The sequence below is a fragment of the Bdellovibrio sp. 22V genome (assembly GCF_030169785.1).
Lineage (GTDB): Bacteria > Bdellovibrionota > Bdellovibrionia > Bdellovibrionales > Bdellovibrionaceae > Bdellovibrio.
In genome coordinates this window covers 1,315,831-1,372,568 of record NZ_CP125854.1, presented here as the reverse complement: position 1 = coordinate 1,372,568, position 56,738 = coordinate 1,315,831, and the positions used below count along the sequence as shown (strand labels likewise).

The 56,738-nt window shown below is 46.9% G+C and carries 53 protein-coding genes (2 of these 53 only partly in view); 23 read left to right on the top strand and 30 right to left on the bottom strand.

Translation table 11 applies throughout. The annotated features are described in order from the left end of the window. The 5 genes in view from QJS83_RS06630 to QJS83_RS06610 are tightly spaced (at most 6 nt apart) and all read right to left on the bottom strand, a layout consistent with a single transcriptional unit that may run on beyond the window. Positions 1-295 carry the start of a glycosyltransferase family 4 protein gene (locus QJS83_RS06630; protein ID WP_284608374.1) on the bottom strand. Its footprint begins 965 nt before the window's first position, so only the first 295 of its 1,260 coding nucleotides appear in the window; it begins with the start codon at positions 293-295; its stop codon lies off the left edge, out of view. A 6-nt stretch (positions 296-301) separates the two neighbouring features. Beyond that, a complete protein-coding gene (locus QJS83_RS06625) occupies positions 302-1,414 on the bottom strand; it encodes a hypothetical protein (RefSeq protein WP_284608373.1) in 1,113 nt (370 codons plus the stop codon). Next, positions 1,402-1,863: an 8-oxo-dGTP diphosphatase MutT gene (gene mutT, locus QJS83_RS06620; protein ID WP_284608371.1), complete on the bottom strand. Its 462-nt coding sequence runs from the start codon at positions 1,861-1,863 to the stop codon at positions 1,402-1,404. Before mutT ends, QJS83_RS06625 begins: the two co-directional genes overlap by 13 nt. Continuing rightward, complete coding sequence (locus tag QJS83_RS06615; protein WP_284608370.1) at positions 1,850-2,836, bottom strand: quinone-dependent dihydroorotate dehydrogenase; 987 nt, start codon at positions 2,834-2,836, stop codon at positions 1,850-1,852. The genes mutT and QJS83_RS06615 overlap by 14 nt, the downstream gene beginning before the upstream one ends. Further along, positions 2,836-4,110 (bottom strand): Glu/Leu/Phe/Val family dehydrogenase, encoded by a 1,275-nt coding sequence (locus tag QJS83_RS06610; RefSeq protein WP_284608369.1) that lies wholly within the window; start codon positions 4,108-4,110, stop codon positions 2,836-2,838. The genes QJS83_RS06615 and QJS83_RS06610 overlap by 1 nt, the downstream gene beginning before the upstream one ends. Positions 4,111-4,221: 111 nt before the next feature. Between QJS83_RS06610 and QJS83_RS06605 the strand changes: the two genes are divergently transcribed. Both QJS83_RS06605 and QJS83_RS06600 read left to right on the top strand, forming a co-directional pair. Then, complete coding sequence (locus QJS83_RS06605; RefSeq protein WP_284608368.1) at positions 4,222-5,934, top strand: hypothetical protein; 1,713 nt, start codon at positions 4,222-4,224, stop codon at positions 5,932-5,934. A 103-nt stretch (positions 5,935-6,037) separates the two neighbouring features. Next, complete coding sequence (locus tag QJS83_RS06600) at positions 6,038-7,978, top strand: amidohydrolase (protein WP_284608367.1); 1,941 nt, start codon at positions 6,038-6,040, stop codon at positions 7,976-7,978. 18 nt (positions 7,979-7,996) lie between these two features. Here QJS83_RS06600 and QJS83_RS06595 read toward each other — a convergent pair whose 3' ends face one another. After that, positions 7,997-8,392 (bottom strand): hypothetical protein, encoded by a 396-nt coding sequence (locus tag QJS83_RS06595; RefSeq protein WP_284608366.1) that lies wholly within the window; start codon positions 8,390-8,392, stop codon positions 7,997-7,999. Positions 8,393-8,533: 141 nt separating this feature from the next. After that, entirely contained in the window at positions 8,534-9,355 is an 822-nt protein-coding gene (locus QJS83_RS06590) for an alpha-ketoglutarate-dependent dioxygenase AlkB (RefSeq protein WP_470287792.1), read from the bottom strand. A gap of 174 nt (positions 9,356-9,529) precedes the next feature. On the opposite strand from QJS83_RS06590, the gene rfaE1 reads away from it, so the two are divergent. Beyond that, the gene (rfaE1, locus tag QJS83_RS06585) at positions 9,530-10,558 is read left to right on the top strand and encodes a D-glycero-beta-D-manno-heptose-7-phosphate kinase (protein ID WP_284608363.1); all 1,029 of its coding nucleotides are present in this window, start codon (positions 9,530-9,532) and stop codon (positions 10,556-10,558) included. A 40-nt stretch (positions 10,559-10,598) separates the two neighbouring features. After that, the gene (locus QJS83_RS06580; protein ID WP_284608362.1) at positions 10,599-10,985 is read left to right on the top strand and encodes a DOPA 4,5-dioxygenase family protein; all 387 of its coding nucleotides are present in this window, start codon (positions 10,599-10,601) and stop codon (positions 10,983-10,985) included. Here QJS83_RS06580 and QJS83_RS06575 read toward each other — a convergent pair. The 4 genes from QJS83_RS06575 to QJS83_RS06560 all read right to left on the bottom strand — a co-directional run bounded on the left by QJS83_RS06575 (position 10,967) and on the right by QJS83_RS06560 (position 17,287). Next, entirely contained in the window at positions 10,967-12,577 is a 1,611-nt protein-coding gene (locus tag QJS83_RS06575; protein ID WP_284608361.1) for a GIY-YIG nuclease family protein, read from the bottom strand. The genes QJS83_RS06580 and QJS83_RS06575 overlap by 19 nt on opposite strands. Further along, positions 12,567-14,939: an ATP-dependent DNA helicase gene (locus QJS83_RS06570; protein WP_284608360.1), complete on the bottom strand. Its 2,373-nt coding sequence runs from the start codon at positions 14,937-14,939 to the stop codon at positions 12,567-12,569. The genes QJS83_RS06575 and QJS83_RS06570 overlap by 11 nt, the downstream gene beginning before the upstream one ends. A 1-nt stretch (position 14,940) precedes the next feature. Then, complete coding sequence (locus QJS83_RS06565) at positions 14,941-16,017, bottom strand: PA0069 family radical SAM protein (protein WP_284608359.1); 1,077 nt, start codon at positions 16,015-16,017, stop codon at positions 14,941-14,943. Between the two features lie 94 nt (positions 16,018-16,111). Continuing rightward, the gene (locus tag QJS83_RS06560) at positions 16,112-17,287 is read right to left on the bottom strand and encodes an MFS transporter (protein ID WP_284608358.1); all 1,176 of its coding nucleotides are present in this window, start codon (positions 17,285-17,287) and stop codon (positions 16,112-16,114) included. A 247-nt stretch (positions 17,288-17,534) separates the two neighbouring features. Here QJS83_RS06560 and rlmN point away from each other — a divergent pair, with 247 nt between their 5' ends. After that, on the top strand, positions 17,535-18,749 hold the full coding sequence (gene rlmN, locus QJS83_RS06555; RefSeq protein WP_284608357.1) for a dual-specificity RNA methyltransferase RlmN: 1,215 nt from the start codon (positions 17,535-17,537) through the stop codon (positions 18,747-18,749). A gap of 12 nt (positions 18,750-18,761) precedes the next feature. Beyond that, positions 18,762-19,670 carry a PfkB family carbohydrate kinase gene (locus tag QJS83_RS06550; RefSeq protein ID WP_284608356.1) on the top strand — a complete coding sequence of 303 codons (909 nt, stop codon included), beginning with the start codon at positions 18,762-18,764 and terminating at the stop codon, positions 19,668-19,670. Positions 19,671-19,739: 69 nt separating this feature from the next. Here QJS83_RS06550 and QJS83_RS06545 read toward each other — a convergent pair whose 3' ends face one another. From QJS83_RS06545 to QJS83_RS06530, 4 genes are all read right to left on the bottom strand, one after another. Next, positions 19,740-20,156 carry an organic hydroperoxide resistance protein gene (locus QJS83_RS06545; protein ID WP_284608355.1) on the bottom strand — a complete coding sequence of 139 codons (417 nt, stop codon included), beginning with the start codon at positions 20,154-20,156 and terminating at the stop codon, positions 19,740-19,742. Further along, complete coding sequence (locus QJS83_RS06540) at positions 20,149-20,601, bottom strand: MarR family winged helix-turn-helix transcriptional regulator (RefSeq protein WP_284608354.1); 453 nt, start codon at positions 20,599-20,601, stop codon at positions 20,149-20,151. The genes QJS83_RS06545 and QJS83_RS06540 overlap by 8 nt, the downstream gene beginning before the upstream one ends. A gap of 125 nt (positions 20,602-20,726) precedes the next feature. Continuing rightward, the gene (locus QJS83_RS06535) at positions 20,727-22,415 is read right to left on the bottom strand and encodes a GMC oxidoreductase (protein WP_284608353.1); all 1,689 of its coding nucleotides are present in this window, start codon (positions 22,413-22,415) and stop codon (positions 20,727-20,729) included. Positions 22,416-22,425: 10 nt separating this feature from the next. Continuing rightward, positions 22,426-24,216 (bottom strand): alpha/beta fold hydrolase, encoded by a 1,791-nt coding sequence (locus QJS83_RS06530; protein ID WP_284608352.1) that lies wholly within the window; start codon positions 24,214-24,216, stop codon positions 22,426-22,428. 224 nt (positions 24,217-24,440) lie between these two features. Between QJS83_RS06530 and QJS83_RS06525 the strand changes: the two genes are divergently transcribed. From QJS83_RS06525 to QJS83_RS06510, 4 genes are read left to right on the top strand one after another with little or no spacing between them, the layout of a single operon-like run. After that, complete coding sequence (locus QJS83_RS06525) at positions 24,441-25,751, top strand: hypothetical protein (protein ID WP_284608351.1); 1,311 nt, start codon at positions 24,441-24,443, stop codon at positions 25,749-25,751. A gap of 2 nt (positions 25,752-25,753) precedes the next feature. Further along, the gene (locus QJS83_RS06520) at positions 25,754-26,896 is read left to right on the top strand and encodes a metallophosphoesterase family protein (RefSeq protein ID WP_284608350.1); all 1,143 of its coding nucleotides are present in this window, start codon (positions 25,754-25,756) and stop codon (positions 26,894-26,896) included. A 47-nt stretch (positions 26,897-26,943) separates the two neighbouring features. Continuing rightward, the gene (locus tag QJS83_RS06515) at positions 26,944-28,161 is read left to right on the top strand and encodes a glucose-6-phosphate isomerase (RefSeq protein WP_284608349.1); all 1,218 of its coding nucleotides are present in this window, start codon (positions 26,944-26,946) and stop codon (positions 28,159-28,161) included. Positions 28,162-28,198: 37 nt separating this feature from the next. After that, a complete protein-coding gene (locus QJS83_RS06510) occupies positions 28,199-29,134 on the top strand; it encodes a diguanylate cyclase (protein WP_284608348.1) in 936 nt (311 codons plus the stop codon). Positions 29,135-29,181: 47 nt separating this feature from the next. Here QJS83_RS06510 and QJS83_RS06505 read toward each other — a convergent pair whose 3' ends face one another. Further along, complete coding sequence (locus QJS83_RS06505; RefSeq protein WP_284608347.1) at positions 29,182-29,958, bottom strand: hypothetical protein; 777 nt, start codon at positions 29,956-29,958, stop codon at positions 29,182-29,184. Positions 29,959-30,284: 326 nt separating this feature from the next. On the opposite strand from QJS83_RS06505, the gene QJS83_RS06500 reads away from it, so the two are divergent. Genes QJS83_RS06500 through QJS83_RS06490 form a run of 3 tightly spaced genes read left to right on the top strand, consistent with a single transcriptional unit; the run spans position 30,285 to position 31,891 of the window. Beyond that, on the top strand, positions 30,285-30,905 hold the full coding sequence (locus QJS83_RS06500) for an RNA polymerase sigma factor (protein ID WP_284608345.1): 621 nt from the start codon (positions 30,285-30,287) through the stop codon (positions 30,903-30,905). 39 nt (positions 30,906-30,944) lie between these two features. Further along, entirely contained in the window at positions 30,945-31,397 is a 453-nt protein-coding gene (locus QJS83_RS06495) for a hypothetical protein (RefSeq protein WP_284608344.1), read from the top strand. Positions 31,398-31,420: 23 nt separating this feature from the next. Beyond that, complete coding sequence (locus QJS83_RS06490; protein WP_284608343.1) at positions 31,421-31,891, top strand: hypothetical protein; 471 nt, start codon at positions 31,421-31,423, stop codon at positions 31,889-31,891. On the opposite strand, the gene QJS83_RS06485 is transcribed toward QJS83_RS06490, so the two are convergent. The 3 genes from QJS83_RS06485 to QJS83_RS06475 form a co-directional block, all read right to left on the bottom strand. After that, positions 31,892-32,623, bottom strand: a complete 732-nt coding sequence (locus tag QJS83_RS06485; protein WP_284608341.1) for a hypothetical protein — start codon at positions 32,621-32,623, stop codon at positions 31,892-31,894. A gap of 78 nt (positions 32,624-32,701) precedes the next feature. Continuing rightward, a complete protein-coding gene (locus tag QJS83_RS06480) occupies positions 32,702-33,778 on the bottom strand; it encodes an aminopeptidase (RefSeq protein WP_284608340.1) in 1,077 nt (358 codons plus the stop codon). A gap of 9 nt (positions 33,779-33,787) precedes the next feature. Next, complete coding sequence (locus QJS83_RS06475) at positions 33,788-34,360, bottom strand: porin family protein (protein WP_284608339.1); 573 nt, start codon at positions 34,358-34,360, stop codon at positions 33,788-33,790. 86 nt (positions 34,361-34,446) lie between these two features. Here QJS83_RS06475 and msrB point away from each other — a divergent pair, with 86 nt between their 5' ends. Together msrB and QJS83_RS06465 are read left to right on the top strand one after the other, a co-directional pair. After that, positions 34,447-34,878, top strand: a complete 432-nt coding sequence (gene msrB, locus QJS83_RS06470; protein ID WP_284608338.1) for a peptide-methionine (R)-S-oxide reductase MsrB — start codon at positions 34,447-34,449, stop codon at positions 34,876-34,878. Between the two features lie 51 nt (positions 34,879-34,929). Further along, entirely contained in the window at positions 34,930-36,123 is a 1,194-nt protein-coding gene (locus QJS83_RS06465; protein ID WP_284608337.1) for an exo-beta-N-acetylmuramidase NamZ family protein, read from the top strand. A gap of 17 nt (positions 36,124-36,140) precedes the next feature. Here the strand turns inward: QJS83_RS06465 and tolA are convergent, their stop codons facing one another. Continuing rightward, on the bottom strand, positions 36,141-37,022 hold the full coding sequence (gene tolA, locus QJS83_RS06460) for a cell envelope integrity protein TolA (protein ID WP_284608336.1): 882 nt from the start codon (positions 37,020-37,022) through the stop codon (positions 36,141-36,143). 92 nt (positions 37,023-37,114) lie between these two features. On the opposite strand from tolA, the gene QJS83_RS06455 reads away from it, so the two are divergent. The 5 genes from QJS83_RS06455 to QJS83_RS06435 all read left to right on the top strand — a co-directional run bounded on the left by QJS83_RS06455 (position 37,115) and on the right by QJS83_RS06435 (position 40,370). Beyond that, positions 37,115-37,624 (top strand): PilZ domain-containing protein, encoded by a 510-nt coding sequence (locus QJS83_RS06455; protein ID WP_284608335.1) that lies wholly within the window; start codon positions 37,115-37,117, stop codon positions 37,622-37,624. A gap of 122 nt (positions 37,625-37,746) precedes the next feature. Then, complete coding sequence (locus QJS83_RS06450; protein ID WP_284608334.1) at positions 37,747-39,063, top strand: PhoH family protein; 1,317 nt, start codon at positions 37,747-37,749, stop codon at positions 39,061-39,063. A 10-nt stretch (positions 39,064-39,073) separates the two neighbouring features. Beyond that, positions 39,074-39,478 (top strand): MaoC family dehydratase, encoded by a 405-nt coding sequence (locus tag QJS83_RS06445; protein ID WP_284608333.1) that lies wholly within the window; start codon positions 39,074-39,076, stop codon positions 39,476-39,478. 10 nt (positions 39,479-39,488) lie between these two features. After that, entirely contained in the window at positions 39,489-39,908 is a 420-nt protein-coding gene (locus QJS83_RS06440; protein WP_284608332.1) for a BLUF domain-containing protein, read from the top strand. Positions 39,909-39,935: 27 nt separating this feature from the next. After that, positions 39,936-40,370 carry a DoxX family protein gene (locus QJS83_RS06435; protein ID WP_284608331.1) on the top strand — a complete coding sequence of 145 codons (435 nt, stop codon included), beginning with the start codon at positions 39,936-39,938 and terminating at the stop codon, positions 40,368-40,370. A 35-nt stretch (positions 40,371-40,405) separates the two neighbouring features. Here QJS83_RS06435 and lipB read toward each other — a convergent pair whose 3' ends face one another. Beyond that, on the bottom strand, positions 40,406-41,062 hold the full coding sequence (gene lipB / locus QJS83_RS06430) for a lipoyl(octanoyl) transferase LipB (protein WP_284608330.1): 657 nt from the start codon (positions 41,060-41,062) through the stop codon (positions 40,406-40,408). Between the two features lie 192 nt (positions 41,063-41,254). On the opposite strand from lipB, the gene QJS83_RS06425 reads away from it, so the two are divergent. Further along, positions 41,255-42,874 (top strand): hypothetical protein, encoded by a 1,620-nt coding sequence (locus QJS83_RS06425; protein ID WP_284608329.1) that lies wholly within the window; start codon positions 41,255-41,257, stop codon positions 42,872-42,874. On the opposite strand, the gene QJS83_RS06420 is transcribed toward QJS83_RS06425, so the two are convergent. After that, entirely contained in the window at positions 42,875-44,290 is a 1,416-nt protein-coding gene (locus QJS83_RS06420) for a lytic transglycosylase domain-containing protein (RefSeq protein WP_284608328.1), read from the bottom strand. Positions 44,291-44,476: 186 nt separating this feature from the next. Further along, complete coding sequence (locus QJS83_RS06415; RefSeq protein WP_284608327.1) at positions 44,477-45,778, bottom strand: imelysin family protein; 1,302 nt, start codon at positions 45,776-45,778, stop codon at positions 44,477-44,479. A gap of 144 nt (positions 45,779-45,922) precedes the next feature. Here QJS83_RS06415 and QJS83_RS06410 point away from each other — a divergent pair, with 144 nt between their 5' ends. Continuing rightward, positions 45,923-46,879, top strand: coding sequence for a sterol desaturase family protein (locus QJS83_RS06410; protein WP_284608326.1), 957 nt, complete (start codon positions 45,923-45,925; stop codon positions 46,877-46,879). A gap of 33 nt (positions 46,880-46,912) precedes the next feature. On the opposite strand, the gene QJS83_RS06405 is transcribed toward QJS83_RS06410, so the two are convergent. Then, on the bottom strand, positions 46,913-49,111 hold the full coding sequence (locus QJS83_RS06405) for a TonB-dependent receptor family protein (RefSeq protein ID WP_284608325.1): 2,199 nt from the start codon (positions 49,109-49,111) through the stop codon (positions 46,913-46,915). A 2-nt stretch (positions 49,112-49,113) separates the two neighbouring features. After that, positions 49,114-50,100 carry an extracellular solute-binding protein gene (locus QJS83_RS06400; RefSeq protein WP_284608324.1) on the bottom strand — a complete coding sequence of 329 codons (987 nt, stop codon included), beginning with the start codon at positions 50,098-50,100 and terminating at the stop codon, positions 49,114-49,116. Positions 50,101-50,337: 237 nt separating this feature from the next. Here QJS83_RS06400 and QJS83_RS06395 point away from each other — a divergent pair, with 237 nt between their 5' ends. Next, a complete protein-coding gene (locus tag QJS83_RS06395; RefSeq protein ID WP_284608323.1) occupies positions 50,338-52,017 on the top strand; it encodes a thioredoxin family protein in 1,680 nt (559 codons plus the stop codon). A 26-nt stretch (positions 52,018-52,043) separates the two neighbouring features. Here QJS83_RS06395 and QJS83_RS06390 read toward each other — a convergent pair whose 3' ends face one another. The 5 genes from QJS83_RS06390 to QJS83_RS06370 form a co-directional block, all read right to left on the bottom strand. Next, positions 52,044-52,538: a YybH family protein gene (locus QJS83_RS06390; RefSeq protein ID WP_284608322.1), complete on the bottom strand. Its 495-nt coding sequence runs from the start codon at positions 52,536-52,538 to the stop codon at positions 52,044-52,046. A 123-nt stretch (positions 52,539-52,661) separates the two neighbouring features. Beyond that, positions 52,662-53,084: a DUF3011 domain-containing protein gene (locus QJS83_RS06385; RefSeq protein ID WP_284608321.1), complete on the bottom strand. Its 423-nt coding sequence runs from the start codon at positions 53,082-53,084 to the stop codon at positions 52,662-52,664. Between the two features lie 128 nt (positions 53,085-53,212). Then, positions 53,213-54,358 carry a hypothetical protein gene (locus QJS83_RS06380; RefSeq protein ID WP_284608320.1) on the bottom strand — a complete coding sequence of 382 codons (1,146 nt, stop codon included), beginning with the start codon at positions 54,356-54,358 and terminating at the stop codon, positions 53,213-53,215. Between the two features lie 81 nt (positions 54,359-54,439). After that, entirely contained in the window at positions 54,440-55,864 is a 1,425-nt protein-coding gene (gene lpdA, locus QJS83_RS06375; RefSeq protein ID WP_284608319.1) for a dihydrolipoyl dehydrogenase, read from the bottom strand. Positions 55,865-55,889: 25 nt separating this feature from the next. Next, positions 55,890-56,738, bottom strand: the 3' portion of a protein-coding gene (locus tag QJS83_RS06370; protein ID WP_284608318.1) for a 2-oxo acid dehydrogenase subunit E2. It continues 786 nt past the right edge of the window; 849 of the gene's 1,635 nt are visible here — the last part of the coding sequence; its start codon lies off the right edge, out of view — the gene reads right to left on this strand; it ends in the stop codon at positions 55,890-55,892.

Below are 56,738 nucleotides of genomic sequence, written 5' to 3'. Positions count from 1 at the left end.
AAGGATCTTCTTTGTGAAGTTGCGCGAAACGCTGGCGCACAGCCATTTGAAAACTCATGTGCGAAAAATTTTTGGCGCCTTCATGCAGGTAAAAAACTTTAACGCCGTCACGAACCACTTCAGCTTTTTTTAGGGGAGAGGTCGCCGCGAGAACGGTGACTTTATGTCCTTCGCGCGCAAGACCGCGGGCAATCGGCCACAGAAAACCATGATCCGTCGCGCGACTTAAAATCGGAAAACGATGCGACGTCAGACAAATATTCAATGTTTCTGGAAGCCGGGATTTTTTGGCCATACCCGATTATCTTAAATGATTTAAAGCCTTGTTGTACAGACGATTGAGTTCGTTCAAAGACGAATCAATAAGGTGGCGATCTTCCGCCAATTGCTCCGAAAGGTTTTCCGGCAACTTCAAATGCGGTTTCGCCAGAAGTTTGACCAGGTCTTTTTGCAAGTGATGGTGGTTGAGCACCCAGCAGTTCACGGCGTTTTTCCAAAGATCGGAGTGAACGCTCGTTTGTTTGGAGTCGAGAATCAAAACAGCGTGCGAATGAATCGCGCGCATATAATATTCCGTCATTTCAACCGGGGTCAGAGTCTGTCCCGCCAAGACGAAAGCAGTGCTCTTTTCCAAAAGCAGATGACCTAAGTTTTCGGTTAGAGTTCCCGTCACAGTCCAGCGCCCGCCGCATTGGAACTCTTCCATCCAGGCCGCAAATTTTTTGCGGTCTCGTAAAGTCCAGTGCGCGTAAGAGCCCCAAAGAACAACTTTATACTTTTGCGCAAGTGTACGGATGCGAATAAAGCTGTCGCTTTCAGAGTTAAAATCCGTTTCACGAAAAGGCACAACGACATAAGGAGTTTTTTCAAGGCTTTCGATGAACAGAGCTTCTTCTTCAGCGTCGAAAAGATTTTGCTCTTGCGCGGATTTCAGATCCAAAACAGGAGGCAGAATACCACGCCCCTGGCGATTGGAGCGAACATCCAATCCTCTTAATTGTCCCAGGGCTTCAACAGTCGGGCAGGTGACAATATCGCTTTCTTCAATCAAATAGCGCACAGGATTTCTGCGGGTCAGCCCATAACGAATGTTAAGAAGAGACGTCGTCAAAACACAGCTCGGATGAGATTTTGCGAACATCGACAGGATGATTTGGGCCGGATTCATACGGTCATCATCTAAAAGAATATGCAGAATTTGCGGTTGTAATCCAAAAAGACCGGGAATGATGCGCAGGCCTTCAAGGGCGCTCCAGCGTTTGAAATAACCCATGAACTCAATGCCGCTGGTATCGCGGGGAGTTTCACCATAGCTCGTAAGCAGAACCACCTCGTGTTGCTGAGCTCTTAGAGCTTGCGCCAGCTGCCACGAAGTCGCGTTCACATGTTTGCTTACGAGAATTATTTTCGCCATTCAAGTCCTAGGGCTTTGTAAATCTTGTGAAGGATTTTGCGATTGGCCTCAGGAATATTCCGTTGCTTAAGTTCTTCGGGGTGAATCCACTCTAACATCATGTGGTGCTTTGCCCGAGGCTCGCCCTTCCAGTATAGGATTTCATAAAACAATATGAGAATCCCTACATCTCCGTAAGAGTGTGTACAAGCAAGCTTCAGTTCACCGACGTCAGCTTCGATTCCTAATTCTTCATTTAATTCGCGAGCTAGCGCTTCTTCAGGAGTTTCGCCGTTCTCAATTTTGCCGCCGGGGAATTCCCATTGGCCTGCCAAAGAGTTGTTCTCAGGGCGTTGGCCGACGAGGATTTTGCCATCTTTGCGCAAAAAGCCAGCGACCACAGGAATCCAATGGCCCTTGCGGATCTTCGACTTTTTAGGTTTTGTCTCTACTGCGCTATCGTCCGTCATTATACCTTCTTGCCACGTCGTGGAAAAATCCCGGACCGTGGAAAACAAGTGCAGAATAAATTTGAACAAGATCTGCGCCCATTTGCAATCTTTCAAAGACATCTTCAGGAGTTAGCACTCCTCCAACGCTGACTAAAAGCATCCCCTCACGCTTTTTGCCTAAGCTTTCAACAGCCACTTGCAATGCGCGCTGCGAAAGTTGTTTTAATGGAGCACCCGAAAGTCCTCCTTCGGCAGGGAAGCGACAGCCTTGTGGGCGAGATAAAGTTGTGTTTGTTAACACGAAGCCATCAACACCCAACTCTTGGCAGTGCAAAACTGTTTCCGCCAAGGCTTCTTCACCCATATCGGGGGAAAGTTTCACTAGCACCGGCGTAGGTTCAAAATGCGAAACGCGGTCCACGATGGGACCGATCAGAGATCGCAGATTGTCTTTGTTCTGAAGATCGCGAAGTCCCTTGGTATTGGGGCTTGAGATATTCACAACATAGGCATCCGCAAAAGGACGGAACTTATCCACCAACGTGATGTAGTCGTCGACAGCTTTGTTGTTGGGAGTGTAACGGTTCTTTCCGATGTTCACGAAAATCGGTGTGCGATAGTTCGGAGCATAAGAGGCAAGATTGTAAAACGTGTCGTCCGCGCCATCACTTGGAAAACCCATCTTGTTCCACATCGCCTGCAGTCTCAGATCACGATCCATGATCTTTCCTGGATTCGGAGTCTGCGCTAACGGTGTGACAGTGCCGACTTCAACGAAGCCGCAACCAAGTGCCCACCATTCTTTCAGATGTTCGGCGTTCTTATCGACGCCGCCCGCGATGCCAAGGGGATTAGGAAAATAAAGATCTTTCCACGTGAAGCTTTTCCACTGCGGAGTTTTTCTTCCGTGAATAAGAGAGTACAGAGGTAACGCCAGTGAGCTCAGATCGTGAGCCCACTGGGGTGGTAAAAGTAACCAAGGCTTGTTCATTAGCGAGGGTAAAGGCCTCTGAGAAGCATTGCTTTCTCAAGACGTTGAATAGAAACCGCCATTGCAGCAGATCTCATATCGACATTTTTCTCTTTAGAAAGAGCATAACCTTTATCGAATGCTTTTGTGATGATGCCTTTCAAGCGGCCGTTGACTTCATCTTCGTCCCAGAAGAACGAAGTGATGTCTTGAACCCATTCAAAGTAAGACACGATCACGCCGCCACCATTCGCGATAACGTCTGGAGCGATGAAAACGCCACGTTTAGTAAGAATTTTTGTCGCTGCGTTTGTTACAGGACCATTCGCACCTTCAACGATGATTTTTGCTTGGATTTTTTCAGCGTTGTGCGTGTCGATTTGGTTCTCAAGAGCACACGGGAAAAGAGCGTCACATTTCACTTCAAGCAATTCTTCATTGCTGATTGGTTGCGCTTTGGGATAGCCCTTCAAGAATTTGTGAGCTTTCACGTATTCCAAAACTTCAGGGATATCAAGACCGTCGCCATTGAAGATACCGCCAGAAACGTCAGACACAGCAACGATGCGCGCGCCACGTTCGTGAGCGAATTTCGCAGCGAAAGATCCTACGTTACCGAAACCTTGAATAGCGATGGAAGCGCCCTTCATGCTCATGTTGTTCACTTCGAAGGCTTTTTCCGCGACGTAAACAACACCCAAACCTGTTGCGTGGTTACGACCTAAAGATCCACCGATCTCTACTGGCTTACCAGTCACAACACCTGGTTGTGCGTAGCCACCTTGCTCTTGCGAGTAAGTGTCCATGAACCAAGCCATTGTTTGCGGGTCTGTGCCCACGTCCGGAGCTGGAATGTCTTTAGTTGGTCCTACGAAAGGAGCAATTTCAGAAGCATAACGACGAGTCAGATTTTGTTTTTCAGTGCGAGAAAGTTTTGTGGGATCCACAGTGATACCACCTTTCGCGCCACCCAAAGGAAGACCAAGAACAGAGTTTTTGAAAGTCATCAAAGCTGCAAGGCCGACAACTTCAGAAAGGTCTACGTTTTGGTGATAACGGATACCGCCCTTGTAAGGGCCCAATGTTGGAGAGTATTGCACGCGGTAGCCAGTGAAAACTTTAACGCTGTAGTCATCCATACGAACGGGAACAGAAACCGTGATCGCGCGACGAGGTCTTTTTAGACGCTCAAGTACGTTAGGGTCACAGTTAATAATTTTTGCCGCTTCTTCGAGAGTTTGAATAGCGTTTCTGAAAAGAGGCCCGTCATACAAGGGCTCTATCTTGTGTTCCATGATTTGTGTCTCCTTAAAAATACACGAGTGAAGTCTAATGAAGTAAATACTCAAAGTCACTCTGGAAAAAGGTGATGACTCAGTGGTTCTTTTCCACCACAATAAGGGCCTATGCTTCGGTCGTGGTCACTCTCTATCAGCTTCATTTTTTTAAGTTTTTCGGCCTTCGCTTCGAACCCGCAGCGGGCTTTTATGGAGCAGTTTAGCAGCTCTCGCATTAGCTTCCCTGATGAAGAATCTCCACTATTGTCTGACAGCCCAGGGCGTTATCCTGGCCCCCTTAACTTCTTATTCGAAAATGTCTTGAGTTGGATTCCGCGCGGAGAGCCCAAATTGATGAGCGCCCAGTGCGCGCCTCACGTATGGAAAGGTCGCATGATGGATTCTCGTCTGGCGTCCTCGCCACAGCTGCAAGGCGCTTTGATGCAGAAATACTTTCAGGAGTGCCGCTCTGAAATCGAAACCGGTGACAACGGTTATTTCGCAAACGTGATGGGTATGATGACGATGAAGTACCAACCGCAGGCGCATCCTTTTTTGCGTCGGGTGGTGGTGAATCTTCCTGGGAACGTCAAACTGAAGGGATTGCTGGCATTAAAAGGGGACATGAAAAGACGTCCTCTTGTGATCGTTCGTCTTGGAATTTTTTCGAGCATTGAGGACTTCAAACCGGAACGGGCCTGGCTGATGATGCTTTTCGAACAAGGGCCGTTCAACGTCCTGATGCTCGAGAATATGACCAGCCCCGATTTTGTGGCGAATAACAATCAGTTTTCTTTCGGCGGTTATGACGAAGGCATTCAGAATATTCTCGTTGCGAAGTTGCTGACGGATTCCAACGAGCCTCTTTCGAGCTTGGTCGACAGCGTGCATATTTTCGGAATCAGCTTAGGTGGTCATGGGGTTTTGTACTCGTCGCTTTTGAATAAATTCAATTCGCCGTCGTCGCGTCCTTTGATTCGCAGTTTTACAGCGCTGTGTCCGGTCGTGAATTTGCAAAGTACCATGCAATCCCTCACGCAAGCGGGCGGTGTGAAAGCGGCTTTCGTCGATTTTTGGGGACGTCAACGTCTTGAGGGGCTGAATAAAAAGATCCCGGCGTTGCTGACTTATGACAGCTTCGCGTATCTTTCAAAAGTTATCTCTGAAATCACGCGCACCTATCACGGGGGTCTTTCTTATATTTCGAAAGTCCAGTTGCCTCCGGGAATGAAAGACAGTGGTGATTTCTGGGCCGTGAATGATTTCTGGAAGTTCTACAAGCAAGTCGAGCAGCCGGTTTTGATCTATGCAACTAATCAAGATCCCGCGGTGCCCTTTGAACTCAATTCACAGAAACTGCAAAACAAAGAAATGAAGATCGACAGCAAAAATATTCGCGTCGTCGATCTTCCGCAAGGCATGCATTGCACGTTGCCTATTTCATATGATTGGTCGGTTCTAGCGACAGTGTTTCAGTCTTACATTCTTTCGCATTCACCGGATTTCAAAATGGTCGAGCGCTTTCTTGAAGTCGATATGTCAGATGAAGAGTGGAAAGGGTTTTTCGACGAAGGTTCGCGCGTGCGTTTTGAAGTGCAGGAGCCTAATAAAAAATCCGGCTTCGCAACGATTGCTTTGGAGATTGAAAATAGCAAGGGCGATGAAAAGTCGATGAACTTAAGCCTGCCTCTTTCGCAGTTTGATTTCCGTTTCTTGAATCCTGAAATGTCCAGCTCTGAGCAAGAGATGATTGTTCGCTGGTTGAATCAGAATCTGAAATTGCGGATCGAGCCAAAGAATGGAAAGTACACCCTAAAAGCCACGTGGCCAGTGGCGCTGTAGTTTTTGGTATTTGGCATTTTGTCGCCTGTGACTTTCACCAAATGAAATTCTATTTTATTGAGGCACTTTAAAACTCTCGTCACGCTGAGGAAACGGGGGTTTTATGTCTTTGATCCGGTTTTCTATATTTGCGATTTTTCTAGTGGGTCTCGCCGCCTGTTCTTCGTCTCAAAAGAAAGAAGAAGAAAAAATTCAAGGTCGTTTCACCGAAGCTTCCATGCCATCCGTAGCGGAAGTTATTTACTTCAATGGCGACATTATCACGATGGAAAAAGACAACCCCACAGTGCAAGCTGTCGCTGTTGCGCGCGGAAGAATTATGGCCATGGGCCATACACAGCAAATGCAGCCGTATCGCGGGCCTGTCACGAAAATGGTGGATCTTAAAGGCAAAACCATGGTGCCGGGTTTTGTTGATGGTCACTCCCACATTGGGTCGTATGTCGGTATATGGGGGACGCCGGATTTAAGTCCTCCGCCGGTCGGTGACGTTCGCAACATCAACGATATTGTAAAAAAAGTTCAAGCGTACATTCAAGACGCCAAAATCCCTGAAGGCCAAGTGGCGTTTGCTGTCGGTTATGACGATTCGATGTTGCAGGAAAGAAGGCATCCTACAGCCAAGGATCTGGATCGTATTTCCACGACACGTCCTATTTTTATTCTTCATGCTTCAGGGCATCTTGCTGTGGGAAATACGGCGATGTTGAAACTGGCGGGATTTAAAAAAGGCAGTAAGGCTCCCGAGGGCGGAAGAATTCTTTTCGATAAAACAACAGGATTGCCAACAGGAGTCGTCGAGGAACAAGCGGTCTTCAACTTCTTCGCAAAAATTCCTCCGGGCACGATGGAGGATAACTTAACAAAGTTGGACTTCGTGCAAAACTATTACGCGAGTCAAGGGATCACGACGGCGCAAGAAGGACAGACGCTCCCAGGGACCATGGCTTTATTGCGAGAAGCTGCAAAACAAAATCGTTTGAAAATGGATGTTGTGGCTTATCCGAAGTGGACGAATTTTAATGACGTCATGAATGGCAGCAGAAAGTTGGACGTAAATTATTTTCCTCCGGGATATGAAAACAATCCGCAGCTGTGGAGTTATCATTCACAGAAAGAAGTTTTCAATAGTCCCGTTATCGAAGGTCAAGCTCGGCAAAACGTGGGCATCTACGATCGGCGACTAAAGGTGGGCGGAATTAAAATTACGCAGGATGGATCTCCGCAAGGAAAAACAGCCTATCTCTCGAAACCGTACTTGCGAGTTCCCGCCGGTGAGAAAGCGGACTATCGCGGATTTCCGATTTTGACCCAAGATCAGCTCGATCAGTGGTTGGATGCCGCTTATCGCAGTGACGTTCAGGTTTTTGTTCATTGTAACGGGGACGCCGCCGCCGACATGATGATCGAAGCGGTTCGTAAGGCACAGGAAAAATACGGACAAAAAGATCTTCGCCCGGTGATGATTCATGCGCAAACCGTGCGTGAAGATCAACTGGATAAAATGAAACAATTAGGAATTACGCCCAGTTTTTTTAGCGCGCACACCTACTTTTGGGGTGACTGGCATGTGTCTGAAACTTTGGGCTTAGAGCGGGCTTCAAAAATCAGCCCGATGGCTTCGGCTTTGCGACGAGAAATGACAATAGCGAATCATTCCGATGCACCGGTGATTCCGCCTAATCCTATGCGACTCATGGACTCTGCCGTAAATCGCACAACACGCACAGGAAAAATTTTAGGTCCCGGGGAGCGGATCTCCGCATTTGAGTCTTTGAAAGCGCTGACCTTGGGCGGAGCGTATCTTTATTTTGAAGAAGAAGTAAAGGGTTCGATCCGGCCCGGGAAAATGGCGGACTTTGCGATTCTTTCGGCGAACCCTTTGAAAGTGAATCCTACGACCATCAAAGATATTTTCGTGCTGGAGACGATCAAAGAAGGACAAACCATCTTTGCGAAAGTGGACTCCATGCAGGTGGTTCCTCGTCTGGGAATAGAAGAGCGGGAAGAGTTACAATATCAGCGCACCCCGCGCGATCCATAAGACGTCTCAGATGAAATCTCACGTGTTATTGCTTTCTGTCGGTGTCGCGGCGATCTCCTTCCCTGCGGTCGTCTTGCGACATTCAGAGAAAGACGGGCCTTTGATTGAGTTGATTAGAATGCGATTTTCTTTTTTCAGTTCATTTGTTTCATCCGCGAGGATTTGCACCTGAGGGTCCTGAGTCAAAACCACGGGCTCTTCTCGCGCAAAAGGGTTCGGTCCGACTCCTGGGACTGAAAAAACGACCGCTGGCTCGCTCTCCTTCGGTGTTTTTTGTTCTTTGTCCTTTTTCATCTGAAAGATGGCTAACGCCATGAGAATGGCCCCGGCGCCTAAGAGGGTTTTGTTATTACCTAAGCTAGTAGCTTGATTGAAAAGGTCGCCAGCTCTGCTGATAAGATCTTTCGCATTCATTTATTCCCCCAGTAGAGTCAGATTATTCGAATCAAGAAAAAGGCTATAAACAAAAAGTCGATTTTGTATCGAAGTGCAACACTCTTCGAAGTCTTTCCGAGCGCATTTTTTCGGCGTGCGTGCTTTCGCACGTGGGTCTTTTTAGACGGGGGCGGACAGTTGCTCTTTAAAAAAATCGGAGTGCTGCGCGAGTTGCTGCATGTAACCCTGCACGTCTTCTTTTGCTGTTTCCGAGAGCCGTTGAAAGGGGACGATGTGTTCATCCGGCACGTAACGAAACGTGAAATTGATTCGGCGAGTTTCAAAGTTGGTGATTTCGTTCAGAGGAAAGACAACATCTTCTTTTTTCTCCACACGCTGCACGCGGTGGAAAAGATGTTTTTTAAATTTGTCTCCGCCAAAAATCTGCAAGGAGCTGTCTTCCAGCCACTGTTGTAAGACGACGTTGGATTTAGATTCCGTGCCTTGGCTCGAAACGAATTGAAAAAGAGCGCGCTCACCAAAAGAGACGGAGGCCACAGGGCCTGGTTCAAAATCTTTATGCTCGCCCACGCGGGCGCAGTCCAAAGCTTTGCCGTCCTCTTGAATCTGATTGCCGTAATAATTGATAAGGCAGGTGTTCAAATGCCAGCCACGCGGAATGTCGCGAGGCTCGAAAGACTCGTGCACCAGTGTTTCAATTTTTTGCACGATGAATTCCAGGATCGGCGGGTAAGGCTCGGCCTGAACGCAGCGGTTATAAATTCCTTTAGGCGGATGATAGTAGTTAAGGCACGCAAACTGCCAGTTGCCCAACCAGTAAACGGGACGCAAAAGAGGACGTTGCTTTTGATTGGCCGGAGGCGGATTGTTCTTTGAGTAGCGCATCTCCCAAATGGGATAAAGGGTGCTCAGGTAATTCAGAATTTCCTGTTTTTCTCGAGGAGAAATATAGTTTTGCTTGTAAACCAGTCCTCGGCCCATGCCTTGAGGTTTCTCCGCGCTTTTAGGCTGGAATTTTGGTTTAAAAGATCCCTTTGCTTTGAACATAAGGCGAAAATATCTATCACAGCTTGCGGGCGAAGGCCAAGCCCGCGCTGATAGAGGATGACAGGGGCGCCCTGTTCGGCTACAAATGGGCCCTAGGAGGATGAAAAAATGACATCACCTGTGCAGGCCATCCTGGGTCCTCAAGAAAAGCAGCTTCTTTTAAATCAGATCCCTTTCCTTAAAGGTAAAAAAATCCTCATTATCGGCGACGTAGGCTTGGACGAGTACGTGATGGGTCAAGTCCGTCGTATCAGCCCTGAAGCGCCCGTGCCTGTTCTGGAAGTGGAAGGCGAAGATATGCGTTTGGGTCTGGCAGCCAACGTTGCGCAAAACGTAGCAAGCCTGGGCGGAATTCCGATGCTTGTTTCAATCGTCGGCGACGACACCGGAGCAAATCTTCTGAAAGAGTTGAGCGTTAAGAACGGTGTGAGTTGGGATTACATGATTGTCGATAAGGCTCGTCCCACAACACGCAAAACCCGCGTGATGGCAAAACACCATCACTTAGTGCGCGTGGACTATGAGCTTAAAAAATATCTTTCTGAAGAAGCGGAAAGCCGTTTGATTGCCACTGTCGAAAAAAATGTTTCTGAAGCCGACTGTGTGATTATCGAAGATTATGCCAAGGGCGTGATTTCCCGTAATGTCGTGGAAAAGGTTTCCGCGATCTGCAAAAAGGCGAACAAAAAATTGATGGTCGATCCGCATCGTGACAACAATGGTGGCTTCTATAAAGGCGTTGATTTGATCAAGCCGAATTATGACGAAGCGGTTGTCTTGACCGGCATGAGCTTCGACGATCTTCGCGACAATCCAAATAAAGTTGTTGAAGTAGGTCGTGCTTTGCAAAAGATCACAGGCGCAAAAGAAGTGGTTTTGACTCGCGGAAAAGACGGCATGACGATTTTCTCTGGTGAAGAGATCACAGAAGTTCCAACTTACGCACGTAAAGTCTTCGACGTCACAGGCGCAGGAGATACTGTTATCGCGGCTCTTTCTTTGGGACTCGTTTCCGGTTTGTCATTGGTGCACTCGTGCATGCTCGCAAACAATGCAGCAGGTGTTGTCGTCGGCAAAGTCGGCTGTGTGCCCTGTGAAATTCCGGAACTCAAAGAATACATCCAAACAGCTCATTAAGAAAAAGGTACCTGGTATCTTTTTCCCATAGAAGTTTTTTATGTCTAAGACCGATCGTCCGTATAAAGTGAATTCGCAATTGCTTCCCGAGGGATTCCCTCGGGAGTTTGATGCGCATATTTATTTTTCTCCTGAAAGTCGTGACATGGCCGAGGCTTTGCGTTCACACGCGTTGAAGGAATTTGCAGGGCAGAAGGTTTTTACGGGCGAAATGATCCCTGAAGCCATCGGGCCACATCCGATTCCGATGTTTGAAATCAATTTTCCCAAAGAGTATTTCACGGATGTCGTTTTGTGGTTGATGAAAAATCGCGGCGATCTTTCCGTTCTTGTTCATGAACTCACAGGGGACGATCTTTACGATCACACGCAAGCAGCGTTGTGGTTGGGAACGCCCGTTTCGTTGGACTATTCCAAGTTCAAATAGATTTTGTGAATTTTTAAATTGCAGTCTTGGGCACGAAGTTTTTCCAGCTCCGTGTAAAGGACGGTCATGCGATCGTAAGTTTCTATCGACAGATTTTTCCAAGATTTAGCCGTTATAGGACTGTCTTCGTGAACAATATTTCCTTGGCGGATTTTAAGGATCACCGGGGATTTAAGTTCAAACTGAATATCGACATTCAACAGACGTGTGAGCTTTTTTGTTCGCAAATACGCGCGAGCCGCACGAATAAAGTGACGCTCGAACTTGTCGGCAATATCTTCCGCCGTCAGTTCGACTTCGAGTTCTTCTTCACTCTCGACATCCTCATCGCCTTCGGAAGGACTCGACGCTTCTGTGGCCGTCACTTCACTTTCTTCAGTTTCTATATCTTCTTCCACGTCATCTTCTTCGTTGAGCCCGCGGACCCAGGAAAGACCCAAGGCGAGAATAGAGCGCATGGACGTGAAAGAAAGTTTATCGACTTCATGACGCTGGCAGAATAATTCAAATCCGTCTTTTAAAAGTTCGGCGTCGATAGGTTCATAGAACATATTTTCGTCAAACTCTTCACAAGTGAGAGAATGATTGAGTTTCAGCATCGAATCTAAAACCATCGAATTGGAAAAAGGTCCGATGCAATGCTCTTCGTCGTGCTCGTGACTGACAGAGGTGAAATCGCGATTGAAGAAGGCCATGCTACGGGCGCCGACCTTCAAGCTGACATTGTAAGGCGGATCAAGCCGTTTGATCTCGTCCGTTTCCAGAAGGGCGGCTTCGAGGGGACTGCTGACCGGAGTTACATGCAAGTCCCACACTTGAGTCAGCATTTCAAGCTTGCGCGTATCGCGATTCTTTTGCCCGCGGAAGTAACTATTCACGCGATCATGCAAAGAGGTCGCTTTCCCGACGTACAAAACTTCGCCCCAGCGACTGATCATACGATAGATGCCCGGCTGCTTAGGCAGGCTCAGGCGTTTTTCTTTCGGCAGCGGATATTCATACTTTACACGCGCGGCCTTAGGGGTTTCCTGCAGCCATTGTTGCAAAGTCTCAAGGGAAGTAATGCCTTTGGTCTCGAGGGCTTCCGCAAGACCGTTCCAAATCACTTCTGTGGCTTGGACATGATTGTCGCCGCGCTTAAGTTCCCCTGAAGGAAAACCAAAATATCCTGCCAAACCTTTGATGCCGCGAGTGGGAAGATTAGGAAAAAGTCGTTTCGCGATTTCATGCGTGCAGAGAATTGAAAACGGCATTTCCTCTTGGATCTTTTCATAAGCATCCAACAAGAAAGGCTTTTCAAATTGTGCGAAGTGAATCACGGCAACGGGATGGAGCCCCACATGCTCGGCAATGAAGTCTTTGAGAACTTTCAGCACGTCAGACAGACGTTGTGCCTCGTCCATGTCTTCTTCAAAAATACCGGTAATGTATTGAATACGGCGCGGAATGGATTCGCCTTCAGGTTGTTGTACCAAATAGCTCAGCTTTTTGGTTTTAGAACCCCACGCCATTTCCAAAATATTTGCCGTATCGGGTTTAGCTCCGGTTGTCTGTAAATCCAAAAATAAAACGGGGAGATTCTTAAGACTCATGTGTCATCCCCCAAAAATTTTTCACGTCTTGCAGAATTTGGCGCGACACCAGTTCTTGCGGAGACTCTTCAAACCATCCTTCCGGCATTGTTTCAGAATAGCTTGCTTGCAGGAAACGCGAATCCAGCATCACGATCACGCCGCGGTCTGTTTCGGAGCGGATCACGCGGCCCGCGGATTGAATCGCCTTAGCCATCGCGGGATAAACGTAGGCATAATTGAAAGCGTGTTCCTTGCCATAGCGGCTTTCGTAATAGGCGCGAATCTGCTCGCGTTCGAAATCAAAGTTCGGCAGAGCCGGGCCAACAACGAAAGCGCCGATAAGCATGTCACCGGGAAAATCGACTCCTTCTGAAAAAACACCGCCTTGAACTCCTAGTAGCACGGTGGCTTTCAGTCCGGCTTTTAATTCTTCCAAATACTGTTGCGTCTGCGTTTGTTTCATTTCCCGTTCTTGCGTCAGGATCTGAAAGTCAGGAAGTTTTAAATGATTTTCCACCATACGCATAAATTCAAAGCTGGGGAAAAGAGCGATGTAATTGCCCTTTTTCACTTGAGTGATACGCTCAATAGTTTCCGCAATCTTCTTTGCATTCATGGTGCGATCGGAAAACTTTGTGGAAATCTGCGGGATGATAAGAAGCTTGCGATTCTCTTTTGCAAACGGAGATGGAAACTCCAGCTGTTTGGTTTCTATTTTCGAGAACCCCAATAGTTCCTGATAATACACGAACGGCTTCAGCGTTGCGGAAAACGCCACAACGTTTTTAAATTCTTTATAAGCGAGTTTTAAATGTTCGGAGGCATCACAACAAGTGACCTTAAGCATTTCAGCATAATTGTTGCGCTGATAAGTCTGGAAGAACTCTTCACCGGACAAGGTCAAGGCGCTGACAAACTCCGTCCAGAGATTGGAAAGACGCAAGATCGGATCTTGAGTTTGAATTTCGACATCGGCTTCCAGATATTCCATCGTCATTTCGCGGAAATCTTTTTCAAGCTCCACGAAAGGCTCCAGATCAATAGTTACCTTGCGAGAAGGGCCTTCCAAGCCGTACGACTGAATCAAACGCTTTGCTTGCGTTGTCAAAGCCTGGGCGCGAATCGAAAATGTCGCAGGCAATTTGTAAAAATCCCGTTCGATGTTGAAAAGTTGCTGCACCGACAATGACGGAGAAAAATAATCCTGCGCGCGCGAAGGCAGATTGTGAGCTTCATCAATCACCAGATTGGCCTTTTCACTTTGCTCTAAAAGCGGCTCAGACAGTCGGCCTAAAAGACCGCGCGGGGCAAAAACATAGTTGTAGTCGCCAATCACGACGTCGGCTCTTTCGATGGCCTCGACGGACAATTCAAAAGGACAGACTTCGTACTCTTCACCAAGAGCGATCAGTTTTTTATTGGTCAGGCTGCGCAGTTTTGTGAGCTTGTTAATCAGATCGTGCTCAGCGACTTTTTTGTAATAATCTTTGGCGTATTGGCAGTACTTGGGATTGCACAAAGGCTCCGCCTTCAAGCACATTTTACTTTTCGCCGTGATCGTCAATGACCGCACTTTACAGCCTTGCTCTTGAATTTTTTCAACGGCTTCTTCGGCAACCTGATGTTGCGAGTTTTTCGGCGTTACATAGACAACTTTTTGTCCTCGTGCCAGCGACTCTTTCAAAGAAGGATACAAAATGCCTGCGGTTTTACCCAGGCCTGTCGGCGCTTGGATCATCAGCGGATTTTGCTGCATGAAATTTTCAGTCACGGTGTCGACCAGTTCTTTTTGGCTCTTACGAGGAGACGCAAAAGGAAAAGTCATATCTTCCGCAATGGATTGGCGTTTTTTGAAAAGCTTTTCCTTTGCTTTTGTTTCGACAACGAGTTCAGCCAAACGAATCTTGAGCCACTCTTCGTAACCGTCTACGTCCAAAAGAATTTCGAGGTCTTTGGATTTAAAGTTGCGCACGGAAACAAGATGCAGACTGAGCCGGGGAACAACACCGGTTTTTTTATAGTGAAAGTATCCGTAGGTGCGCAGCTGCCACACATAGGGATGATTCGGTTCGACAGCCAGTTTGTAGTAAAGTTCTTCGATGTCGAATGTGGATTTGATTTCCTCGACGAAAGCAGGCTCTTCGACAAAACCGTCAGCCCGGCCATTGACGACAAATTCATAGGGACCTTCATTGAAGACAAAGTCCATACGCTTTTCAGCTTCATAACCGGTCATCTCGCGGGAACGACGACGCTGAACAATTTGATGAATCTCTTGCCCGCTTGTCGGCGTCGCCCCGTAACCCGAATGAGTTTCGATGCTGCCGATACGTGGCGCAGGAAGAGCAAACTGTTTTACGTTCAGATATATTTTCCGCATGTCAGTCTATGGCAAATTTCAGTTGGTCCCCCGGTCTTTGGAAATGCTCCGCCGAGAGAGAGAACTTTTTCATATTTAAATTATATTTGCGAGCATAAAGAGCGAACATTTGCGCCATATGGTCCGCTCGGGGACCTTCGCCCCGCATTCTCGAGCCAAAGTTAGGATCATTGAGTTTGCCGCCCCGAATATCACGCACCGAGTTCAAAACTTTTTGCTTGTTCAGAGGTCTGTGAACCTCCAACCACTCTTCGAAAATAGGCATCACCGAAGAGGGCAAGCGCAAAGGCACGTATCCCGCGTATTGCGCGCCAGCCTCACTGGCAGCTTTAAGAATCATGGGCATTTCGTGATCCGTCAGACCAGGAATGCAAGGCGCGACGTTCACACCAACAGGAATTCCGGCGTCGGCCAATGTTTTAATGACGTGCAAACGCGTTTGCGGCGGCGACGTGCGCGGCTCTAAAGTGCGAGCCAGTTCAGCGTCAAGGGATGTCACGGAAATAAAAATAAGAATGCCGTTGTACTTGGCCATCTCTTTGAAAATATCAAGATCGCGCAAGATCAATCCGTTTTTGGTAATCATAGAAACCGGATTTTTAAATTCCAACAGCACTTCCAAACATCCGCGGGTCAGCTGCATTTTTCTTTCGAGCGGTTGATAACAATCCGTCACGCCACTCATGGCGATCACTTGCGGCTCCCAGGATTTTTTCATCAAGGCTTCGCGTAAAAGTTTTGGGGCTTCTTCTTTGACGAAAATTTTCGACTCGAAATCCAGGCCCGGAGAATATCCCAAATACTCGTGAGTCGGTCGAGCATAGCAATACGCGCAGCCGTGTTCACAGCCGCGATAGGCGTTCACTGAAAAGCGAAAGCCGATGTCAGGACTTTTATTTTCCGAGAGTATGGTGCGCGAAGAGTCTTTTAGAACTTCCGTTTTGAGAAGAGTTTTCTCGTCAGCATAATTGTCGAATTCTTCTTCGGTAGCTTCGTATTTAAGAGAGTCGTAACGATTGGTGACGTTGCTACTGGCTCCACGACCCCGGATATCTTTGCGGAATTCCCTTCGAGTCATAGGGGGCTAGTATGTCACGGAAGCTTCCGGGCGCAAAGAGGAACTCACTTTTGGCCAGGATGCTAAAACATGTTTATACAATATGAGTGCGCTTTTATTTTGCCGGCGACTCTTGAAGTCTGACGGCGTTTTCCCTGCGGAAAAGAAAGGCAAAGCTGTTGACCATGGCAAACGATAACACAACAAAACCCAAACCCCAGAGCATCGCTTGTTTGATGCTGAAAAGATCTGTGAGTTTTCCGACCGCCAAATGCATGAGGATCAACATGATCGAATCCGTCGCCATCATATAGGAAACCGCGGAATCCAAATCCTCCGGGAATTCAGAAGAGATCCACGAAATAGAAAGCGGATAAAATGGTGCGATCATAAATCCGGAACCTGCCAAAAACAGGGGATGGATAAAGACGCCGGCCAAAATAAAAACCGCAGTCAGCACCAGGGATGACGAAAGCAGGAATTGCGGTGATTTTTTGAAGTGAACAATCGCGAACAGAAAACGACCCAGCATCATGCAAATAAAGAAGTAAGTAACATAAAGACTGGAGGCCTCCATGTCGAAACTCCAAGTGCGTTGCATGTACAAAGCCAAGCGCGAAGAAACCATGATCTCGGCCGCGACCGCCAGGCTCAGCATGACCGCCAGAAACAATTGCGGTTTAAAGTTTTTCTTTTTATTCGCCTTGTGAGTTTCCGCAGAGTAGCTCGCCTTGGTATGCAAAGACTTGTGGCTGCCGTGCAAAGTGTAAATGAGAAGAATTAAGGGCCCGATAGATGCCGCCACGAAAGTCCATCGCCAGTTGCCTGTGAGATACTCCATGGAAGCCGCTAAAAGAGGCGCGAGCAAACTCGCCATTCCGTACATGGTGTGCAAGCCGGAAAGCATCTGTTGTTTTCTTTGCGGGCTGGATCCCATCGGAACAAGAATGTTCGGTACCAATCCCAAAATACCAAGGCTCAGACCAAAGAAGAACGAGAAGAACAGAAAGAGCGGAAAGTAAGTCGAGCCGGCCATGCCCCACATGGAGATCATCAAACCGATCGCCCCACCCCGCAAAACGGAAAGGCGATCATAACGGCGCAAAAGATAACGGCAGCCATAACTTGCGACAAAGCCCGAGATGTTAGACAGGGCAAACATCAAGGACCCCATTGAGTCACTGATCGCAAACTGCTTCATAATTTCTGGAAAAAGAGGCCCTCGAATATTGTCAGAAAGACCAAAGACAAAAAGACTCGCATAAGAAAGAAAGATAAAGGGCCAGATCATGGACCCCAATATAGGGACCCTCGCCCCGCTTTACAAGGAGAACTAATTATTCGCTGGAGGCATGGCGGGCGAGGGTCGAGTGTTTAATATGAGGGCGTCTTATGAAGTTTTTCCCTGTTTACGAAATTCCTAGGAAGTTTGAGGGGGTTATGCTACATAATCGCCTCACATAATCCTTTAACCAAAGGGACTGTTTAAGGTCCCAGCTGTAACAAGCATGGCTGTAATAAGCCCGAGGAGCCCGAAGATGGAATTAAACAACGGCAGCGTTGAAAACGCTATGTCTGCACCTGTGAATTACTCGGACGATAACGTCGCAAAACCTCTCGAAAACAAACCCGTCAATTTTTACTCTCTGACATTAGAAGATCTGAAAGCATACCTCAAAGGGAAGGGTAAAGAGCAGTTCCGCGCTCAGCAAATTTTCAAATGGGTTTATGAACAAAGAATCACAGACCCAGAACAAATGACGAATCTTTCAAAAGAGTTCCGCGCTTCGTTGCCGCAAATTCTTTCTTTTGAACTTCCGAAAGTTTTAACTCATTTGAAGTCCGTCGATGGCACACAAAAAATGCTTTTTGATATGGGGAACGGTCAAAGTGTTGAGGCGGTTTTGATTCCGTCGGAAGACCGATTGACGTTGTGTATTTCCTCGGAAGTCGGTTGCAATATCGGCTGTAAGTTCTGTTTCACAGGAAAACAAAAATTGAAACGCCGTTTGCGCACGGAAGAGATCGTCGGTCAATTCATGCAAGCGCACGACCGTTTGGGTGACGGTCAAAGAATCACGAATATCGTGTTCATGGGAATGGGCGAGCCGCTTGACAATCCGGAAGCGGTATTCAAAACGATCGACGTGATTCATTCCCCTTGGGGCATCAACTTGTCCCGCAAGAAGATCACTGTTTCCACTTCAGGTATCGTTCCTGAGATGTGGCGCGTGGCTGAAGCGAAAGTGCGTTTGGCGGTCAGCTTGAATGGCCCGACAGATGAAATCCGCACTCAGGTCATGCCAATCAATAAGAAATGGAATACGACAGAGCTTTTGAATGCGTGTAAAGAACATTACCGTATCACAAAAGATAAAATCACTTTCGAATACGTTTTGTTGAAAGGCGTAACAGATCAAATCGAACATGCGCGCCAGTTGGTGAAGTTGGTGAAAGATGTTCCTTGTAAGATCAACATCATTCCTTTCAACGAACACCCGGGTTCTGGTTACGAGCGTCCTTCTGACGAAGCTGTTGAAGCTTTCCATTCTGAATTGATGCGCTTGGGGGCTCACGTTCTTCTTCGCCGCTCTATGGGTCGCGATATCTACGCGGCTTGCGGTCAGTTGACAAGCCAGGTGCCAAATAAGCCTGAATCCATGGATATCTCTAACTCTAAACTTGCGGGTCTTCCTAAGTACAAGCGTGAAATGCTTGCCGCTGAAGCTGCGCAAACGAATAACAATCAATAAGGAACCACGGTCATGTCTGAAATTCTCGTTGTCGGAAGTCTTGCTTACGATTCTATCCAAACTCCCTCTGGAAAAGTGGACCGTGCTTTGGGTGGTTCCGCGAATTACTTTTCTTTGGCGGCCTCTTTGTTTTCTAAAGTTCGTGTGGTCGGCGTTGTCGGAGAAGATTACGAACAGCACGACTATGAATTGCTGAACTCGCGCGGCGTTGATTTGAGCGGCCTCTCAAAAGTTCCAGGTAAGACGTTCCATTGGGCGGGCTCTTATGAAGGCGATATGAATGAAGCAAAGACCTTGCAAACGGATCTCAACGTTTTTGCTGACTTCAATCCGCAATTGCCAGAGCATTTCCGCGACTCTTCATTTGTGTTCTTGGCAAACATCGCACCGGAATTGCAATTGCAAGTTCTTGAGCAAGTGAAAGCGCCGAAGTTTGTCGGCATGGATACAATGAATTTCTGGATCTCTATCAAAAAAGAAAAGCTCATCGAAGTTCTTAAAAAGGTGAATCTTGTTTTGATCAACGAGGGTGAAGCAAAAATGTTAACGGGTGCCGCCAACGCGATTTCAGCGGCTCCAATGATTACGGCGATGGGCCCCTCCGCGGTTGTTATTAAGCGCGGTGAATACGGCTTTGCGATGTATACGAAGGAAGAAGGCTACTTTATCTTGCCAGCAATGCCGATTCCAACAGTGATCGACCCTACAGGCGCGGGTGATACTTTTGCCGGTGGTTTCTTCGGTTACTTGGCGGCGCAAAAAACAGCTCCAACGATCAACAACTTGAAGCAAGCGTGTATCATGGGTTCAATGATGGCGAGCCATACGATTCAAGATTTTTCTGTCAAAGCATTGGCGAAAGTCACTTTGGGCGATCTTGAAAGCCGTTTGAACGAATACAAAAAGGTAATCACGATCTAAAGTGTATTCAGATTCTAAAATGCAAAAAGCCCTCTTTTCAGAGGGCTTTTTGTTTTTCGGGAGAGGCGATTACACAAGTTCAAGGTCTACCGGGATATTGCCGCGAGTGGCGTTCGAGTACGGGCACACTTGGTGAGCCGCCTCAAGAAGCTTTTGCGCTTCAGGTCTTTCGAGGCCTTCAATCTTGGCTTTGAGTTTGACCGCTAAAGCAAATCCGCCGGAGCCATTCGGTCCGATGCCGACTTCGGCCGTGATGGCGCTGCTTTTTAGCGCAAGTTTTTGATTGCGAGCGACGAATTGCAAGGCGCTATCAAAGCACGCTGCATATCCCGCCGCAAAAAGCTGTTCCGGATTCGTATAGGCGCCACCAGAGCCGCCCATTTCTTTCGGAATCCGTGTTTCAAAATTCAGGACTCCGTCAGAGCTTTCTACTTTTCCGTTCCGTCCTCCAGACGCCGTGGCGACTGCTGTATAGAGCTTACTCATGATGACCTCCTTCTAAGGTTTCTTTCATTTGCCCAATAAGTTTATTCAATTGTGATTTCAAAATATCGAGATCGGATTTTTTGCAATCGACCTCGCAAAGAAGTTTATCTGGCAGAGTTTGAAAGCGCTCTTCCATCTTTCGGCCTTCTTTGGTGAGAAAAACCTGAACGCTGCGTTCATCGGTTTTTGAACGCTTGCGAGTCAGCCAGCCTCTTTGCTCCATGCGTTTAATAAGCGGAGTCACCGTTCCCGTATCAAGAAGAAGAAGATCTGCGATCTCAGTCACTTTGCGCGGGGACTTTTCCCAGAGAACCAGAAACACCAGGTATTGCGGATAAGTAAGATCAAACTTTTTAAAGTGCTCTCCATACATCTGCGTGATCAAACGCGAAGCTGCGTAGATCGGGAAACAGATTTGGTTTTCAAGTTTGAGCTTCTTATTCATACGTTCATTCTTATGCCGATTTACATTGTATGCAACTAAATTGTACACAATATAAATAAAAACGTAAAAAAATGAGATAGCATCCGCTCTTTTTTACAAAAGCGGACCGCGAAAAGTCTTTATTGTTAGGCGTTTTCGGTTTCGTGGGTTGGAACGGTGACTTTAGAGGGAATTTTTGAAGCAATATACTCTGCGACAGCGGCTATAGTCAGGGAAGGATTTGTGCCTGAAGAAGTCGGCAAAATGCTTCCGTCAATAACGTAAAGTCCCGGATATCCGTAAACTTCCCCGAGAGGACTGACGAATCCATGATCCGCGGTTTCTCCCATGGGGCAGCCCCCTAAAGGATGAACCGAAATAATTTTATTTAAGTGACTGTACGGATTTTCTACGAAAACGCCGCCGGCGTGTTCGGCAATGACTTTCATTTGCTCGCGCACCCTTGAAAAGTGCGTTTGACTGCTGTCGATTTTCCAGCGCACGACGGCTTGGTTGTCGTCGCGAAGTTCAATTTCTCCGTCAGCGCGGTCGCGGCCCATTCCCAGCAGAATAAGACATTTTTTGGTGAAGTCGGCGCGATCGACAGAACGGGAAATTTCATCACCGACGTTGATTTGATCGTGACCGTCGATTTTTAGATTTTTAAAAATATATTTTTTTAAAGAATGGCTTAAAAGTTTCACAAAACCCGCAAGACCCGGCAGTTGCGGGATGCGGCCGGAAAGATACCAGGCGATCCCAATGGGATAGCCAGCTTCCTCGATGTACATACCATGCGGATAACCATCGGGATAAGTCTTGTACGAATATTCAATAGCACCAGTGATTACGGGCCCGTTTGTGGCATCGATGTCGTTTTTAGTATTAAAGACCCACGCCAACAGGTCGCCGTTGCCGCTCCATTTTTTGCCAAGCCAATGATTGAGTCGCGGCAGATGACCTTGTTTTTTCATTTTTAAAAGTAATGAGGTGCTGCCAATAGAACCTGCGGAGACAACCACGTTTTTCGCCGTGAAGACATTTTCTTGGGCGGGAAACTCTGGGATGACATAAGTCACTTTGTAGTAATCTCCGCAATGTTCAATTCGCGTGACTTCCGCATGGGTGCGCACGTCGGCTTTGTGAGCTGCGGATTCCAAGTGACGGGCGCGGTGAATGTAATTCAAATCCAAAGTATTTTTTGCGTGAATGTTGCAGCCGATGTCGCAATCGCCGCACTTGTTGCACTTGGATTGCAAAGCACCGTGTTTGTTGCGGGTTTGATGACCTGGAAAATTTCCTTTAAAACGCACGGCCAGCGGAGGCAAAACAAACTCCGGCTTTTTCAAGGCTCCTTCGGGCCACGGCATTTCTTCCGCTGCTTTTTTGAGGGCTGCCGTTTTAGGTGTATTTCGATAATAAGGTTGCGATTCGAAAGGATACGGTTCCGCCTCCATTGTTTCAAGAACTCGGTCATAATAAGGATCAAGACTTTCCCGACTGTAAATGCTCGGCCAGCCATGGAAAAAATCCGCGGGCATACGGTACATGACGTTTGCGAAAATAAGACTGCCTCCGCCAAGACCGCTTCCGGTTAAAGTCATTACATCGCTTCCGGGAGTATCACGAATCTCCATCAATCCATACTTGTTGTCTTGCGGATCCCAAAACATATTTTGTTGAACTTCCTGAGGACGACGGGGAAACTCGTGCATTTTCCATTGGCGACCACGTTCAAGAAGACAAACTTTATAGCCTTTTTCGACCAAGCGACAGGTCATCACAGACCCGCCGAAGCCCGAGCCGATCACAATATAATCAAAATCCAACTTCATTGTTCTAACCTTAAGCGACCCGCAACTTTCGGGTCGTCGCGACAGATGCATTTTGTTTCAAAAACTCCATCAGCTTTGGAAAAACTTCGGAGTGGGAAAACTGCCCCATGAAAACGTCTTGGTGTCCATACTGGGCAAATTCTTGATATTGAATCTTATGTGCGTTTTTTCCTTGGCGTAAAATCTCGTAAGTCATTTTGTTAGAGCCCGGAAAAATATTGTTATCCGCGCCGGAAATAAAAAGGGTCGGCGGCATGTCTCTTTTCATCATCTCTTCAAGGTAGTTCACCTTTCCATTCCAAGAGACTGAAGCTTTCGCAAGCAGCATTTTGCGAATGTGCTTGTAGTAATTAAAACTGGTGCCGCCAAAAAGATCGACCAAACGGCGGTGAGTGACGGGATGAATATTGCGATGATTATAAACTGCCGGAAAACCCCAGCCCCACATAAAGCTGACAAGGTGACATGCGGGTTCGGTGCACTCGTTGCGCAAAGTTCGCTCCATCCAATAAAGCCATTTGCCAAAACCTTTTCCCGGCATGTAGCCCGTCTTCGGGCTGATGTAGGTGTAGCCAAAACCGCTCTCTAAAATTTCGGGACCCACCATCATTTTCATAAGAGCTTGCCATTTTACTTTCGGAGTTAAAGAAACGCTGTTGGAAACAAGGCTCGCGATATTAGAAATGTAACCGGCGGCATAAGAGGCCATGAAAGCGATCGAACCTACACAATGCGCGACAACGTGAATCCGCACCTGCGGAGAATACTGTTCACGAATGAATTCCACTGCGCGGGGAATATCGTATTTCGCGACATCGTCGATGGAATAAAGATGCGGCGAAAGATTGTAGGTAAAACGGGAGCTGCCTCGCCAATCCAAAGAAAAAACGTCGGTGAATCCCTGTGAATGCAAATGATTTACAAGATTTTCATGCTCGGGCATGATGAACATGTCGGTCGATGTCGTCAGTCCGTGAACGAGCAGTACGACGTCTTTACATTCTTGGTACTTAAATCTTTGCACCGTGATATTAATCCCGTCGCGAGTGTTCAGCGGATGCAGAGTTTTTTCTCCCAATGCGACACCTTCGGTTGTGTGCAGCGGGATAACATGTTCATTCCAGCGCGCGGATGTCGTGGTGAAAACATAAGGAGCATAGGCCTCCCAAAGATTTCCGGCGAAAGTTTTCAGAAATTTTCCCAGGGCTTCTTGCTCGCCTTTTAAAGAAACCGCGTTTGTTTTGAAACTGCGCAGTTGTTTTATAAAATCAGCAAGGGAAATGCGCAAAGTGCCCACGCCGTGCACGGCTTTCTCGCCGAAATTTTCAAAATTGGAGTGCCCCTCCCAGATATAATAATAAAGGGTGGTCGTCTGCTCCCAGATTTTCAAAGTTTCTTCTTTCATCAATTCTTTGAAGCCAAAGAACGTCCACTTTTTACCTTCGCGGTCGGTCAGATAAAGCGTGTAGTGCATTTCTTTGGCGGTATCATAGTGCGGACTCGCCGCGGGGCGGGTGAAGAGCTGGAAACAGCCTTTCTCCACTGTCATATTCTGGCGAAAGCGGAAGTCTGTGATATGGCCTTCCGCCTGCGCCAGCAGTTGCGGATCTTCAACGAAACGCTCAAGGTCCGAAATGGAAATAGTCAAAGTGAATTCAAACGGCTGAAGATCCGCGCGTTCAGCTTCGGATTTAAACACATCATGAGAAAGAGGGCGAGATGGATTCAGAGTGAATTTCTTGGCAACGAAGTGGCCCGCCATTCTTTCAGTAAACTCAAGCTTCAAAGTACTTTCGTTCATGTAACTCATCCTTATTTACTAAACACTAAACAGTTTTATGATTGATGTAAACCCGCTCCTGACTTAGGATCGGTGGACGAAAGCAAAGTGAAACGGACCCCGCTTGATCCCATGTTTCATATTGAGAAACGGTTAAGATCTTTACAGGACCTTGTGCCTGATAGGGACTTCAGTTTGTTTTCTTCTTAAGAGAGAGCGTAAAAATTCCGATATTTCCAATAGACATGAGCAAAAGAAAAAAGAAATCTTCAGCAGCAGAGAATCTGATCGAGTCATTAATGGATGACTTGAAGGAGATTCAATCTGAATCCTCTTACAGAGCAGAGGAAGCTGATGATAATTTTGCCGGTCTGCCAACGCTCGACGACGATGGAAATCGCGTGGAAAACACGGCTGCAGGAAATTCTGCGGGCGGTCTTTGGGAAGATCTTGAAAAAGATATTGTCTCTTCAGAATTCACGGGCGGCGCGCAGTCGCATTCTGTTGAGGATTCTGAAGCGGAAGGCGATGAAGATTCAGCTGACTTCGATATGCCGGAAGGTTTTGGCGACTTGCCGCCTTCAGAGCGTTTTATGGTCGGTGCTCCTTCGATAGATGAAGAAAAAGGTTATGACGGTCCTTCGGCGGATGGTGGTTACCAATCTTCTGATGATTTGTATGAAGCGCCCACTCCAGAGGCCAGCTCTGACGACGAGGCGACTCGTCCTGTTTTCAGTCCTGGCAATCTTGCGGGATCGGGCGAAGATAAAACTGTTTCTATTCAACAAGATTTCAATGTGACGTCCTCTGTGGCAAGCGGCACAGATGCCGACAAAACTGTCGCGGTCGATGGTTTTGCCAATGCGCGGGTGGGAGCGAGAAAAGCTCCTGAAGTTGACGTTAAAGTCAGCGTTGGAAATTTCCGTGGCAGTCGCGGTTCCGCGAATGTCATGACTTCCGTTGACGCAAGTCTGGCGCAGGCCGAAAATTTAAAACTGGCGCAACAAAGAATTTTAGAGCTTGAAAAAGAAGTCGAGCACTTGCGTGGCGAAAATGAAGAATTAGCCTCTGCCGGTGAAATCATTCGTACTCGCACGGATGAATTGACGGTGCGCATCTCTGCTTTGGAAAAAGAAAAAGCCGAGATCCAAGAGTCCGCACAAAGCGAACTTTTAATTCTTAAAGGTAATTTGCAGTACAAAGAGAACGAAGTTGCCAAAGCGCGTGTTAAAGTTGAGGAGCTAGAAACTCGACTTAAATCCGACTTTAAAAAGATCCGAGTACGTGAAAGAGAGCTGGAAAATCGTCTAGAGCTCCTTCGTGCGGAAAAATCGGCGCTCGTTCGGTCCAAAGATGAGTATATCTTAGAGCAGAAAAGAAAGATTGATCAGCTATCTCAGGAACTCGATAATTATCGTAAGAAATGTCTTGAGCTTAACAAGACTATCGAGGCTAACCAGGATCAGTTCAAACGCACCGAGCGCGCTTTGCGCTTGGCTTTGACGAACCTAGAGGCTAAAGAGGAGAACCTCGTTCCGTTAAAGAAAGCTGAGTAAACATGGAATCTGCTTCCCCTGCTGAGAACACCGAAAGCACCGCTGTCGCCGCGAAGCCCACTCCCGTTAAAAAAATCAAAATTATCGTGAGCGATCTCCATTTGGGGAAAGGCCGTCTTTTGGAAAAAGGGGGCATCAACTCGCTGGAAGAATTCTACTATGGCGAGAAGCTGGTTGAATTTATTCACTACTATTCTACGGGTGCTTATCGCGATTATGACGTGGAACTCATTATCAACGGCGACTTTCTAAATTTCTTGCAGTGCGATTATAAAGGACATTTTCTTTCAGTTATCACGGAGTCAGTGACTCTTGATATTCTCAAGGACATTGTAAAAGGCCACGCTAACGTCTTTAAAGCTTTGGCGGAGTTTGCGGCAAAACCCGGTAATACAATTACCTACATTGTTGGAAATCATGACCAGGGAATGCTGTGGCCTGCCTGCCGTGCCTACTTGAATCAAGTGATCGGGACGCCGATTCGCTTTAAAAATATCGTGTACTTCTTTGATGGCGTGCACATCGAGCACGGACACATGCACGAAGCCGCGAATCGTATGGACCCAAAAAAGTTTTTTCTTAAGAAAGATCTTGTTGAGCCCATATTAAATCTTCCTTTCGGCTCGCACTTCTTTCTGGAAGTGGTGTTAAAAATTAAACAACACTATCCACACGTGGATAAAATTCGTCCTTTCGGGAAAATGGTGCGCTGGGCTTTTTTGAATGAAACCCGCACGATGATCAAAGCTTTCTTTATGGCAATGGGCTACTTTGCAAAGAGTGCGTTTATCAAGGATCCTCGTCGCCATTGGCCGATCAAACGTATTATTCAAGTCATTGCTGAAAGCGCGATCTTTCCCGATCTCAGTGAGTCAGCGCGTAAAATATTAGGTGATGAGCGTGTCCATACGGTGGTCTTTGGACACACGCACGTTTATCAGTATCGTCAGTGGTCCGAGAATAAAGAATATTTTAATACAGGAACGTGGACTGAGATCACTTCTTTGGATATTGTCTCTTTAGGGAAAATCACGAAGTTGACATATGTATTGATCGAATACCCTGAAGACGGCGGCCGCCCGCGTGGACGTCTCAAAGAGTGGAAGGGTTATCACCGCATCGAAGAAGACGTCGCGATTTCCTAACGGCCGGTGCAAACGGCAGCCTTTAAATTATTTAGAAAGTTGGCGGTATGTTGGAAATTTCTCAAGCGGCGCACAAGCTCGACGATTCTATTTCACAAAAATGTCAGGAGTCGCTGAAACTTTTTTTGCAAAGAAAAGATATTGGTTTTCCGCAATTGGTAGAGCGTGTGCAGTTGTGGCAGCAGTCGCACAAAGTAGGACAGGAATTCAACCATCGCTTCAAAAAAATCGTGATCGTGGGCCTGGGTGGAAGCTCTTTGGGAACTCGCGTGATTGCGGAAGTTTTTAACGCCAAAAATATTTTCTTTATCGACAATGTCGATGCACTTGAATTCGAAACGCTTGTCGACGAGCTGGGCGATCTTCGCAATGTCGGTTGGGCTTTTATTTCTAAAAGCGGAACGACGATTGAATCCCTTTGTGCTCTCGAGTTCCTGGATCAAATCTATAAAGAAGAAAATCTTCACCTGGCGTCTCAAAGCGTCGTTATCTCAGAGAACAAAGACAACACTCTGACAGCGTGGGCGAAAAAAAACGAAATCCCCACGTGCGAAATTCCTCTCGATGTCGGTGGAAGATTTTCCGTCCTTTCCCCGGTGGGTATGATGCCGGCTTCGTTTTTAGGATTGGATTTAGAAAAGTTCCGCGTCGGAGCCATGCGCGCTTTGAATGACACGGCTCTTGTAACGCAGACAATGGCGCAGGTCGTGCAAAGCTATCAGCGTGAAGAGTGGATCACTCTGTTGTGGTTCTATAACTCACGATTGAAAAATATGGGGTTGTGGTTTCAGCAGTTGTGGGCTGAATCGCTGGGCAAAAAAGTGGATCGTGCCGGCGGAAAAGCGCCACGCGTGAGCACGCCGATGTGGGCGATTGGTGCCTCCGACCAACACTCCATTTTGCAGCAAGTGATGGAAGGAACACGCGATAAATTCGTGATGTTTATGCGGGTCGAAGAGTCCGAGACAGGCTCTTTGCGAATCAAAAAATCTCAGTTCAAAGAAACTCTTGATCTTGAAGGTCGTACGATGGGTGAGCTTTTGCGGGCAGAGGCTTTGGCCACACAAGAAGCTCTCACGCAGAATGGAATTTCCACTATGACTCTTAAGACTAAAGTCTTAGACGAACATACTTTGGGATACCTCTTTATGTTCTTCGAACTCGTTGTTGCTGGACTTGGAGAATATCTGCAAATCGACGCTTTTGATCAACCCGGTGTTGAGCTGGGCAAGAGACTAGCGAAAGAAAAATTGAAGAAAGCATGATTGTCATTCGACGGGGAGGGGTTCTATACTTCTCCTTATGGCTCACAACGATGACAACTCCAATGACAACTTAGAGAAAACCAGTATTGTTGCCAGCGACACGTTTCGCGGTCGTTTGAAGGAAGCGGATGAAGTGCCGCCGGCGATTGTTGTGTTGATTGGTCCCCCTGGTTACGTCGGAAAGCAATATCCTATTACGGCAAGTGACATCGTGATCGGCCGTTCTGTAGAAAGCCAAGTTTACATCGACGATAAAAGTTTGAGCCGTTCGCATGCGAAATTCGCCGTCAACGGAAGCGAAGTCTCCGTGATCGATTTAGGGTCTACGAACAAAACGATCGTGAACGGCCAAGTAATTCCTCCATTGGCATCGTGCCTTTTGAAAAACAATGATCAAATCAAAACCGGCAACGTCATCTTCAAATTCCTGGAAAAAGGAAGTATCGAGGCGATGACGAATGCAGCGATGTACGAGCGTGCGCAAAAAGACGCTTTGACGGGAGCTCACTCCAAAGGTGCATTGCTCGAAAAAGGCCCGGAGGCGATGAAGCGCGCCGAAGTATTGGCAGAGCCACTGAGCCTTGTGACATTCGATATCGACCATTTCAAAAAAATCAACGACAGCATCGGCCATCCGGGCGGTGACTACGTTCTTAAAGAACTTTGCCGTATCGTGATCACAAAACTGATTCGGTCGAATGACTTCTTTGCCCGTTATGGTGGGGAAGAGTTCGTTCTGCTTCTTTCCGGTTCTCCATCAAAAACGGCGGGTGAAGTCGGTGAACGTATTCGTCAAACAATCGAGGCGCACGAGTTCGTATTTGAAGGGAAGAAAATCCCCGTTACGATTTCTGTGGGTGTCGCGACGAAGCTGCCGAACGAAACCGAGTGGACACAGATTTACGATCGCGCCGACAAAGCTTTGTATCAATCAAAGCAAGGCGGAAGAAATCGCGTAACAATCGCTCCGTAACTTCCGTTTAAAAATTCAGACTTAGTAAATAGGCTTCCGCAAGAAGCCTATTTTTCTTCGATGATACTGAGAATCGACCAACGCAAAGGAATTCCAAAAGCAAATCTTGGAAAATCCCGGCGCGAATAGGGACGAACAGTCGTTACAGAACCTTCGCTTGTTCCGACTTTGAGTAATGTATATTGTCCCGGCGTTTCGGGATCGATCAAACCGAGCACACCTTGCTCGCGATCCGCATAAACTTTCAAAACGAAGTGATTGCCGCGAACCAAAGGCCCTTGCGGAATCAAATCATCAGGCAAAGGAATGTTTCTTCCGGGAGGGCGCCCTCGGCCGTGCGGACCTTCTGACATGGAGCGAATCTCGGTGTAATTCAAAAGCAGAATTTGCACACGGTCATTCCAGAGCTCTTCTTCGGAAAGGGGCACGTCTTTGTGGTAGCGACCCTTCACGACGAATTCTTTTTTGATATTCAGTTTTTTATAAAGCAGCTGAAGAAAAGCAAGCAAATCGGGTTCAATCAATCCGCGATTGATCTCAATGTGTTTGCCGCGCAAAACAGATCCGATCTCTTTAATCAGATCGACGAGTTGCGTTTTATCGTAAGTCTGCTGCAAAGATTCAAGCTGAAGCCAGTTCACTGCTGTCGTCGGCCCACACAAAGAACTTTCCGAGCCCGCCGGGATCACGCCTTCTTCGTAAAACAACGCATCTTTCTGATCGAGCATCAAGGAGGGCAGCTGCGCCTCTGCCGGCAAGGTGCGGGCGAGGGTCGCGGTGGTCATCAAGAGTGAGGCAAGAATTAGAATCAAAATTTTTGTCATGCCGAGGTTTTAGCAGAGTCTATATATAGACAAAATGGGCCGCCTCCGGAGTGGAAATCTTTTTATACAAATACCCCCCTGGACCTTCGCCCGGGCCCATAAGTTTTGCTAATACGTGTTATAACAAAATGCGTAATTCCTAAGAAATATCATATATTTAGAGCCATTTTGACTCTCGAGATCCCGGCATCATCGTTGCACTAATGAAAGCATGTAGGCACCGCGGGTTTGGGGGCGAATTTACCGGGGGCTGAGGGGGGCAGAATGGCTCTTCTGGGAAAAAAATTCAGAACGTTAACCGAATTTAGACAGAAGCGAGTCATATTATGGAGAGAGATCTAAACGTTACGGATCTTGAACTGGTTGAAAAAGTGAAGTCTGGAGACAGAAGAGCTTTTTCCGAACTCGTGAAACGACATCAGAGAAGTGTGCTACGGCTGAGTTTGAGGTTTGTGAAGGACATGGATACGGCGGAGGATGTAACGCAAGAAGCGTTCATCAAAGCTTACGAAAAGCTGAACTCCTTTGAAGGTCGTGCCTCTTTCAAAAGCTGGTTGTTCCAAATCGCAGTGAATACTGCCAGGAATAAAATCAGGGAATGGAAAAGGGAGACCGTAGATATCGATGATGTGCAGTTGGCTGTCGATGCAGAAGCAGAAAGCACTCTCGTGCATACAGCGGTTGCCGATATCCTTCACAAAGAAGTGGAGAAATTGCCATTTAAACAAAAAACAGCGTTGGTACTTCGAGTTTACGAAGACCTCAGCTTTAACGAGATCGCTGATATCATGGAGTGTCCATACGACACGGCGAAGGCGAATTACCGCCACGCTCTCATGAAACTGCGCCAAACCTTTGAGCAACAAGCGGAGCTCAAGAATTGGACGGAAGAAGTAGGCGGTTTCTTTTTGGAAGTGAACCAAAGATTTGCGGAAGCAGAAGGATAATCAATGGATCGCATGGACCCGAGAAATGAAATGAATCGAATGGATAAGGTGCGGCAAGGTCTGAAGGCCTCTGACGATCTTGAACTTCCGATGAATGACGATTTCTTTGATCGTCTTCACGACAAGATCATGGCAGAGGTCGAACAAACTGAAATCGCACCAGCTCCTATGCTTATGACACCGCGAAATCTTTTGCGCGCTCATTGGAGAGGATGGCTTTATCCGGCAGGCGGTGTGATGTCGGTTTTTGTATTCGCTTCACTTCTCCTGACTCAGGTGTCAAAAGTAAACCAGTCTATGCAAAGAGCAGGATTGCTGAGCGATGGTCATGAGCGTATTGTTAGCGAGGCTCTCTTGTCCCCAGAGGACCTGTCCCAGACTTTAATCAGCACGCAGAGCGAATCTGACTTTTTTATGGACGTAGCTCGCGAATCATTCGAAAATTTATCTGTATCTAAATTCAATAAAATCATGGGTGAGAGCGGACGCTAGTCACCCATTTTCGGGTGAAACGCGTGCGCTGTATTCTTGCTATTCTACTTCTAATTTCTTTCTGCGGCTTTTCTCAAGCTGCAGAAAAACGCAATCAACTTGAAGAACTTCTTATTTGGAAGATGAGTGATGAGCTGAAGCTCAATCCCATCGAGGAAAAGAAATTCGCGGAAATCGTGCAAACTCTGAACTCGAAGAAAGCGGATATTAATCATTCTTTGCAAAGTTCCTTGGAAAAGATGAACAAAGCGACAACGAAAAAAGCGAAAGAGGATGAACTCGCGCAGTATCGCAAGTCATTGCAAAGTTACGGTCGTTTGAATGAAGAAGAGTTTGATAAGTTAAAAACTCTTTTGGGGCCGGAGCGCATGGTGCAGTATCTGCAAATCAAACAGGATCTTACCAATCGGATCAAAACTATGCTGGCGAATCCCGAAGCGACAAAGAGTCCCAAGACGGCTTTGCCGCAACCGAAGCTTATCGAAGAAAAATAATTACTTAGTTTGTGTGAAGCCGGCTCTGTTCACGATCAGAGTCGCCGCTTTTTGAATCAAAGCGGTCATTTGTTCTTTGTACTGAGCCGCCATTTTTTCCGCGGAAAGTTTAGAGGCTTCCGCGCACGTCTTTCCTGTTTTAAATCCGGCGTCTTCAGGGGAAATAGTCACGCGGGCTTCGAGTTCTCTTTGTTTCACGTTCCACATTTCGGCGCCGATCATAGTGTAGCCTTCAAGATCGCCTTTTTTTCCCATCGGAGATTGGCAAAGAAAACCGTATCCTGCTTTGTGTACCGGAAAGTTGTCGTTCAAAGTCGGATGGATGACAAGGATGTGTTCGGCACCTTGCTTTTCCGCTTCGGACAAAACGTATTGCTGCAAAACCTGATAGCGATTTCCTAGGTAAAGATTCTTCAGGCGCAAAGCATCTTCTTTCGCAGATTGAATTTTCCGTGCGTCTAATTGGACAGCGACGGTTTTTTTGCCAAGCTGGGAAAGTTCTGCGTTTACTTTCTCCGTCATAACCTTATTCACGTCCCACGAAGCTGTGTTCGTCGTATATTCTTTGTTCGTAAAAACAGTCGTGCCTTGATACTTCAGCGTAGCTTTGTCGTCGAGAACCGAAACTATCCCGATGTTGTTCAGATTTTTAACTTTGCTTTCGTCGACAGAGATGGTGCTGCAGTTTGTAAGAAGAAGCGAGGGCAGGATGAGAAAAAAGTACTTAAGCATGATGTTCCTCCGCAAAAAAGGATAATGATTTTTAAAGCGGAAGTCTACAGGACTGGCTGTTCGACAGAAAGATCGAAACTACTTTTGTTGCGCTTGCTTGGTGATGTCGACAATCATTTGTTTCAAAGCGGCTGTCGGATCTGGGGCTTTTTCGAGCGCTTTGCAGTTTTCAATAAAGCGGCTGTAATCGGACCCCAACAGTTCATAAAGAGTTTGAAAGTCACTGAGGTCTTGCATATAGGTTTTGTAAACCAGAAGACGAGCGTTGTTGAGTTTCAGCTCGGGAAACTTTTTGTGATTGTCGGTTTGTAAATGCGGCTGAAGTTCCGTCGTGAATTTTTCCTGAATTTGGCGGATGCGCTCCATCCGTTTGTCTTCAGAGCGGTCGTCTGCGGGAAGATCTTTGTACCATTTTTCAAGAGCGGCCAACTCTGTCGAAATAAACTTCGAAAAAGCTTTGGCATCGTCATTTTCTTTTCTGAGCTGTAAAAGAGTTTTCGAGTCAGGACCTTCTTTTTTAAGATAAAACTGCTCGGCTCCCTTATTGCCCAGAAAAGTCGCGAGACGCTCGTTAAAGTCCGCCGCATGTTTTATGTAAAGAGTCGCATGAACCGTTTCGTGAATAATCGTATTCACAAGATCGTAATCGTCATAACGAAGCATCGAGCTTAAAAGCGGATCATTAAAATATCCCAACGTGCTGTAAGCCGACACACCTCGCATGTAGGTGTCCAGATTTTCGCTTTGTTGCAGATCTTTTTCTTCTTCGCGGGCGTCGTTTTCGTTGAAGTAGCCTTTGTACGGCATTTTTCCAACGAACGGATAAGACCACTGATAATGTTTCAGTTCCCAGCGCGGGGCTGCACTCACCACATAAGTCACGTAAGGACGGTCCAGCTGCACGAACGAGGAATAGTTTTTTGTCGGCTTAAGATGAAGATCTTTTTCCGCGAACTTGCGCGCCTCTTGCGCTAAACGCAGTTTGTTTTTATCAGTTTCGGAAATCTGCGGATCTTTCAAGGCTTCTTCGATTGGCACGCGCTGACTGAGCAGCTTCATCTGATTATAGCCAGACTTCACCAGATAGCTGATCTGGCACGCGCTCAGAAGGGAAGCGCAAAGACAAAGAATAAGCAGGTGGTATATTGATTTCACGAAATCCTATTATAATACCCAAGTGATGCCGGCGCGAATCGAAGAGTCATCCGTTTGCATGCCGTCACCGATTGGTGTTTTCCAAACGTCATAACTCAGTTTAATTCCCAGAGTCTCTGTCATTTGAATTTTTAAACCGGCACCATAACTTGGGACGGTCGCGTTTTCCGGTTCTAAGGTGTACGTGTCCTGACCTTCGATCTTTACTTCTTGAAAGCGCGCGATTTGAGCTCCGCCGGCTTTGATGTAAGGTTGAAACAAGGACTTTCTATCGGCAAAAGTCAGAATGAGGTCGGCGCCGATAATTTGCGATTTCTGTTTTGTCGTACGTTGGGCATCAGCGGGACTGGCTTTTTCTTTGCGCAAACCTTTTGCGTCCGTGTAGCTCAGCTCTAAAGCCAAACGCTCAAGGAAATAAAAAGACAGAGAGCCCGTAACAGATTCAGAATCAAAGGAGTTGTTCTCGTCGAAAGTTGTTGTTTTTCTTCCGTAAGATAGACCTAATTCGGTATAAAGCGCATGAGCAGGAGAAGCGGAAGTCACCAAAAGAGCCAAAACGATAAATGCGGAGAATTTCTTCATTCTTTCATCTTAGCAAGGCTGTTTGACGAGTGACACAATTCTGGCAATGTCTGGACTAAAGAAGCTAGACCTTATAAAACTAAAGTATGGCTGAGAAAACACTAAAATGCGGATTACCTGAAGACGAGAACGAGCTTAAAAAACTTCTGACTCCAGAGCAATACCATATCATGGTTGAAAGCGGCACCGAGCGTCCTTTCCACAATGCCTATTGGAACCATAAGGAGCCGGGAATTTATGTCGACGCTATTTCCGGGGTTCCGCTTTTTTCCAGCGAAGATAAATTCGAATCGGGCAGCGGTTGGCCGAGTTTTACAAAACCTATTTCCCAGCAGGAGATTGTCGAGATCCCCGATTACGGTCATGGCATGACCCGTATTGAAGTTCGCGCAAAACAATCCAATTCGCACTTGGGCCATGTCTTTGATGATGGTCCTCCGCCGACGGGTCTACGTTACTGTATCAACTCGGCTTCGCTGCGATTTATTCCTAAAAAAGATAGCAACGCAAAGACATAGACAGGCCTTCGCGGTCTGTTTACAATTTTCCTTTAACAAGGACGTTGCAACATGAAGCTCGGTATCGAAGTCTTTTTAGAGAATTCCAAACTTCTTAAGTCATTGAAAAACAAAAGAGTCGGAATCGTTTGTCATCCGGCGAGTGTCGATGAGAATCTTCAACACAGTTTGGATCTGCTTTCTAAAAAAATAAAACTCTCTTGCGCTTTCGGGCCTCAGCATGGGGTGCGTGGGGATAAGCAAGACAACATGATTGAAAGTCCCGACTTCGTCGATCCTGTTTTGAAGATTCCCATTTTCAGTCTTTACGGGGAAGTGCGCCGTCCGACAAAAGAAATGATGGAGCACTTTGATGTCTTGCTTTTTGATTTGCAGGACTTGGGCTGCCGTATTTACACCTTCATCACTACTTTGCTTTACGTCATGGAAGAGTGCGCGAAGCTTGGCAAAACCGTTATCGTGTTGGACCGCCCGAATCCGGCGGGACGACCGATCGAAGGTTTTAAAATGCTTCCGGGCTGGGAATCTTTTGTGGGCGCGGCTCCCATTCCTATGCGCCACGGTCTTACGGTGGGAGAGTTGGCTCTGTACTTCAAAGATTACTACAAAATGGACTTAGATCTTCAGGTTGTGAAGATGAAAGGCTATTCACCGGATAAAGCTCCTGGTTATGGTTGGGATACAAAGCGGGCGTGGGTGAATCCTTCTCCGAATGCGGCGTCCTTGAATATGGCGCGCGCGTATTCAGGAACTGTTTTGATTGAAGGCACGACCTTGTCAGAGGCGCGCGGCACGACACGAGCTTTGGAAATTATCGGCGCCTCTGATATCGACTTCGCGGAAGTTTTAAAACGCATGAAGAAAAAAGCGCCGCAATGGCATAAGGGCGTGACGTTGCGTGAATGTTATTTTGAACCGACCTTCCACAAGCACGTCGGAAAACTCTGCCATGGCTTTCAATTCCACACGGACAGCAAAAGCTACAAACATGAGCAGTTCAAACCGTTCCGTCTTGTGGCGCTGATGTTGAAAGTGATCCGCGAAATGCATCCCGAGTATCCGATCTATCGCGACTTTGCTTACGAGTATGTGCGTGATCGTTTGGCTTTCGACGTGATTAACGGCGGACCAGCATTAAAAGACTGGATTGAAAACGCCAAAGCCACGCCGAAAGATCTCGACGCCGCGTTAAGCAAAGACGAAAAGTCGTGGGCAAAAGAACGTAAAAAATATCTCTTGTACTAGAGGTACGGCCGTACCTTTTAATTGCGGTTTACGAGGGTCGGTGGGGCGTAGTTGACCGTGAAGGAAAATTTGATGTGGATGAAGCCATCGTCTTGCACCATTTCCTGCGGAGGATTTGGAAAGACTTTGGCTTCTTTGAAAGCATTGATCGCAGCGGCGTCGAAAGCACGAATGCCTGACTCTTTCATAATCAACGCTGAACGCAAATAGCCATTTTTATCCAACAGAAATTCCACGTGTGTGATCCAGTTGCGATTGCCGGCTAACGCTAATGTCGGTCGGTCAAAGCTGTTGATGGCGGATTGCACGCGGCTTTCCCAGCGATAGCGAATCAACTCTTCCATGCGCGCATAGAATGTATAAAAAAGGTAGCGATCTGTATTGAGCGCCGTGAACGAACCGACCTTCATATCGCGTGGCATGGATTCGCCGATCGTGGAAAGACCATCGCTGTAGCGATTCATCTCGGCAAGATCTTGCGTGATATCCATTTCCTTCCAGCCGTCATCCGCCTTTTCGACTTTTTCTTGCGCACGTTTTTGTGCCTGTCGCTGTGGCTGTGTCTTTTGCTCTTGGACGGGCCCGGGTTGATTGGCTCGATTGGAAGTCATTCCGCTTTGCGCAGCTCTTTGCTCTTGGCGCACTCTCTGTTTTTGTTCGGAAAGAAAACGCGCCAATGTTTCATCGTCGGGAGCTTTCATTTTTTCCGGCACCAACGCCTGTCGCACGATCTGTTGTTTGTTCGGTGTTAACGCTTCGAGGATTTGCCCCTCGGGAAACAACTGCACCTCAATCGTCTCTTTGCTGGGAATTTGCAATAGAGGTGCAAGCCAAAGGATCGCTCCGATCAGCAGAGAATGGACGAGAACGCTAAATAAAACGGCGCGAATCACTGGCATCGTCTCAATATAAGACGAAACTGGACTTAGGTGCAAGACGGCTAAAGTTGAAACATTTTTTGCCGATAAGAAATGAGTCACAGGGGGAAATAATGGGGAAAGTTCTCGATATTACGCCACGCCTAAGAGCTCAGAATTCTTTGGAAAATGGTAAAAAAGAGGTGGGGGCGGAGGTCCTTGATATCACGGAAGCGCGTCAGGAAATCTTGAGCCGCGATCGCCGTGAAATTAAAAGAACGATCTTAACTGAATTCGTGGGCGCTTTCGTGGTTCTTCCAGAGAAGGGTCTTTTGAAAGCGGCTCTATATGACATCTCTGAAAACGGGATGGCTTTTGATTTGGAATTGATGGAAGGTGGCTTTTCACAAGGTGATGAGGTGGCGATGCGTGTTTACCTTAACCACTCCACATATTTTCCATTCACAATTCGCGTAAATAACAGTCGTGCTCTTGAGGATGAAGGTGTGATTCGTCATGGCGCTAGTTTCGTCAAGGGAACTATGAATGATGTAGCGCTTCATCACTTTGTAAAATTCATTGAAAACGTCAGTGCGAGCTTGAAAACAGACGCTGGCGACGTACTCGTTTCCCATATCTCATAATTTCAAATTCTCGCGACCCTTTTCCGTGGACTTTGGTCCTGCAATTTGTTGCAATTTAGCTGTGGATCTTCTGCAGCGGATGCAGAGAGATTGCATGGACCATAACTACGGAGGGTTGTCCTTTGAGTAAAGCTAAGCGCAGAAAAATTGTTGTTGATACGAATGTGATTCTTTTCGACGCCCAGGCGATCCTGCGTTTTGGAGAAGCAGACGTTCACATCCCAATCTCTGTTATCGAGGAAGTGGATAAATTCAAAAGAGACCAAGGCGAGAATGGCCGTAACGCTCGTCAATTCAGCCGTTTCATCGACGTGCTTCGTGCGAAAGGTTCTTTGGCAAGCGGAGTGCAAATCGACAACTCCGAAACAATGGTCTATATCAACACTGACTTGATGTTGGCAGGTATGCCTTCCGAGTTGGATCATCAAAAAGCGGACAACCGTATTTTGAATACGGCGCTGGCTTTGCAGAAACAACATCCACGCTACAAAGTGGAGTTGATCTCTAAAGATATCAACTTGCGTATCAAGGCAGACGTTTACGGCGTTGTTGCGAAAGACTACGAAACCAACGATATCAACCGCGATGATTTGTACGAAGGCTATCAAGAGATTTTGGTTTCTCCAGAGCAAATCGACTCTTTCTACAAAGAAAAACGTTTCATCACAGACATGAAGCTTTACGCGAATCAGTATGTGATCATGAAAGACTCTGCAAACCCGAATCACTCGGCGATCGGCCGTTACAGCTTTGCTGAAAAAGCGATCGTTCCCTTGATGCAGGCTGCGGATTCCATCTGGGGCATTCACGCAAGAAATGTCGAACAGGCGTTTGCGATGGACTGTCTTTTGAATGATGAGATTTTATTCGTATCTTTGGTTGGTAAAGCCGGAACGGGTAAAACTTTGCTCGCAATTGCGGCAGGTTTGCATAAAACTCTCGATCAAGGCCAATTCCAGCGCTTGTTGGTTTCTCGTCCTATTTTCCCAATGGGCCGTGACATCGGATATTTGCCAGGTGACATAGAACAAAAATTAAATCCCTGGATGCAACCAATCTTTGATAACGTAGAGTTCTTGATGGGTGCGGACAAAAAAGCAGCAGGTCGCGCGCAGGAACTGATCAATCAAGGCATGTTGAATATCGAACCGCTGACGTACATTCGCGGTCGCAGCATTCCGAAGCAGTACCTTATCGTTGACGAAGCACAAAACTTGACTCCGCATGAAATCAAGACCATCGTTACGCGTGCAGGCCGCGGCACGAAAGTGATTCTGACTGGTGACGTTTACCAGATCGATAATCCTTACGTGGATTCCGCAAACAGTGGTCTGACCTACGCGGTCGAGAGATTCAAAGGGCATCCTATTGCTGCTCACGTGACTCTCACGAAAGGTGAAAGATCGGAGCTTGCCGAATTGGCAGCAAATATTCTTTAGGAGTTAGAAAATGGTTCAGGAAATTGATGTAGGATATACGGCAACAATCACTGTGCAAGTGACAGACAAAATGGTTCGTCAGTTTGCAGAGCTTTCTGGTGACCATAATCCTATTCATCTTGACGATGAGTACGCTTCCAAAAGTCGTTTCAAACGTCGTATCGCCCACGGCATGATCGTGGGAGCTCTGATTTCCAGAGCTCTTGTTGATGGTATCGGTCGTGGCGGTATTTACTTGGGCCAATCTCTTAAATTCGTAAATCCTGTGTTTATTGACGACACGATCAATATCACAATCAAAGTGACTGGCATTCGTAAGGAAAAAGGTATCGCAACTGTTGAAACCAACGCGACGAAACCGAACGGTGATATCGTTGTTAAAGGCGAAGCAGTTATCATGATGATGACTGTTTAAAAAGAGGTCTATGGCTAAAACCTTCCACCTTGTATATATGAGTCATGCGGCAGAGGATATCAGTTACACTGATATCCGCGATATTCTCGATATCTCCCGCAAGAACAATGCAAGTGAAGGCGTCACGGGACTTCTTATTTTCCGCGAAAGCTACTTCCTGCAACTTCTCGAAGGCGACGAGAGAAGCGTTAAAAAGATTCTTGGTAAAATTATGATGGACGATCGTAATCACACTTTGAAAGTGTTGATTGAAACCTCCAGCGACAAGCGTCTTTTTAGCAGTTGGGCGATGGCTTTCGTTGACGGTGATATCTCCAGCAATTCGACACAAGAGTTGGTGGATCTTTTCAATACCTGCGAAAAGCACGACAAAAACAACATCATTCCTATGCTGGAAAAGTTTCGCGCTTCCGCGCCCGATCTTAAATAAAAATCACAACAAGCCCGGGGAGTATTCATGGACTGGTTTAAAAAACTTCTTTCTGCAAAGAACTACAATACGAAACAAGATGATCTTGCTTTGGCGATGTTGCGCGTTTTTATCGGCGCGACAATGGCGTTCTCTCACGGACTTGGCAAAATTCCTCCTCCAGAAATGCTTGTTCAGGGTGTTTCCAGTTTAGGATTCCCGATGCCAGAGATGTTTGCGTGGAGTGCTGGCTTGGCTGAATTCGTTGGCGGTCTTTTGCTGGCAATTGGTTTCTTGACGAGACCCGCAGCCGCGTTCGTTGTCTTTACGATGGGTGTAGCCGCTTTTGCGGTTCACGCAGCGGATCCTTTTGCAAAAAAAGAAATGGCTTTGTTGTACTTCTTCGCGGCTTTGTTCTTTGTCCTACACGGGGCGGGCAGGTGGTCGGTGGATCACTTACTTACAAAGAAAAACAATATGTAAAAAAAAAGGGGCCGAGAGCCCCTTTTTTTTATTTTTTAAAGAACATCCAGCAATCGGCTGCGGAGCTTGTCTTTAAAGTTTAAAACGTTCACATCAGCTTGAAGAAGTTGTTCCAAGCTCACCATCGTCTGTGTGCTAAAGCCGCAAGGATGAAGTCCCTGAAAAGCCTCTGGGTCGTATTTCAGATTGATTGCGGCGCCATGAAACGTGACCCACTTGCGTACGGCGATTCCCAGCGAAGCGAGTTTTTTATCTTCAACCCAAACTCCCGTTTCGTCTGCCTCGCTGTCTGTTTGCGGATTTCTGTGAGTCGAACGGCCCTGCGCCTGGACATTGTAAGTTTTAAGAACGTCGACAATGGCTTCTTCAAAAGCTCTCAAATAACCGACGATTTCCCGCGACTGCCGTCCTTTTCTTTCATGTGTGAGATTTAAAATCGGATAAACAATAAGCTGGCTCGGGCCATGATAAGTGGCGCGTCCTCCGCGAGAAACCTCAAGAACGGGGCCTTGCCACGCAAAAATGTCTCCAGGCTTAGTGGCCCGTCCTGTCGTAACCACGGGAGGATGGGAGCAAAAGATCAAGTATCCAGGCGAGTTCTCTTCCTGAACTTTTTCAACGAGTGTCGTTTGTTTTGCGAGGGCTTCTTCGTAAGGAATCAAACCCCAGTCTTCAAAGATAAGATCCGCCATGAATTTCTTTTGCCACTCTTCCTTCGCGATGTCATCGCTTTTGCGAAAATGTCGTTCCGAAATTATGGTCAAAACTTTAGACAGCAGTGTTTTTGAAGGTGTAAACGCTTTGGACAGAAAAATTTCAAAATGAGATTCATTTGAAAGCCCTCTGAAAACCCGGCAACAATGAAATCAAGAGAGGGATACTGCATGAAAAATCTTGGGATGATCTTTATTTTGATGGCGACGATGGCTTTGACAGGCTGTCTTGACAGCGGCTCTGGCAAAGAAGTTCCGTCGAATCTGAACAACGAAGATTTTGAAGTCGTCACAGATCCCGAGACCGAAAATGGTGGACAATCCGGGGGTGGCACGACCAACCCAGATGAAGAAAACCCATCGACACCTTCTCAGCCTTCAACGCCCGATGGTCTTGAAATCAATAAGGGCGAAACGCTGACGGCTTCAACGAATCTCCTTCTCGATTTTTATCCTCCTTATCATTCTGCGTATGCCAAGGTCTCAGAGAATGACAATTGCGCTGACGGCGTTTGGGAAAACTATGCCGACAGCCGCAGCTTGGTGAGTTCTAAAACAAATCAGAATGTCCCTGTGAGTGTGCAGTTTCGTGATCATGACGGTCGCACGAGTGAATGTTATGTAAAAAGAATTTTCATCGATCAAACGGGGCCTGAAATCGTTTTTGCAAAATATCCTGTGGCTCCCGTTGAAGAAGGCCTCGATGTTGAGATTGTTTTTTCCGTGACGGATCCTGGCGCAGGGGTGGCGGAAGTCACATGTCAGTTCGGTCCGATTTCGAAAGCGTGTGCCGCAGGCCAAAACAAAATCATCTTCCCGAAAATGGCCGGTGGAGATTATACACTCAACGTTTCCGCAAAGGACAAGCTGGGACAGGCCTCTCAGAAGTCCGTTTCGTTCAAAGTTTCTTCTTTGTATAAACAGATGGCGCAAAACGTGAAAGTAAACGAGTACCAGAAAGTAGACATTCTTTTTGTTATCGATAACTCCGGCTCAATGGCCTATGAACAAAAAAGCATGGCCTCACGCGTGCGCAATTTCTTGGATGTCGTGAAAGGCTTGGATTGGCAGATTGCCGTGACAACAACGGATCCTGAAAACAAAACGCTCGGTGACGGTCGTTTGGTGCCTCTTTATGGCAGAACAGGATCTTATATTTTAAATTCTTCTGTCGCTGACAGTGAAGCGCGCACGATCCTTGGTAATACATTACAACGTTCTGAAACGGGAAGCGGCAGTGAGCAAGGTATTTATACAGCCTATCGAGCGGTCGAAAGATCGTTGGCTGCAAGCGGCGGTAACGTGAACTTTATCCGTTCCGACGCACAACTGGCGGTCGTTTTGATCTCAGACGAAGATGAATCCGCGAATGGGCTTAAGAATGATCCCGCGAACTTTGTGAAGTTTATCCAAAGCAGTTTCAATGGCCAAAAGGCGATGAGCTTTCATTCGATCATCGCACGTCCTGGCGACAAAGCCTGCCTCAGTGGTGAGGGTTATTCAGCGGGATTCCGTTACGAGGCTATATCCAAACTGACAGGCGGTGTGATCGGTGACGTGTGCGCGACGGATTATGCAGCTCAAGTGCAGGGCATTGCGGAGGGTGTTCGTAATACCTTGAAGTCGATCACCTTGTCCTGTGCTCCGGTGATTGACTCAATGAGATCTCTTTTGGTTTTGAAAGACGGGCAAGTCTATGACGGAACTCGCACCGTTCAGGGATTGAACGTGGTTTTCGATCAAATGCTTCCCGCAGGAAACTATGAAGTTCTCTATTCGTGTTTGAAGTAATTAGTTTTTGCTAATATCCGAGTTAAAGGAGATGTCGCTTTGACTGACTTTCGTATCAGCCGCTGTGCGATCTTCTTTTTTAAGAAGGCTTTTGAGCACCAGGCGCGCCGGTGTATCCACCATCAATGTAAATCCTGATGGAATCGACGTGTTGCGCTCAAGGGCTTTTTTAAGATCCGGATTGTAAAGAATAAAATCTTCTTTTGCCAAACCACTGCGACGCAAAAGTTCCTTAGCGGAGATAGCGCGCGCCAGTTTCACGGTATGCAGATCCAAAGTTTTTTCGTACTCAAGGTCTTCAAAAATCTGGTCGTGATATTTCTCCGCGTAAAGGGCCGCTAAGAATTCACAATAGAAATTCGAAGAAGCAAAATCGAAAGTTTTTGATTGATAGTTTTCAATGATCTCTTCAAGTTCTTTACTGTCGGCAGCCTTGATTGCGCGGCGGATTCCCGAAGGGCCGTGATTCCACGCCGTGATCGCCAATGGCCATGAACGGTGCAGGATCATGTGATTTTCTTTCAACAAGCGAGCGGCTGCGTCCGTCGCCTTAAAAGGAGAATTGCGTTCGTCGATGTGCTCATTCACGGTCATAAAGCTTTTTCCCGTATAATCCATGAATTGCCAGATTCCGGAAGCGCCGACTTTGCTGACAGCGTGGCGATTGAAGCTGCTTTCTACAAAAGGCAAACGAGTGAGCTCCACAGGAAGTTTGTGATTGCGGAAAATTTCTTCCATGCCACTCAAATAAAGAGGACTGACCTCAAGACCTTCCGCAAAGAAGTTCTTTTGCCCCGTCTGCACGCGCACGTTCTTTAATGCGTCTTTGGCTTTCTCTTTAAGCGAACCTTCAAGTCCTTCCAAAGCTTCGGCGACAGCGACCTGGTATTCGTTTTCTGTGTCTACGTCACCAGTGCGCGCAAGTTCACGTAAAGCTTCGCGGATATTTTGAACTTCGTCAGTCACGAACTCTTCCGCTTTCAGATTGCGCATCCAGCGGGCCTTTGGCATTTCTGCATTAACGATGCTTGTGACATCAATAACTTTAAAAACAATCCAAGGATACATCGTATGATGTACGACTTTTTTATTGGAATCATAGCGAGTGTAAATATCGAACCAGAAACCAACGCGAGGACGAAGGCCTTCCGAGATAGTGAAGGGTTCGGAGATTCTGTCTTCATAATCACTGAGAATTTCTTCGCGATGGTAAACGATGTCAGGGTCCCGAGTGAAGATCACACCGTCAAGGATCACCCTCTGAATTTTTTTGATTTGTTGAACGACGATGGGAAAGCTTGCCGAATTAAAAAGACCAATAAGCAGCGTCAAAGTCGTGAGTGTTACGACCACGCCGCGAGTGTGTCTTTTTGAGACGATATTTTTAAGAAAATTCCAAATTCCCAAGCTCTTCATGCACTTCTTGTTAGAGCAAGAGTGATGCTAGGTTCGGAACCCCTTAAATGCGGTTTATTGCGAATGAGAAACTCTCACTGTCTAAAAGAACGTCACTGGCAACAAAATTAGCATCGAGAAAAGAAAGGCTCACATTTGCAGGAGTGCGCAGAAATGAGAAAGGGGCTTTTCAGCCCCTTTTTTGAATTAGTCGTTATCACCTTGGTGAGTCGGTGGCGCTCGCAGCGCAAGGGCTGCAAGGACTTCCGTTTTCAGCAAGAAAGCGACTTCGCGAACATCCGCGTGGACAGCGCAAATCTCAACTTTGCGATCCGTCATTGTCGTCGCTTTGCAGAGAGCGGAATCCATAGCTTCCACTTGCTCTTTCAACGTGCCGTTGTCTTGTGCCGCTCGCAAAGAACGCAACGCTTGATCTAAAGCAGCGATTACTTTTTCAGACACGTCAGCGCGGCCTGATTGGATCAACAAATCATCCAAGCCAAAGCCAGGTTGGTTGGAATAACTTCCAGTAAAGATCGCTTTAAAGCCTTTAAGCTGGGCTTCCGCGGACGCCAAAGACAAACCAGAATAAAGATGCTCAACATCTTTTGGGCATTTGTCTTCCGTGCAGTCTTTGTGACGAGCTGTCGGTTTACCTAGTTTCGTGTCTTTCAATTTTTCGATATGTGCCAACGCGTCCGTCAAAGCATTGATGGATTCTTTCATGCTTGAGTAGCGGGAACCATCAATCATCGTTTTTGTGAAATTGCCGGATTCAATCGCCCACGCGAATTGAAGGTCTTGGGCCTTAGCCTGAACGTCTTTCACAAGTTCTTGAGCCCATTGACAGCGATCCAGTTTCTTTTGTTGCTCGCTGCGGGCATTCCACTCTGCCATCGTGGGATTTGCGCGCAAGTTGCACGTGCTCTTGTAGGATTTCTCGAACAAAAGATATTCAAGAGCGGAAAGACCACGAACGTTGAAAAGCAATCTGTCGGCCGTCACAGGCGTTTGCGAGTGTTCAAAAACTTTTTTATCGATGTCGCAAGTATTGAGGTAAGGCCAAGAATACATGTAGTCGTTCAAGTAACGGCCGTTATCCATCAACGGACCGAATGGAGCGGCCTCGATCTCGTGGAAAGCCAACATCACGCGTTCCCAGTCCAATTGGGCTTGCGTCTCTTCACGGCGAGCGGAAGCACCTGTTGCCAAAGTCTCGCAATACTGGCGCAAAGAATTTTTCAAAACAGGAACTTGCGTATTGAAGTTATCAACAGCACGAGCAATCACATTCGTTCCGATATTGATCAACATCTTTTGCTCGCTAAAAGAGCCTTCGTTGGGTTTCTGGAATTCTGGAGGAAGTGAACCGCCGCCAGATTGTGTGCCGTTAGTTCCCGGGCCTGACGGAGATGATTTTTCGCTTTGGAAGAAATCCGCGCAAGAGGCTGTAAGAAGGCAGGTTGCGACCGCCAAAGAAGCCTTTAGAACAAGGGATTTAGACTGCATAGGACCTCACTTTCCGAGGCCTCTTTGTGCCCGAAATGGGACGGGTATGACAAGTTTTCATGGAGGGCCCTGTATAATTGAAAACGCATTGAGGATAGAGGGAAGATGAGTGTGAAAAATCTGCTTGTGTGGTAACAAGTTAGCATGTTTGAAAAGCCGGAAAACTGGACAAGACTGCAAAAACTGCTGTTCCAATTTGATGAACCCACGTCGCGGCTTTATCACGTCAATATCATTTCAAGTCTTCTCTTGGTTTTCATCGTTCTGTGGCTCGTTGGCCGACGTCAGAACTTGTCCTTTCAAACACTTCTCAGCCGTTGGGTTTTGCGCAAAAAATACTGGTGGAATCGCTCAACGAAACAGGATTACCTGATTTATTTCCTCAACGCCCTTTTTAAGAGCTTTTTGTTCGTCCCCTTATTCGAAGGCAGCTTTCATATTTCGCAAGCCGTGATTCGCTTTCTCGTGCGTTTTAACGGCGGAGACTTGCTTGATATTCCCGTTAATAACTCTCTTTTGCTGGTATTTACGTTGGGAGTTTTTGTGTGGGACGATTTCCTGCGTTTTTTCCACCACTGGTTGATGCATAAAATTCCTTTTCTCTGGGAATTCCATAAACTGCATCACAGTGCGCGAGTGTTAACACCTGTAACTCTTTATCGGGCGCATCCTGTGGAGTCGATTTTAGCAATCTTGCGTAACAGCCTGAGTTTAGGTGTGGCCATCGGCATTTTTATTTTCGTGTTTGGCTCAAGCTTTTCGTTGTGGACGCTGTTGGGGATTAACGGCTTCGGTTTTATTTTCAACTTGGTCGGAGCGAACCTTCGCCACAGCCACATTCCGCTCAGCTTTGGTCCTTTCGAGAGACTGTTGATCAGTCCCATTCAACATCAAGTGCACCATTCGAAAAATGCAGTTCACTATGACAAAAACTTTGGTGTGAGTTTGGCGGTCTGGGACGGACTTTTTGGTTCGTTGGTTTTTTCTAAAGACGTGCAAAAACTGAAATTCGGTTTGAACGAACGTTTTCATACCTCGCTTTGGGAGCACTACAAAGCGCCCTTCATCGCGGTCTTTAATAAGATATTTGCCTCAAAATGAGGGAGAAAAACTCGAATTTTTCTCCCTTAGAATTTAGAAGTAGTGTTTGAGTCCGACAAGCAAGCTGCGCGCTTTGCCCGGACGAGCACCGAAAGGTCGCAAAGATACGAGATAATCGTGATCAAAGATATTATCAACACGAGCGTAAACGGAGCCCGCCTTGTCGTACTGATATTTCATCGTCCAATCGACAACGCCATAGGCAGGAATTTCCTGGCGATTTAGCGCCACTGTTTGGTCGTACATTTTACCAGTCCACGAAACGATCACTTCTTGGCTGTATTTCTTGTACTGAGTGCCGATCCCAAGGCTGTATTGCGCTTCAGGAACGTAGGGTAAAGGATCGCCAGACTTAATCTCTCCTTGGCCCCATTCCGGGTTGGAAGAGCTGGAGTCGGCTGCGAATTCCGCCTTTGTCACAGTCATATTGAAATTCACTGGAATGTAAATATTCTTCCACATGAAACCCTTCGCGAATCTTGTTTCCAAACCGCGAATCAAAGCTTTACCGCCGTCAAACTCTTGATCGAGATTTCCGCCCGTACATCCGGAAGAGAACGAACAAGTTCCTTTGATGTTCTGATAGTCCGCCACAAAGGCGATACCCTCGGCAAAGAACTCGTGATCGGCATTGGAGTAACGCACACCTGTTTCGTAGTTGATGCTTTCTTCCGGTTTTTCGCTTTGAGTTTGGCCGGGACCGACAACAGTAAAGCCGCGATTAACACCCACAAGAGCTGACCAACGCTCATTGAATTGGTAAAGCGCTCCCGCGCCCGGAACAAAAAGATTTTCATCTCCGTTTGTTTCCGTGTTCGTAAGATCGTTTTGGGAGTTGTAGCTCACACTCTCAAAACGGCCGGAGGCATTAAATTTCCAAGCATTCCACAACATTTCATCCGTCGCCGTCAAAGTAACGACTTGCGAAGTGTCCTGTGTTTTATTCGTCGCTTTACGAGGATCCGCTGTTCTTACAAGGGAACCCGAAGTCATCGAAAATAAATCTTCCGAATGATTACGGCGAATCTGATCTTGATGCAGGCGAAGTCCCAAACTCACTTGATGAGTCCAAGAATCCACTGTGTGCACAGAGAAAGAACCCGTTTGCACACCTTGGCTGAAGAAGTAACGATCATTGTTTGTAATGACGATATCACCGTCATTGGTACCCAGACTTGAAGAATCCGCAGCCCCCGTGATGATATTGTAATAACCTTGATTCGCACCTGACGACGGATTTCTAAGAACGGAATTCACGTCGATGGTGGTATTTCTAAAATTATTAAAGCGCGACCAATCACGATGAAACTTATTGTGATAAGCCGTAGCCCATAAACCCCAGTTTTCTTGTACTTGAGTTTTATAGGTGAGTTGATATTGCTCGTGCTGCCAATCCATCAGATCGTTCTCTGAAGCGGCGTAACGACGGTACGGCGAACTGTAAAAATCATCTTCGCTCAACCCAAGATAGGTCTCGTCAGAAAGCTCAGTTCCGTAGCCGATCTTCCATTCGATGGAATGACGGCGATCACCGCCTAAGCGCTGTTCACCCTTTAGAAGGAAATCGTTTTTATTAAAGCCCGTGTTGGCACCGTTATCCAACTTCTTAAAACCGTCTGTTTGCAAATGTGTACCTTCAATAAGGATAGCACCTTGTTCCCACACACGGCCGACATTGGCGCGATATTTTTGCGTATTGAATGTTCCGCCGGCAAGATCCACTTCTGCACGATTTTCTTTTGGAAGACTGCGCGTGATGTAGTTGATGGCTCCGCCGATAGAGTTAGGTCCGTAAGGAACAGAAGCCACGCCTTTGAACACCTCAAGGGATTCAATCTTACTCATAAAAGGAGTGTAGTAGGCTGCAGGAGCCGAGTAAGGAGCGGGACCGATTAAAATTCCATCCTCCAGAATGACGACTTTACGGCTGCGGTGAGGATGAGTGCCGCGCAATCCGATATTAGGTCTTAAACCAAAGCCATCTTCTTCTTGAACGTAAACACCGGGAACCTGTTTAAGGACGCGGTTCACGTCGCTTTGTTGCTGCTGTTCAAGTTTGGCTTTGTCGATGAAATGAGCGGAATTTGGTTGCAACAATTCTTCTTCAGAACTGCCGATCACCTTAACGGGACCGAGTTCTGACATTTTTGCTGCCACCTCAGAAACGTCTTCGGCCTGAGAGTTCAGGCCGAAGAGTGAAACTAAAATAAGTGTCGAGAAAAACTTAGTCATGATTACTTGTAATCAAGTTCCTTGATGATGCGAACTGCAGCAGGAACGCTTTCACCGATAACAGACCAGCTCGTTGCGTCTGCTTTAAATGTGCCCCAATCTTTGATCAAAGTGTTTGGAGTTACGCCTACAGCTGCAGGGTATTCCAAGTGGCTTGAAGAAAGGTGCAATTGAGCAGGTTCTTGCAACATCAAAGAGATGAAGTCTTGAGCCAATGCCGCATTTTGAGAGTTCTTAGCGATACCGATACCAGAACCGTTCACGTGAGCGCCCGTGCTGTCTTGGTTAGCGAAAAGAACTTTGACTGGGAAGTTCGGGTTTTGTTGAACCATACCAGCAAGGTAGTAAGTGTTTGCAATACCAACGTCACAGATACCGTTAGCCATTGCCGTCATCATTGCAGTGTCGTTCGGGTAAACGTCTACTGCCAAGTTTTCAAGGATACCCGCTACGATATTTTTCGCCGTAGTTTCACCTTTGTGGTGAACGAAACTTGCGATCAACGCCACATTGTAAGTGCCTTTAGAAGTTCTCATGCACACGCGGCCAGCCCATTTAGGATTTGCAAGATCTTCGTAAGAAGAGATTTCAGAAGGATTCACGCGAGAAGAGTCATAAACCAAAGTACGAGCTCTGTAAGTCACAGCAACCCAGTGGTCGTTCGCATCTTTCATTGCAGGCGCAACGCGAGATTTAACAGCCGCGGAAGTCAAAGGCTGCAAAAGACCTTTGTTCGTCAAATCAGAAAGGAAAACCAAGTCTTTTGTGAAAATAAGATCTGCAGGAGAGTTTGCACCTTCTGCTTCAAGTTGTGCCACGATATCAGCGTATGGTTTTTCAACAACAACCACTTCAACGCCTTTGTCAGCTTTGAATTGGTCAACGATAGGTTGAAGACGAGCCGTTGGACGGTCTGTATAGATCGTAAGAGTTTCTGCTTGAGCTACGACAGTCATAGACACAAGAAGAGCTGCGATAAGCATTTTCATGTAAGACTCCTTTTATGGGTGTTCGATTTCGAGAGCAGGAGATACCCAATCTGAGAGGGGCACACAACCTTTCCGTGCTTTGTGCGCCTAAATGAAAGAGGATTGAAGATGAAAACGTATTGAGAACGAAAATGAGTGCGCTTCAGCAGGTAACCCCTTAAAATCGCGTAAAAAAGACAAGGTTGTTGTTGAGTTGCAAGAGCATGTTGATAAAGTTCTTACCCATTGGAGGCTTCTATGAAAATCGTCGTCAGTTTGGCTCTTTTCTTTGCGTCGGTTTCGGCATTGGCTCGTCTTTCCGACGGGAAAGTCAACTTGAACATACAAAAGAAGATTCTTGTGGCTTCGGTCGCACCCGGTTTTCATTTTAATAAAGAGGCTCCCGCGCACCTCACAGTCATGGATAAAGAGTCCGCTCCTCTCAAAAAAGAAGAAAAGGAAATGTCTTTCGACCTTAACGGGATTGGGGGCAAAACCTTCTCGGTCAGCTTTTATGTTTGCGACGATAAAAAAACCGTCTGTGAAGAGCATAAATACGATCACGTTCTTAAAAACGGAAAATTAGTGGCGGCTAAAACCGAGGCCGCTGCGACGAAAGCTTCCTTAACACCATCAACACAGAATAAGTCGGTGAAAGAACATCTTAATGCACATGGCTTTATTGAAAATGACCTTGCCGCCGCATTGGCCAAGGCGAAAAAAGAAAACAAGCTGGTCTTCGTCGACTACGGGGCTCCATGGTGTCCTGCGTGTGTGCGCTATGAAACAGAAACGTTTAATACGAAGACTTTTAAAAATGCCGCAAAATCTTTGGTGAAGCTCGCTTTGAATGCCGATCTGGCGCAGAACAAAGACTTTGGCGACAAATACAAAATCAAAGCGCTCCCGACGATATTGATCCTCAATGCGCAAGGCGAAGAATTGTACCGCATGCTGGATTTCAAACCGGCGGATCTTTTGGTGAAAGAATTGAAACAAGCTTTGCTGCAAAAAACCGCGATGGCCGATCTTCAGAAAAAAGCGGAGCAAGGGGATAAAAGCGCAATCTCGTTATTGGCAGAGCACGCTTCAAATAGCCTTCAGTACGAAGAGGCCGTGAAGTGGTATGCGAAACGGGGCGAAGCAAGCGAAGAATACGCGAATGCTGAGATTATGTTGTGGGCGCAAAAGTTCGAGGAAGATCCAAAGAACAAAGAAAAATACATTGCGACTTTGCAGAAATGGATCGCGCAATATCCGAACTCTTATACGGCGATTTCTGCGCGCAACGACTGGGCGGAAATCTATAAGGACGAAAAATCCTTTCCTGAATCCGTGAAAAACGAACTTGCTAAAAATATTCAAATTCTGTCTGAGGTCGCTGTTTCGAATGAGAAATCAGTGGCTCTGTTTAAGGACTGGGGTGTTTCAAGCTATGCGCCTTTCGAACAAGTGGACTTGTTATCGCAATGGTTTTCTTCCGCGAAATATCTGAAGAAAGATACAGAAGCCAAGGAGATTCAGGGAAAATTGCAAGCTCTTCTGAAAAAACATCCGTTCACGGTGCAACGTCCCGGTGAGATCATGACAGCGGCGGCGTACTTTCGCAAAGCCGAGCTGACGAAAGAAGAAGGCGATTGGCTTTTGAAACTCGTCGAAAAATACCCGGATACTTACGTATATCATGCGCGACTGGCTTCCTATTACAAACGCCAAAAAGACTATGCGAAAGCTCTGCCAGAGGCGGAAAAAGCGGTCGAGCTCGGAGCGGATTTGCGTTTCTTTTATTTGAAGACTCTTGCTGAGATTCAAAAAGAATTAAATCAAAAAGAGGCTGCGAGAAAGTCTATTGAACAGGCTTTGGCTTTACCGGAAGCCAAGAACGAAAAATATAAATCGGTGGCGCAGGCACTTGAAGAAATGAAAAAGAGTTTGTAAAGGAAAGGGGCCGCAAAGCCCCTTTTTTAATGGGAAGCCGAAGTGCTTTCCGGTGTGAGGTTCCAAAGAGCTTTGTCCGTTTTAGGATCGATCGGCACAGAATATTGTTCGTGTGTGATCAGCCACTGCCCGTTGATTCTCTTAAAACAGTTGGTTTGTCTCATCCAGCAATCTATTTTTTGACCGTCATTCGTCGTGCCTGTCATGTGACTCAAGCAATGACTGTAACCGACATCGTTGCCGGCGATAACATGCAGGTCTCTTATTTTATAAGTCGAAGAGCCTTGCATTCCTGTTACATAATGATTCCATGCTTTGCGATATTCCTCTTTGCCGACCATTTGTAGCGGAGGCATCACATCAAAAGCGACAACGTCTTCTGAGTAAAATGACATGATTTTATCGAGGTCTTTTGCTGTCAAAGCTTCGGAAAAACGCTCAAGGACGTCGCGAATTTCCGACTCCTCGCTCGACATAGGAACGCGTCTTTTTTCAGAAGGTTGTGATGTTTGTAAAGCCATATGTTCTCCTTTTAGAGTTACTAAAAATTTTCGAGAACTTAGGAGCGGCTTTCAATGGAGCTTTAGAAAAAACAAAAAAAGGCCTGTGAATCCACAGGCCTTTGCGGAAAATCATTCACATGTTTAGTAATAACGAATGATCTCGAAAGTGGCGCGGCATCCGCGGTCCACCCAAATCCGATCGTTGTAAGCACCTGTCGTTTGACCCCAATAGCAAGGCTCATACGAGTGAACTTGGTACACGCGGATTTGGTAAAGGTAGTAAGGATTGATATAACATTCGTTGTAGCGATAGTTATAAGATCCACATGTTATAAACTCGGAGCGATAGTGTGGCGGTGGATAAGGTCGTGGATCGGGGCGCGGCTCTGGACGGGGATTTCCAGGATATGGATCTGGGCGGCCCGGATTGCCTGGATACGGTTCAGGACGAGGACGTGGTCGAACGTCCATGATTTCAGAGTGGTTCATGCTGTCATTGATGTCGGCTTGTGCCAATGGTGCCAAACCGATCACAACAAGAAGTGCGATGAAGAGATTTTTCATTTTTCCCCCAAGAATAGTGTCACTATGACATTACTTTCTATTTTAGAGAAAAATGCTGCAATTTCTGTGCGCAAAAAATGTCGAAGAAAACGGTGTCACTTCGACATTGTTTGCTTTGCTGCAGTGATTTATTTCGAAGACAAGTAGCGAGTCACCGCATCGGCAACTTCTGCGGACTCATTGATAACACGTTGGCTGATCGCCGCCTCTTCGCCGAAATATCCAAACGCGCGAATGATTTGCGTGTTCTTTAATGCGGGGCTGACGTTTTCCAAAGAGTGCGCCGCATTTTTATACGCATGCTGCGACCAAAGGTTTTCGATTTTCAAATCGGCACGATTTCTTTCCAGCCAAACGCGTGCGATCTGTGCAACGTGGCAGCTTGCGCAGTCCATGTTTTCAGGATTGAAGTCATGCGGATTTTCAATACGATAGATAGCACGAAGTTCCTTATGTAAGAGCTCTTCATTGCCGACTTTCATTTTATCGGAATCAATGATGACTTTGCTGAAAGAGTCTTCACCTGTGGCTTCCGGTGAAATAAAGCCGCGCTCGAAATGATCCGATGGAACTGCAAAGTTCACAAAAGCTTGGGCTCCGCGTGAAATGCGGGGGATTTTAATCAATTGCATTTTGCCATCGCGAACCTCGAAACCCGCGAAAGACCACATATCGCCGGCGCCGCGAACCACCATCACGGTTACGCGCGAAAGATTCTGCTGGCCTGCATACTTCAAAATGATTTTTTGGAATTCAAGCAACGCCGGGCTATCCACGCCCTGCTGAGCCCACGCGGGATGAATTTGCAAAGGAAGGCCGTCTGTATCGACATTGAAACGTTTTTTCCAAGCGGCAAGATCCTTCAGAACTTTTTTAAATTCCGTGTCGTCCAAAACATAGAAACTGTGAAGAGCCGCGTCCACGGCATTCACGCGATTGCGAAAGCCGATTTCCAGAGGTTGCCACACAATGCGGATTTGTTTTTGGCACGCTTGCGGCGTGGGGAGCGGGAAGCACGGATCGACACGAACCGCGATCGCGCGCAGGCTTTCAGCGACTTGTCCTTCGGTCATCACAGGTGTCAAAGGAGGAATAGTGCCAAGAAATTGCCGTGGAATAAGGGCGCCCCCTTTTCCAGGAGCATCAATTCCTAAAAGAGGATCCGAGCCGATTTTCGCAGGCAATGGTAAAAGATAAGAAACGTCGTTCAGTTCCCAGCGCGCTTCAGCAGTGAAGCTGACCAGGATACTCGCAAGTAAAACCAATGTTTTCATAGCGTTCTCATTTCATTTTTGCGGGATCGTTTCAACAAGAATCGAACCCGCAAAACTGAGAGAAAGCTAATTGAAAACAGGTTAGTGTTTCAAAGGTTTTTGAATGATGTGGATCGCGTGACCCAAAGTCGCTTCAGCCGCTTCCATCATTGTTTCACCCAAGGTAGGGTGAGGGTGGATGGAAAGTGCCAAGTCTTCGATGCGTGCGCCCATCTCGATAGCCAAGACAGCTTCCGAGATCAAGTTAGATGCCTCAGGTCCCACGATGTGAACGCCCAAAAGAACATGCGTCTTTTTATCGGCGATCATTTTCACGAAACCTTCCGTTTCCATCATGCTGACTGCGCGGCCATTAGCTCCGAATGGGAACTTACCGATCAATAGATCGTTGTAGCCTTTCGCTTTAGCCTCGGCCTCTGTCATACCCGCAGAAGCGATTTCTGGATCTGTGAAGACAACAGCAGGAACTGTTTTCGCATCGTAAACGCGGTTCGCGCCAGAGATCACTTCAGCAACAAGAACGCCTTCATGAGACGCCTTGTGCGCAAGCATTGGCTGACCCGCAATATCACCGATTGCAAAAATGTGCGGAACATTTGTTCTGCGTTGAGCGTCGACTTTAATAAAGCCGCGTTCATCAACAGCGATACCCGCCGCTTTCAAGTTCGCTTGGTCGCCGTTAGGACGACGGCCTACAGTCACCAAGATTTTGTCACATTTAACGACTTCGTCTTTACCGTTGATTTCAACAGTCACTTCGTAGCCGTCTTTGACTTTTTTCTGACCTTTGGCTTTTGCGCCGTACATGATGTTCACGCCGGATTTTTGCAACTTACGAGTCACGACTTGAGCGCAGTCTGGATCGACAACGCCTGCAAGAAGAGCGGATTGGGCTTCAATCACAGTTACTTCCGTACCCAATTTTCTCAAGTAAGAAGAGATCTCCAGGCCGATATAACCGCCACCGATAACAGCTACGCGCTTAGGAATAGAATCGAAAGCCAAAGCACCCGTTGAAGAACAGATGTCTTTTTCATCGAACTTAAAGCCCGGAATTTCGATAGGACGAGAACCCGTCGCTACGATGAAGTATTTCGCCTGAACAGACTCTGTTCCCGCAGAGGACTTCACAGTGATTTCTTTTGAAGTTTTGAATTCCGCATCACCTTTAAGAATTGTAACGCCATAACCTTTAAGAAGCTGATTCACGCCGCCAGACATTTTGTCACAAACGGATTGTTTCCACTTCACGAGTTGTTTCATATCAACGTCGATACCGCCTTTGATATTCAAACCCATTTCAGAGAAGTTATGTTGAGCTTTGTGAAGAAGATGAGTCGCCGTGATCATCGCTTTAGACGGGATACAACCCACGTTCAAGCACACGCCACCCAAGAATTCTCTTTCAACGACAGCTGTTTTAAATCCAAGTTGCGCGGAGCGGATCGCCGCGACGTAACCGCCAGGACCCGCACCAATTACTACTACGTCAAAATTTTGTGCCATGCTTTATCTCCTAGCTAGCCTTTGGCTAGATTAGCTCCACCAAAAGTTTACCAGGGTTTTCAATACGAGCGATGAATGCCGCCAAGAAACGAGCCGCCACTGCGCCGTCGATCAAACGGTGGTCCGCTGTCATTGTGTAGTTCATCACTTTGATCGCTTTCAACTGGCCATCTTTGATAACCGGTTTTTCATCGATTTTGTACATACCAAGAATCGCCACTTCAGGATGGTTGATCACTGGAGTTGCGTAAGTGCCACCGATAGAACCGATGTTCGTCACAGTGATAGTCGCACCCTTCATTTCATCTGGTTTCAACTTACCATCACGAGCACGCTTAGAAAGATCCAAGATCTCTTTAGAAATTTCCAAGATGGATTTTTGGTCTGCATTCTTGATCACAGGAACAACAAGTCCGTTTGGAGTGTCTGCCGCAAAACCAAGGTTGAAGTATTTTTTGTAAACGATTTCACCAGCCGCATCGTCGATAGAAGCGTTGAACATTGGGAATTCGCGGATTGTCGCAATCAAGGCCTTCATCACGATTGGAAGATATGTGATCTTCGTTCCGTGTTTCTCTGCATGCTCTTTCAAAGATTCGCGCATCGCGACCATCGCATCCACTTTCGCTTCATCCATAATTGTGAAGTGAGGGATGACGTGTTTAGAGCGTTGCATGTTTTCAGCGATCTTCTTACGGATACCAACAAGAGGTACACGCTCTTCCGCCGCGCCTGCAGGTCCTTGATAAGAAGGTTTCGGAATAGACATGCCTGGAGCCGAAGGAGCTTTTGCCGCTGCCGGAGCTGCGCCGCCTTTTGCAGAAAGAACATCTTCACGAGTCACGCGACCCGCAAGACCTGTTCCGCCAAGAGT

Excerpts from the sequence above, each read along its gene's own strand:
- QJS83_RS06625 (WP_284608373.1), bottom strand. The coding sequence starts at position 1,414 with ATGGCGAAAATAATTCTCGTAAGCAAACATGTGAACGCGACTTCGTGG.
- mutT (WP_284608371.1), bottom strand. The coding sequence starts at position 1,863 with ATGACGGACGATAGCGCAGTAGAGACAAAACCTAAAAAGTCGAAGATC.
- QJS83_RS06615 (WP_284608370.1), bottom strand. The coding sequence starts at position 2,836 with ATGAACAAGCCTTGGTTACTTTTACCACCCCAGTGGGCTCACGATCTG.
- QJS83_RS06610 (WP_284608369.1), bottom strand. The coding sequence starts at position 4,110 with ATGGAACACAAGATAGAGCCCTTGTATGACGGGCCTCTTTTCAGAAAC.
- QJS83_RS06605 (WP_284608368.1), top strand. The coding sequence starts at position 4,222 with ATGCTTCGGTCGTGGTCACTCTCTATCAGCTTCATTTTTTTAAGTTTT.
- QJS83_RS06600 (WP_284608367.1), top strand. The coding sequence starts at position 6,038 with ATGTCTTTGATCCGGTTTTCTATATTTGCGATTTTTCTAGTGGGTCTC.
- QJS83_RS06595 (WP_284608366.1), bottom strand. The coding sequence starts at position 8,392 with ATGAATGCGAAAGATCTTATCAGCAGAGCTGGCGACCTTTTCAATCAA.
- QJS83_RS06590 (WP_470287792.1), bottom strand. The coding sequence starts at position 9,355 with ATGGGCCGAGGACTGGTTTACAAGCAAAACTATATTTCTCCTCGAGAA.
- rfaE1 (WP_284608363.1), top strand. The coding sequence starts at position 9,530 with ATGACATCACCTGTGCAGGCCATCCTGGGTCCTCAAGAAAAGCAGCTT.
- QJS83_RS06580 (WP_284608362.1), top strand. The coding sequence starts at position 10,599 with ATGTCTAAGACCGATCGTCCGTATAAAGTGAATTCGCAATTGCTTCCC.
- QJS83_RS06575 (WP_284608361.1), bottom strand. The coding sequence starts at position 12,577 with ATGAGTCTTAAGAATCTCCCCGTTTTATTTTTGGATTTACAGACAACC.
- QJS83_RS06570 (WP_284608360.1), bottom strand. The coding sequence starts at position 14,939 with ATGCGGAAAATATATCTGAACGTAAAACAGTTTGCTCTTCCTGCGCCA.
- QJS83_RS06565 (WP_284608359.1), bottom strand. The coding sequence starts at position 16,017 with ATGACTCGAAGGGAATTCCGCAAAGATATCCGGGGTCGTGGAGCCAGT.
- QJS83_RS06560 (WP_284608358.1), bottom strand. The coding sequence starts at position 17,287 with ATGATCTGGCCCTTTATCTTTCTTTCTTATGCGAGTCTTTTTGTCTTT.
- rlmN (WP_284608357.1), top strand. The coding sequence starts at position 17,535 with ATGGAATTAAACAACGGCAGCGTTGAAAACGCTATGTCTGCACCTGTG.
- QJS83_RS06550 (WP_284608356.1), top strand. The coding sequence starts at position 18,762 with ATGTCTGAAATTCTCGTTGTCGGAAGTCTTGCTTACGATTCTATCCAA.
- QJS83_RS06545 (WP_284608355.1), bottom strand. The coding sequence starts at position 20,156 with ATGAGTAAGCTCTATACAGCAGTCGCCACGGCGTCTGGAGGACGGAAC.
- QJS83_RS06540 (WP_284608354.1), bottom strand. The coding sequence starts at position 20,601 with ATGAATAAGAAGCTCAAACTTGAAAACCAAATCTGTTTCCCGATCTAC.
- QJS83_RS06535 (WP_284608353.1), bottom strand. The coding sequence starts at position 22,415 with ATGAAGTTGGATTTTGATTATATTGTGATCGGCTCGGGCTTCGGCGGG.
- QJS83_RS06530 (WP_284608352.1), bottom strand. The coding sequence starts at position 24,216 with ATGAACGAAAGTACTTTGAAGCTTGAGTTTACTGAAAGAATGGCGGGC.
- QJS83_RS06525 (WP_284608351.1), top strand. The coding sequence starts at position 24,441 with ATGAGCAAAAGAAAAAAGAAATCTTCAGCAGCAGAGAATCTGATCGAG.
- QJS83_RS06520 (WP_284608350.1), top strand. The coding sequence starts at position 25,754 with ATGGAATCTGCTTCCCCTGCTGAGAACACCGAAAGCACCGCTGTCGCC.
- QJS83_RS06515 (WP_284608349.1), top strand. The coding sequence starts at position 26,944 with ATGTTGGAAATTTCTCAAGCGGCGCACAAGCTCGACGATTCTATTTCA.
- QJS83_RS06510 (WP_284608348.1), top strand. The coding sequence starts at position 28,199 with ATGGCTCACAACGATGACAACTCCAATGACAACTTAGAGAAAACCAGT.
- QJS83_RS06505 (WP_284608347.1), bottom strand. The coding sequence starts at position 29,958 with ATGACAAAAATTTTGATTCTAATTCTTGCCTCACTCTTGATGACCACC.
- QJS83_RS06500 (WP_284608345.1), top strand. The coding sequence starts at position 30,285 with ATGGAGAGAGATCTAAACGTTACGGATCTTGAACTGGTTGAAAAAGTG.
- QJS83_RS06495 (WP_284608344.1), top strand. The coding sequence starts at position 30,945 with ATGGATAAGGTGCGGCAAGGTCTGAAGGCCTCTGACGATCTTGAACTT.
- QJS83_RS06485 (WP_284608341.1), bottom strand. The coding sequence starts at position 32,623 with ATGCTTAAGTACTTTTTTCTCATCCTGCCCTCGCTTCTTCTTACAAAC.
- QJS83_RS06475 (WP_284608339.1), bottom strand. The coding sequence starts at position 34,360 with ATGAAGAAATTCTCCGCATTTATCGTTTTGGCTCTTTTGGTGACTTCC.
- msrB (WP_284608338.1), top strand. The coding sequence starts at position 34,447 with ATGGCTGAGAAAACACTAAAATGCGGATTACCTGAAGACGAGAACGAG.
- QJS83_RS06465 (WP_284608337.1), top strand. The coding sequence starts at position 34,930 with ATGAAGCTCGGTATCGAAGTCTTTTTAGAGAATTCCAAACTTCTTAAG.
- tolA (WP_284608336.1), bottom strand. The coding sequence starts at position 37,022 with ATGCCAGTGATTCGCGCCGTTTTATTTAGCGTTCTCGTCCATTCTCTG.
- QJS83_RS06455 (WP_284608335.1), top strand. The coding sequence starts at position 37,115 with ATGGGGAAAGTTCTCGATATTACGCCACGCCTAAGAGCTCAGAATTCT.
- QJS83_RS06445 (WP_284608333.1), top strand. The coding sequence starts at position 39,074 with ATGGTTCAGGAAATTGATGTAGGATATACGGCAACAATCACTGTGCAA.
- QJS83_RS06440 (WP_284608332.1), top strand. The coding sequence starts at position 39,489 with ATGGCTAAAACCTTCCACCTTGTATATATGAGTCATGCGGCAGAGGAT.
- QJS83_RS06435 (WP_284608331.1), top strand. The coding sequence starts at position 39,936 with ATGGACTGGTTTAAAAAACTTCTTTCTGCAAAGAACTACAATACGAAA.
- lipB (WP_284608330.1), bottom strand. The coding sequence starts at position 41,062 with ATGGCGGATCTTATCTTTGAAGACTGGGGTTTGATTCCTTACGAAGAA.
- QJS83_RS06425 (WP_284608329.1), top strand. The coding sequence starts at position 41,255 with ATGAAAAATCTTGGGATGATCTTTATTTTGATGGCGACGATGGCTTTG.
- QJS83_RS06420 (WP_284608328.1), bottom strand. The coding sequence starts at position 44,290 with ATGAAGAGCTTGGGAATTTGGAATTTTCTTAAAAATATCGTCTCAAAA.
- QJS83_RS06415 (WP_284608327.1), bottom strand. The coding sequence starts at position 45,778 with ATGCAGTCTAAATCCCTTGTTCTAAAGGCTTCTTTGGCGGTCGCAACC.
- QJS83_RS06410 (WP_284608326.1), top strand. The coding sequence starts at position 45,923 with ATGTTTGAAAAGCCGGAAAACTGGACAAGACTGCAAAAACTGCTGTTC.
- QJS83_RS06405 (WP_284608325.1), bottom strand. The coding sequence starts at position 49,111 with ATGACTAAGTTTTTCTCGACACTTATTTTAGTTTCACTCTTCGGCCTG.
- QJS83_RS06400 (WP_284608324.1), bottom strand. The coding sequence starts at position 50,100 with ATGAAAATGCTTATCGCAGCTCTTCTTGTGTCTATGACTGTCGTAGCT.
- QJS83_RS06395 (WP_284608323.1), top strand. The coding sequence starts at position 50,338 with ATGAAAATCGTCGTCAGTTTGGCTCTTTTCTTTGCGTCGGTTTCGGCA.
- QJS83_RS06390 (WP_284608322.1), bottom strand. The coding sequence starts at position 52,538 with ATGGCTTTACAAACATCACAACCTTCTGAAAAAAGACGCGTTCCTATG.
- QJS83_RS06385 (WP_284608321.1), bottom strand. The coding sequence starts at position 53,084 with ATGAAAAATCTCTTCATCGCACTTCTTGTTGTGATCGGTTTGGCACCA.
- QJS83_RS06380 (WP_284608320.1), bottom strand. The coding sequence starts at position 54,358 with ATGAAAACATTGGTTTTACTTGCGAGTATCCTGGTCAGCTTCACTGCT.
- lpdA (WP_284608319.1), bottom strand. The coding sequence starts at position 55,864 with ATGGCACAAAATTTTGACGTAGTAGTAATTGGTGCGGGTCCTGGCGGT.